The organism is Enterococcus sp. AZ009 (assembly GCF_050548785.1).
GTDB classification, from domain to species: domain Bacteria; phylum Bacillota; class Bacilli; order Lactobacillales; family Enterococcaceae; genus Enterococcus_D; species Enterococcus_D entomosocium.
In genome coordinates, this window is record NZ_CP172960.1 from 2,996,798 (window position 1) to 3,053,004 (window position 56,207).

A 56,207-nucleotide genomic window follows, 5' to 3' on the forward strand; every position below is an offset into this window, starting at 1 on the left:
ACCCACTGCAAGGCGTTGCCTTGTTGTTTACCTGGTATTTATTGTTTCTCTTATTGACTGCCAAAACCTCCTTGTTACTCGTCTTTGGACTGGTGATTTTCTTGTTTTTCGCTGAATTTTTTCATGGTCAGATGATTGAAAAAACCAAACAATTGCAAGCAAAGCGAGGCAGTGTCCATGAAGTCCCAGAAGCTGATCAATCAATTTAAAAAGCAGCCTTTTGAGCGACAGTTACATTTTGTCTTTTTTGCGACGGTCGCAATTATCGTCTCATTGGCTGTTCTCCTGACCTTAGTTTGGCGACAAGTCTACATGGCGCAGCTGAAAGAAGCTGCGTATAAAGATGTCTCAATCATTTCAACAAATATCGCCAAACGGTTAACTGCCGTCGAAACCCTCTCTTTTCGCATTATCGATAGTGCACCGATCCAAAATGGCCTACAAAGGATCTTGGCACAAGATTCCTTGCAATCCTTAGAGGCGATCGACCAAAAGAATGCCTTAAGTGCAGAAATCAACGCCCTCGTACGCAATGAATCAACGATTCAAAATGTCTATCTCTTTACCCCAACGAACGAAAACATGATCAACTTTCTAGCCGAGACCGACCATATCTTTAATGGCCAAACCATCAAAGATATGATCGAGACTTTGCCCGATAAACCTGCCAAAGGGAGTTGGTTTTTTGCAAAGGACCTTTCTCAAGGCGTCTACCTGCGAAAAATCTATTCCACAGCTGATCTTTCTTTAACCTATATTGGCACGGTGATATTTCTAGTCAATACGTCCTTCTTTCGTAACGAGATCGAAAGTCTTCCCATTGTCTCCGAACAAAACCAATTTTTCATGGCGTATCAGAACCAATTTTATAGTACCGCAAATGACGAGCAAACCCTCGCTGCGGATCAAAATACCTTGCAGCAAAAAATTGAAACCTTCCAGCGATCGATCGGCTCCATGACGTTTGATAATCGCCAGTACTACTACGCAATGGATCGGAAGACGATGCCGAATATGACCTTCATTTATTTACTGCCTGAAAATCAAGTCTTAGCTGATCTTTATAAACTACAAGGCCTTTCCATCGCTGTGAGTTTGCCTTTTTTATGTTTGATTATTGTTGTGATTCGGAAAATAAGCAATCAGCTGACCCGCCCTTTAGCTGACTTGGCTTCGCAAATGGCAGTTCTGCGGAAAACGAAAAAACTGGCCTCTTTAAAGACCCTCGCTGTCCCAGAAAATAGTCAAGAAGAGATCATGGTCCTTTATGAAAGCTACAATACGATGATCGATGAATTAAATGCCTTGATCAAGGACAATTATGAAATGCGTATATTGTCCCAAGAAATCGAATTTAAAGGATTGCAAGCGCAATTAGATCCACATTTTCTATACAATACGTTAGACTCGATCAACTGGATCGCCATTGAAAATCAGCAGTGGCAGATCTCAGAGATGGTCACCTCCCTTGCCTATTTGTTTCGAAAAAAAATCGATACCAAGTCTGACTTCACAACGCTACAAGATGAATTAGATATCGTGCACGCCTATATCAATATTCAAAACGTTCGCTTCGGGAAACGGATCGAGTATATCGAAGTAATTTTGGTGAATGACTTGTCCTTTAAGATTCCTAAGTTACTGATTCAACCATTGATTGAAAATGTCTTTAAATACGCCGTCAATGATATGAAGGAGACGTGTCGCCTCGTCCTTACGATTGAACAACAAGCAACCTTTCTCCAAGTCAGTGTCTCTGACAATGGCCCTGGTTTTAAAGCCAACTTCTCGATTGAAAAAGAAGGCGGCATCGGATTGACCAATATTCAAAAACGATTGCAACTGCATTATGGTGATCAAGCGTCCTTAGCCATCGTCTCCTCGATTCCCTTCAAAAAGACGACGGTGCGCTTTGTGATCCCCTTAAAAGGAGTGAGTGAAACATGAAAAATATCCTCGTTGTTGACGATGAACCCTTGATAGCAAATGGTGTGGCTAACCTCGTTGCTTCTTTTGATTTCCCATTAGTGGTCAAAGGAATTTACACAGACAGTGAAGAAGCCTTGGCATTTTGTCAGCAAAACACCATCGACATCGTGATTACCGACATCAATATGCCTAAAGTCAATGGACTTGCCTTGATCAAAAAATTAAAAGCCATCAATCCTGCGATTCAAATCATTATTTTGACAGGCTTTGGCAGCTTCTCCTTTGCCAAAGAAGCGATGGCTTTAGGGGTCAAATTTTTCCTTGAAAAACCTGTTTTTCCGAGCAAGCTTTCAGAAGCGTTGGCTGAGACGATCGAACGTTCTGAACGTCGTCAAATGGAATCTACCCTCTATTTAAAACAACAAATTGAACAATACATCAATAGCTGCGGAGAAGAACCGCTGCCTGAATCGTTCGTTTTTCCATTTTGTATGTACTTATTTGATTCGAAATTCTATCACGCCATCGCCAAGCGGATCGAAAGCTATGAGAACCATCACGAGTTGGTGATCGGTCATCAAAACAAAGTTGGCTATATCCTGAACTTCAGTACGGAAAATACCTTTAATCTCTTTTTTAAAACGAAGGTACAGGCTGCGCATCTAGGAAAAGGGATCGCCATCAATTGCTGGGTCGAAACCCCCGAAAAATTTTTACTCAGTTATCATTTAGGCAAGCGGAACTTGGATAAGGAGTTTTATTTTGATACCTTTGAAGTCATCCAAGAAGCCCAAATCTCACAAGAAAATGTCTATGAAAATAGTCTCTATATGGAATACCGTGAAAAACTTTTGGCATTGATCGACAAAGGCGAACTGACTTTAGCCCAAGTTCTTACGGAAAACTTTTTTTCTACCTGTCGCATGGAGCTTTACCCTGTCCAACTATTGCGGCTGCAGGTCAACGATTTGTTATCGGCAATTTTTGAAAACCATCGCATCAAAAAAGACATCTACTTTGATGACTATTCCCCAAAGATCATGCTCTTGAATAATTGGCACGAACTCCAGTTTATGCTGCTTCACTGTATCGATTTGATGCGGGGCAGCTTAGACGATAGCGAGAACATGCAGCTGTCCCAAAAAGTCAACCTGATCATCGAAGAATATTATGACCATGAAGCATTGTCATTGAAATGGATCGCCGCCCATCTTTTGTACTTAAATCCTGAATACTTAGGAAAAACCTATTACAAAGAAACCGGGATTCGCTTCAATCAAAAATTAGCCGAATACCGCATCCAAAAAGCACAAGAACTGCTGAAGAAAAACTACAAAGTCTACGAAGTGGCAGCGATGACGGGCTTTAGTAATGCCCCCGAATATTTTGTTCAAACGTTTAAAAAGATTACCGGTATGACACCAAAGAAATTTTTGAAGCAGCAAGAAAAAGCACTTCTCTCTTAACGTTTCTTCTATCCGAAATGACTGTGTTGCTATTTCAACAAAAGAGGTAGTCCGCTCACATTCGTGAGCGAACTACCTCTTTGACTAACCAGTAATTGATGTCAAACAATTGATGCGACCGTGTTCGTTTTAAGAAATAAACATTTTTGTCTAGCTTACAGCGTAAAGACTTCCTTTAACTCCTGTGTCACTGGCGAATCATCCGGATTTGTTTCCATAAGTTCTGCCATGTACTGCCACCATTTTTGGTTGATCTCGGTTGCCGCTAACTGCTGCCAGCGGGTTTCATCTTCAATCTCAAGGTAGCCAAACAACGCAAGGCTTTCTGGATCTAAGAAAATCTGGTAGCTTTTCGCCCCGTGTGCTATGAGCTGCTCTTTTAGTTCTGGCCATAGTTCGCGATGCCGTTTTTCATATTCTGCTTCATAACCAGGATGTAGCTTCATCCGAATCGCTTTTTTGATCATCTTTGTCTGCTCCTCTCTTTATTACGTAAGGTGTTCTGCTTAACAAAATGAAACCAATAGTTCAGTAAATGCTAAAACTGTCAGTGATTGCCCGTAAGGCATTGCTGTAATCGCGATGTTTTTGTAGTACTCCAAGTCTTCTCCCATTCCAGTACCGATGGAAACATTTTGGACTTCTCCATCTTCTGCGACTTGTTCGATCAAACCGGCTAACGCTTTATAGGCAACATCTTCCCAAGCTTTGTCAATGTAACGCTTATGAACGGCTTTTAAAATCCCATAGGCAAAACCAGCCGTCGCAGAAGCCTCCACATACGAGCTAGGATCATCTAACAAGGTGTGCCACAAACCACTTTCATCTTGCATTTCTTGCAAGGCAGCTAGTTGGTCTAAGAGGGTATTGATCAAGAAGCCTCGTAACGCATCTCCTTCTTGCAAGTCGAGAATGTCAATGATCTCAGGAATCGCAATGGTGATCCAGCAGTTGCCTCTTGCCCAAAGCGCTTGCGCATAATTGTGGCGTTCTTCAAAGGTCCAGCCGTGGAACCAAAGACCAGTTTTTTTATCAACTAAGTATTTGATATGGATCATAAATTGTTGTTTTGCTTCTTCGATATAGGCCGGACGATTCAGCAACATGCCAATTTTCGCCAAAGGCAAAGCGGTCATCATCAAGGTATCGTCCCAAAGCTGGTTGCGATTTTCTGGTCCATAGGTCGCATGCTGCAGACCATTTTCATCGGTTCGCGGCATATCATGCATGACCCATTCCGCCCATTGTTCAAGGTACGGCAAGTAACGAGAATCTTTGGTGTCTTCATAAAGATACGCCATTGCCAAAAGCGGCGCCATCGTGTTGACATTTTTAGGCGGCGCGCCTTCTAACATCCGCTGCTCAAACCATTCTTCCACAACTTGGAGCGCTTTGGGATTTTTGGTGATTTGGTAGTTTTTATAAATGCCGTATAGTCCCACCCCTTGCGGCCAGTTCCAAATCCCCCAGCTTTTATCATCAACGATCAAGCCGTCAAAGTCTAATAGAAATTCGCCATTATCATCCTTGATCGTCGTTAAATTTTCGATCATGCGATCAATTTTTTCTTCTACAACACGTTTTTCCACAAATAACTGTTCTAAAATCACCATTGGGTTCATCCTCTCATTTCTCTTTGATAGATTGATCGTAACACGCTTACATTTACATAAAAATAGCAGTTATTGACACTTTACTATCTATTCTTGTATGATAAAAACAAACGAGTACGAAAGGAGCCAATCATGGAGAAGCAAAGTGCGGATACGATGATCAACGATCGTTTTGAGGCCTTTCATATCAAAGACATCGTAGAAGAAAACAATACCCTTTATCATTACCATAGTTTTTATGAGATTCACTGTACCTTAAAAGGATCAGCGGTCTTCTTTATCGATGGCGGAGAATTCCCTCTAGAACCTGGTACGATCATCTTGATTCCTCCAAACGTCTTGCATCGAATCGTTCATCAAACTTCTGATTTTTTCGAGCGAACCTACCTGTATATCAATCCTAGTTATCTCGCTGCCCTCTCCACTACCCAAACAGATCTCACTGCCTGTTTTCGTAGCAACGGCGGCATCAACAGTCGTATTTTATCGATCGATGCCGACCAACTAGACCAGCTATTGCGTCCTTTACGCAAAAAAACGGATAGCAATTATGGCACCGACTTACTTTATCAAAATCATTTGATTGCGTTTTTGATTTCCATCAATACGATTGCCTATCAGGAAAAAGAACCGCTATTTTTATCCGACTCACTCTATAAAAATAAAGACATTTTGGCTGCTATTACCTATATCAATCAGCATTTGACCGCTGATCTCTCCTTAGAGACCGTCGCCAAAGCCCTTTTCATGAGCCCATACTCGCTTTCAAGGACCTTCAAAAAAGAAACTGGCGTCGCCTTTCATGCCTATGTGGTAAAGAAACGACTCTTAAAGAGCAAAGAAATTTTACGTAAAACCAGAAGCGCCACCGCCACGTTCGAAGCTTGCGGCTTCAACTCCTATACCCATTTTTTACGCTGCTTTAAACAAGAATTTCAGCTGACACCAAAAGAATTTTTACAAGAAGAAGCCCAAAATCAGTTTGTCCGTTTTACGCATTTTGCAGGGAAAAAATAGCAAGCCGTTGCAAAGCGCCAATCATTGGCTCGTGAAAAAAGAGTTGCTGCTTCCCTTTCCTGATGTTAGATGACACAATACAAAAAGAATGACACGAGGAAATGTGTCATTCTTTTTGTATGCTATAAAACTTCCCCATTTGAAGCGATCACTTTTTTATACCACTCAAAGGATTTTTTCTTGGTTCGTTTCAAGGTGCCGTTGCCTTGATCGTCTCGATCCACGTAGATAAAGCCGTAGCGTTTACTCATTTGACCGGTGCTGGCTGCTACAAGATCAATACAACCCCAAGTAGTATAACCAAGTAGTTCCACGCCATCGATCGTCACTGCATCTTTGAAGGCTTGAATATGTTTTTTTAAATAGTCGATCCGATAATCGTCTGCGACAAACCCATTCTCATCAGGGGTATCGATCGCCCCTAACCCATTTTCTACGATAAACAACGGTTTTTGATAGCGATCATACAATTGATTCAATGAATTTCTCAGTCCTAACGGATCAATCTGCCACCCCCACTCAGTCGATGATAGATGTTCATTTTTAATTGATGGAAAGAGATTCCCTGTCGCTTGCGCATAGTCTTCTGGGTGGGCACTGACCGTTCGCGAACAGTAATAAGAAAAACTGACAAAATCAACAGGAGAAGCCGCTAAAATCGCCTCGTCCTCAGGTGTTATTTTGATTGTTAAGCCTTCTCGCTCAAATTTTTTCAAGGCATAATTGGGGTATTTGCCTCGGGCTTGCACATCGATAAAGAAATAGCCTTCGCGATCACGATCGATTGCTTCTTGGTAATCTTCAGGTCGGCAAGTATAAGGATAATGACTGCCACCAGCCAGCATACAACCAACTTGATTGGTCGGATCGATTTCATGAGCCTTTTGGGTTGCTAAGGCACTGGCGACTAACTGATGATGCGCTGCTTGGTATTTGATTTCTTGACGATTGTCCCCTTCTTTAAAGACGATCCCGCCACCTACAAAGGGCTGATGCAGCAAAATATTGATTTCATTGATCGTCAGCCAATATTTGACCAACCCGCGATAGCGTTGGAAGACGGTTTCCGCATAAGTCACATAGAAATCAATGAGTCGGCGATTTTTCCAGCCACCAAATTCCTTGATCAAATGCAGCGGAACATCGAAGTGGGCAATCGTGACTAATGGCTCGATTTGATGTTTTCTCAATTCTTTGAAGATTTTCTCATAAAAAAGCAGTCCTTCTTCGTTGGGCGCTTCGTCATTGCCATTCGGAAAAATCCGTGACCAAGAAAGTGACATCCGATACACGTTAAACCCCATTTCGGCAAAAAGGGCAATATCTTCCATATAATGGTGGTACATATCAATGGCCGTTTGGGCTGGATAAAAAGAATCTTCCTGCCATTCCAACATTTCCAGTTCACCCGCAGCGACCTTTGCGCGATCAGGACCAGTTGGTAAGAGGTCGACATTTGATAAGCCACGTCCTCCTGCTAATACACCACCTTCTGCTTGATTGGCAGCCGTTGCACCGCCCCATAAAAAATCATCTGATAATCCCATGTTATTTCCTCCTAAACTTTGACTACAAGTACTTCCTCTTCTTTAGCTACCAAACCTTCTTTCACACGTTCGACTGCGGTATATTGTGGTGTATTGGTAACGATGATCGGTACTTGTGTGACATATCCTGCAGCTTTTATCTGCGGTACATCAAACGTCAGCAATCGCTGCCCTTTTGTAACTTTTTGCTCTGCTTCTACTAAAGCATCAAAATACTGACCATTTAGTTCCACTGTGTCTAAACCGACATGGATCAACAATTCGATTCCGGTGTCTGAAACCAAGCCAATCGCGTGTTTGGTAGGAAAAACAGCAGCGACTTTTCCATCAAAAGGCGCAATGACTTCACCGATGGGTTCATCGACCGCAAATCCTTTTCCGAGTGCTTCAGAAGCAAATGCGTCATCTTTGACTTGATTCAACGGAATCACGATTCCCGGTACAGGATTGATCAAGCCGGTATCTTCTAGTACTACTGCTTTCATCTCCGGAACATCAATTGTCACTTTTGTTTCATATTTGAAACTTAAGACATAGGTAACGGCCCCACTCACCACAGCTGCAATCACCAATGCGATAATGATGTTCCAAAAATAGCGCATCGTATCATCACCGATATATAGTAAGATTGCTGGGAGACCAGACGAACCGGTCGCAAAGCGATGCGTATTGGTCAAGCCAGCATACAAACCACCAGAAGCCCCACCAATCATTGCCGCAACCAACGGATATTTTTTGGGCAAATTGATGCCATATAAAGCGGGTTCGGTAATCCCCATGTAGGCAGTGATTGCCCCTGATACCGCCAACTGCTTAGTTTTTTTCTCTTTCGTACGCAATGCGACAACTGCTACTGCGGTTGCTTGAGCAATGTTTGAGACCAATGCCCCTGGACCAAAAATACTGTCATACCCAAGTTCTGCCATTTGCATCACCCCTAAAGGAGCAATCCCATTGTGCAATCCAAACATCACCATGATTGGCAAAAAGCCCCCAATCAAAACCGCTGGAACCCAGCTAGCATGGACACTTAAGAAGGTAAAGAAAGTTGCCAAATAACCACCCAAGATACTACCGATCGGTCCAAATAGCGAGAAGGCTAATGTACCCATTATCAAGAATGTTAGCATCGGAACAAAAACCAGCTCCACTGATTTTGGAATCACTTTGTTCAAAAACTTTTCGACATAGGATTGGAAAAAAATCACGATCAGGATCGGAATGACTGATCCCGTATAATTTGCTAATGTAAAAGGAATAACCCCAAAAAAGTGAACGGGTTCGCCTGCTGTGACCAAGGCACCCCAATTAGGATGCATCATCATAGCAGCCACTGAAGCCGCTAAAATCGGATTGCATCGCAATTTTTGTGCCACAGTGAAGGCCAGGATCATTGGTAAGAAGAAGAAAACACCATCTGCAAAAAGATTCAGCATGTAATAGGTTTGCGAATCAGCCGTGATCACATCAAAAACGATCAATAAAGCCAAAACTGCCTTAACCATTCCGGCACCGGACAGTGCGGGAATAATTGGTTGAAACGTTCCTGCCACAAAATCGATCACTGCAGCTGCTGGTCCTTTTTTCTCCCCAGGTTCCGACGCCCCTGATGATTGAAGCGAAACCAATTTTGTGACTTCTTCATAGACATCTTTGACATGTGTTCCGATCACGACTTGATGTACCCCTGCGTTATTGATGTATTTGGCAACCCCATCGAGCGCCTCTAGTTCTCCTTGATCTATACGCTTATCTTCATTGACTTTAAAGCGCAATCGGGTTTGACAGTGATAGGCATCCGTGATATTTTCTTGTCCCCCCAGATACTGGACGATTTTTTTTGCTAATGATTGATAATTTTCACTCATACATTCCACCCCTAAATAAATTTCAAAGAAAATCTATGTTGTATGTGCTTACCGGTATAACATACTGTTCTTTCTGCCAGCAATGTACCATTTATAGAGAGCGTTTCCAATATATTTTCCTAAAGACGAAATGGATTTCATCTTTTCATTAAAAACCGCTCTTTTTTCGAAATCCATTCCATTAAAAGACCAAACATCGCCTTGACGAAGCCACTAGAAACAATGATATAATTTACTAGATGATTGTGTTACTTTTGATTTATCGCGATCATAATAGGCTTTTTCAACGTAATGGACCCACCAACCGAAAAAGAGCGCCCCGATGATCCCGCAACAACGGATCAAACCACTGCTTCTTCCCCCAACCATTGAAGCAATCCTTACTGAATCAACGATTTGGTCTAGCCTGTTATGAACGGCTATTCTGGGTTGGATTTATAAAAAACAGGCGAAGGGAACGAAGAAACATGACAAACGCGAAACAAGCAATACCCCCAAAAACGATTTTCTTTCATGAAGAAGCTTTTCAAAAAACAGATCAAACGATCATTCGCTGGTTAGGAAACTCCGGTATTCTTCTAAACAGCCGTGGTACATGTATCATGGTCGATCCGGTCTTAGAAGGATTTGACCTGCCGTTACTGATCGATCTGCCAATCAAACCGACGGCAGTCCCTCACTTAGATGCGGTATTGATCACCCATTCAGATAATGATCACTACGGCATTCCGACGATTGAAAAATTAGTCCCGATTACCGATAGCTTCCATGGACCCAAATATGTTGCCGAACTTATGCAAGAGCACTTTCAAGTTGCTGCCCAAGGTCACGAAATCTATGATTCATTCACCGTTAAAAATTTGGAGATTTCTTTAACAAAGGCGTATCACCTTTGGCAAAATGAGACGACAAAATTTGACCGTGTCTTCCAAATTGAGGACTATTGCGGCTTTTGGATCGATACTCCGGATGGTTCCTTGTGGATTCCTGGCGATTCTCGTCTTTTACCAGAACAATTAGAGATGCCTCAACCAGATGCGATCTTATTTGACTTTAACGACAACGCTTGGCATATCGGCTTTGAGAACGCCGTGAAACTGGCAAATACCTATCCTCATGCTGAATTGATCCTCTCCCATTGGGGAACAGTGGATGCTCCGCATATCGATGCTTTTAATGGGGACCCTGAAGCTTTGTACGATCGGATCGTCAATCCGAAACGGATTCGTCTAGTTGCTGCCGGTGAGCCGATCGAATTGAAATCAACCACTTCCAACAATTTAGAATAGGGAAAAAGGACCACACCGTTTTTGGTGTGGTCCTTTTATTCTTCTGCCATCTCTTTAAACGTCGTTCTTCGACTCGTTTCTAAATAACGAGCGTTGCTGATTTTCATTTGGATATTCTCCTGATAATCGAGGGAAAAAATCTGAGCAAACAAAACCGTCAAAAGGAATTGAATCGATTCTTCTGTGGAAAAATTTCCGATTTTAGAATATAGTTTTTCTCGGCTAGCAATCGTCAAGACGATCGTCGAATAGTCCCGCAAATAGTTGTCCCCACCACTCGTAAGACTGATAATTGGCACACCATTTTTCAGCAATGTTTTCACATTTTTCATAGGATAGGTCTCTGAATTATTTCCAGAATAAGAGATAAGAATGGCACAATCCTGCGGGGTCAGCGTTTGGGAAATCAAGCCCGCTTCGTCCGTATCCGCAACAAAGGCTTTTTTATGAATCGTGTTTAAGTTGCGTTTAAACAGCTGCCCGAAATACGAATTTGGACTACGCCCATAGATGACAACGTTTTGAGCGCCATTGATGAGTCGAGCGGCTTGATTCAGGTCTTTTACCGTCATAAGTGCCGCTGTTTCTTTAATCGTCTGCATGCGCAAGTTCGCCAAGTTTTCAATGATTTCTAATGTGTCTGCCGCCTCACCAAAAGGGATATTCACATCGATCGTTGCTGAGCCATCATCAAAGTGTGCCAGTTCATGCACGAAGGCATACACAAATTCTTTCCAACCGGAAAAGCCAAAATATTTTGCAAAACGGACTAACGTCGGCTTTGAGGTATGGGTCAGTTTTGCGATTTCTTCCATAGTATACTCACTGACTTTTTCCCGATTGCCTAGTAAAAAATCACCGATCGTCCTTCTTGCATCATTTTGTTTAAACGCTGCTTCTTCAATTTTTTGAAAAAGATACATCTGGTTCTCCCTTCTGATTGCTGCTGTTAGTTTTACACGTCCCATTCATTCACGTTTCTTTCTATCTAAAAGCACTGAAAGTGATGAATTGAAGACAGAAAAGCGTGGAGCACGCCAGCGTATGCCTACCCTCGTTCAAAATACAAAAAGAATTTATTTCCCAAAAGGGCGATCATACCAATCAGACATAGCATGCCCCCTGATAAGATCATCTGCATCCCTGCTGTTTCATTGCCGCTGACTAGTATCAGCAAGCGTGATGCATAGGGTGCGAGCGTGACCCCTAAATTGTAAGCAACGATCGAGACGGTCGTGCCAAACTTAGCTTCTGCTTCACCACCAGTCGTCAGCAAGTGGGTGAAAAAAGGCATGATGCTGCGAAAGGCAAAGCCTAATAATAAAGAACAACCCAAGAGTAGCCCCACTGTCTGCAATGGATAAGTCAAATAGATGCTGCTTCCTGCAAGCAATGCCGCAATGGGCAGCAACCAGCGATGTAGGCGACTGTATATCAAGCCAAAGGCATTGCCGGCGATAAATGCTCCCGTCGCAATGGCGGCAATCATGTTACTGCCTTCAGTGGCGTCCCCGATTCCTTTTTCCAATAACAATGGTGTGATCTGTAAATTGTAATTAATAAATAAGACAACGATTAGAAACAAGAGCACACCCAGAACGAATGATCGCTGTTTCCGTTCTTTTGAAACCGTGACGTTCGCCAATAACGTCTCATTAGTCACAGCCTGTGTTTCGTTTGGAATAAACAGCTGGACAAAGAAGAGACTGATCAGGGCAAAGCCATAAACCAAGAAGGACATTTCCCAACTGATTTTCACTAGCTGCCCAACCAGCAAAGTCATAAAGATACCACCTAAACCACCGACGGCACTTTCTAATCCAAGAGCTTTGGCTTTCTTTTGCGGCTCATTTTGAAACAGCAAACTAATCATTTGAATCGCCAAACGATTGAATAAGCCGATCCCGAAGCCAAGAATCCCTCGAGAAAGAAACAAGACGGGAAAGCTCCCCTGATACCATGCCGGCAGCGTGCCAAAAACCGCCACAATGACCAAGCCGGTGACCATCGTGTATTTTTTGCCGATCCTTTTTTCGATCATGCTGGTAGTAAAAATCCCCAGTAAAAGAAACAATGATGGAATCGTGGTCAGTAACCCAATGTAGACCGCATCAACTTCTGGAAAGCTTGCCGCAATCGCTGGGACATTGGCAGAAATCGCCGGTGCCGAATAGACAACCATTGCCACCGACAGCAGTGCCAACAACTTCATAGAAAAAAATTTCATAAATACCCCTTTCCTTAAAAACACCTTTTCTTCCTTGTCTCTGAACCCAATAGTCCAAGATGACAAAGTGATCCTTTCACTACCTTATTATTCGCTAGATTGTCCTCGTTGACCAATGCTTAACGCGCTTGGGCTTTATGCTTGAAAAGCATTGGTCTTCTGTATTCTACTAGGTTTCTATGGCGATTGCTGGAACTCATTTATGTTTGTCTAAAAAAAGAAACCTTGCAGTATGTTTTCTGCAAGGTTTCCTTCTTTTCATAAATCGACTGTAACTACTCAGAATGCTTTAGTGAATTGATTGCTTTAACTGTTCCATAACGTCTTTCGTAATTGTCTCAACGGTGATACCAAGTTCAGATAAAACGTCCGCTGCCCGGTAATTATCATAAAATTTCTTTTCTAAGCCATAGTTTTTGACGACAATCTCACGATCACCCAGGTAGCTGGCAATCATTTGTCCATAGCCACCCTCTCGTATGCCATCTTCCAACGTGACAACGAGTTTGTGCGATCGTGCCACAGCATCCAACAACTCTTTGTCGACCCCTGAAATAAACTTAGGATTGATCACCGTTGGCGTAATTCCATGTTGCATTTTCAATTGTTCTGCGATCTCTTCCGCTAGCGCATAAAAGTTCCCAACACCGACGATGGCTACCTGCGTGCCAGCTTGAGTCACTTCATTTTTTTGATCACTGTAGTCAGTAGAGACTGTCACTGCCATTTCGTTGACAGGTCCAACCGGTACCCGGATCGCAACTGGTGCGTTGGTTTGTTCCAGCGACCAATCCAACATTGCCAGATATTCTTCTTTAGAGGTTGGCGCAAGATAAATAAGGTTGGGAATATGTGCCAAAAATGGAATATCAAAAATTCCCAAATGGCTCTCGTCATTCATGCCGTGAATCGATGCACCATATACCAGAATCGTTCCAGGCAGATGATTTAAGGCCAAATCATGGGAAATTTGATCAAAACTACGTTGCATAAAGGTAGAAAAAACGGCCCAGACAGGTTTTGCTCCATTTTTTGCTAACCCAGCAACCATCGATACCGCATGTTCTTCTGCAATACCTACATCTACAAATTGTTTGCCTGCTTTTTCTCTTTGTTCCGGAGAAAAAAGCAGCATCGGTGTACCAGCGTTTACTGCCACGACTTTAGGATCTGACGCCATTTTTTCTAATAAATAATCCGTCGTTAAGCTATTGTACGTTACTTGATTGCCGCCAGTAGAAATATATTCGCCGGTTTCTAAATGAAAGGGACCGCCTGCATGAAACTTTTCACGATTTTCTTCCGCAAACTTGAAGCCTTTGCCTTTGATCGTATGAATGTGTAATAAAACAGGATGATCAACATCTTTCACTTTTTCAAATAAAGCAATCAATGCAGCGAGGTCATTTCCTTCATCCAAATAGTGGTACTCAAAACCAATCGCTTTGAACAGATTGTCTGCTGCTTGCCCCTTTGTTTCCCGCAATACTCGCAAATTCTGATACATCCCCCCATGGTTTTCTGCGATCGATTGGTCATTGTCGTTGAGGACCACGATGGTATTGGTGCCTAATTCCACGATATTGTTCAAGCCTTCAAACGCTAACCCGCCTGATAGAGAACCATCACCAATCACGGCAACGACGTTATACGTTTCATTTTTTAGGTCACGGGCTTTCGCCACACCATTTGCCAACGAAACTGACGTGGAGGTATGACCGACCGTAAAGAGATCGTGCTCGCTTTCTTTCGGATTCGTGTAACCAGAAACCGCATCATACTGCGCAGCATCAAGAAAGGCATGGGCGCGTCCCGTCAACATTTTATGGATATAGGTCTGATGGGACACATCAAAAATCAGCTTATCTGTGGGGGAATCAAAGACTTTATGCAACGCAATCGTCATCTCAACCATCCCCAGATTGGGGCCATTGTGCCCCCCATGGTGACTGATTTTTTCCAATAAAGCAGTTCGTGCTTCTACTACCAGTTCTTGAAGTTGCCCACTGGTCAATTCTTTTAACGCTTTGGGGCTTTTGATTTTTTCTAATAACATGTACGTACCTCCTGTAAAAATATTCGAATGATTCGTGCGTTTACTCACAAGGAAAAAGACACGAAATCGAAATGAGTGGATCGTTCTCTAGAATGAAAAACGTGGCCATCGGAGCTAGACGCTCTTTTTAGAATTCCTGTCAAACCTAGAAATAGCAAGTTATCCTAAAGGGAAATCGTGATTTTTTGAGTTTCAACAATCGCTGCTCATTTCTTCTATCTAAAAAGATACCACCTAGAGTTCACTTTAGGTCAAGCACTTTTTGTGAATTTATTCTATTTTGATCCTATCTTTACTGCATGCCCGCCATAATGATACAAAAAAAAGATAAGAAGCGCTTGCTTCTTATCTCGGATTTTACTTGTTCAATGGTCATTCTTAAGAAACCTAAATTTTTTCATTGACCACTTATTCTTCTTTCTCTAAGCCAACAAGCACTCGCTGTTTACGGTTCGATTCTTCTGCAACAAAGTTTAAAACTGTTTTCAATTCGCTAGGCGTTGCCTTTTTCTGTATGATCGAGAAGTTTCGATGATATTTTATCATGATTGTTTCTACTTTTTCTTTCTCAGTCATTGAGCTTCTCCTCCAATTCTTCCTTTGTGTATGTTAATGGCAAAGCGAACGATACATTGTCAACTGCCATCAACGTATGAGAATGGCGATTTTGAAAATCTTTTATAAAAATATTAACGGTCACATTTTCTTTATACAATTCCTTCATTTTAATCAAGTTATATCTTGATTGAAAAAAAGCATTTATAAAATGTTCTTTAGGAACAAAGCGTCCTTCTATTTTTTCACGTTGCTTCGTATAATTCCAAGCAATAAAAGGATCTTGATAGACATAATAGATAAGCACATCATAATTCTTTTTTAAGCATCGCGCAATATTTTGATCAGCTTTTTTAGTGGGTGAAACAAGAATCATTTATTGCGAGAAGTAAGATGGCAAAAATTTCTGTTAATGAACTATACGCAAAAAAACAGACTACATTTGTCATGCAGTCTGCTTTTCCAACTTTTTCTTAATTTAGTGTTTGTCCCACTGTTTTCCGAAAGATTGTTGTTGTGATTCGACATGTCCTCGATGGCCATATACAGGTATTTGATTCAATTGGTTTTCAATTACTTGAAACTCGGTATCTGTAAGCTGTACATCCCAAGCAGCTAGATTTTCCAAAATCCTGCCTCGATTTTTTGATCCAGGAATCGGCACTGCATTCGGGTACTTGTGAAGCATCCACGCCAATGAAATTTGGGCATTTGTCGCCTGCTTTGCTTGAGCGACTTCTGCTAGCATATTTAAAATCGGTTGATTGGCTACGAGGTTTTCTTTAGCCAGCTGAGGGACGAATTTGCGAACATCATCCCCTTCAAAGGATGTATCTGGTGTGACTTTTCCAGATAAAAACCCACTAGCGATTGGTGAAAAAGGAACGACGGCGATCTCGTTCTCAAGACAATAGGGGAAAATCTCTCGCTCACAATCACGCTCAACCATTGAATAGAGATTTTGCACAGCACCAACGGGGGTAATCCCATGTGCTTTAGCAAGTGTCTCCACGGAAACTTGTGAGAGTCCCCATTCTCTGATCATACCTTCTTTGATCAATCGTCCCATCACCTCAGCTATTTCTTCTATAGAAATCTGTTCATTGATTCGATGAAGATAATAGAGATCAATATAATCGGTGCGCAGTTTTTCCATTGAAGCAACCAAATGGTTACGGATGGCTGTGTAAAGAGTTGTGCTTTCATTCACTTCTTTTTCGTCGAGATGATACTTGGTGGCAAGAACAACTTTGTTTCGAAAAGGCGACAGTGCTTTACCCACCAACTCCTCATTATGTCCAGAATAAAACATTTCTTTTCCATAAGCTTCTGCTGTATCAAAAAATGTACAGCCAAATTCGTAAGCTTTGCGAATAGATGCAATACTCTCTTTTTCTTCTGGCACCTTTCCATATCCGTGAGAAAACCCCATACACCCCATTCCGATTGGCGAAACTGCTAAACTTCTGATTTTTCTATTCTTCATATTACAATTCCCTCCTCCATCGATACTTTGTGTGCTCGCTAAGCTAGCTAAACTTTAGCATCTTCGAGTCACTCGAAGTCAAGGAGTTTCTAACAATCATTTTCCTTCCACCTTTTGTCTTTTTGAGGCTCTCAAATAGGAAGCTACTTTTCTCCACAAAATTATCTGTGCTATAATACGCGATATAAAAAGAAAATGATCTACAACAGTTTTTACTAATACGTTCAAACGACTTGCTTGACTACAGCAAATTATGAAAGGCGTGACCAACATTTACTCTATCAAAGAAGCAGCCACGATCACTGAATTGTCTGAACACACGATTCGCTATTATACCGATATGGGTTTGGTTCCTAGTTTGATCAGGGACAAAAACAATAGACGGGTTTTTAATCAGACTTCCATCAATTGGTTAACTGGTATCAAGAATTTGCGCGAAACAGGCATGTCTTTAGAAGCCATTAAGCATTATATTTCGCTTTGCCTCCTTGGCGATTCGACGATCAAAGAAAGAGCCGACATCATTCAATCGCAAAAAGAAAAAGCGCTCGTTAAACTTACAGAAGCGCAAAAACGAGTCGCTTATTTAGAAAAGAAAAGCAATACCTATCAAGAGCTCATCAACCAGAAAACAGCTTCTAACGATCCATTGAATCCGGCAACTTGGGAGGAGGAAGCAGTATTGCGGAATAGAACTTGAATGAAGATATTTTACCAATGATTTGGATCAATAGACACTTAATTTTTTGATGATTATATTCGTATAGTGCTGAAATAGACTATTCATTACTAAAAAACTGCCATTAAACAGGATTCATTCCCTGCTTAATGGCAGTTTGCTTATTTCCGATACATCTTCAATTCCAAGAACAAATCATTATAGATGCCAAGATACTCAGCACCTAAGTTTTCATAGACTTCGAGGTGTTCCATCAATTCATCGGATGGGTAGAATTGTTCGTCTTCGGTGATCTCGTCTGGCAGTAAGGCCATGGCTTCTTGGTTAGGTGTGGAATAGCCGATGTATTCTGCGTTTTGTGCAGCATTCTCGGGTTCTAGCATAAAGTTCAAGAAGGCGTAAGCACCGGCTTCGTTTTGTGAGGTCTTAGGAATGACCATATTATCAAACCACAGGTTGGAGCCTTCCGAAGGGATCACATAATGAATGTGTTCGTTTTCGTACATCATGTCGGCTGCTTCCCCAGAAAATGTGACCGCAACCGATGCTTCTTCATTGGCCATGTACATCTTGATTTCATCTGCGACGATGGCTTTGATGTTTGGGGTCATGGTCCGCAGCTTATTGAATGCCTCTTGCAGCTGATCATCGTCTTTGCTGTTTAGAGAATAGCCTAAGCTGTCCAAACCTAATCCCATTACTTCACGCGCGCCATCGATCAGCATGATGCTGTTTGCTAATTCGGGTTTCCAAAGATCGTCCCATTGGGTGATCTCACCTTCATCAAAGAATTTATCGTTATAGACGATCCCCAGTGTTCCCCAGAAATAAGGGATCGAATATTGATTGCCCGGATCAAAACTCAGGTCTAAAAAGCGAGGGTCGATATTGTCTAGCCCTTTGATTTTGCTGTGATCCAATGGTTTTAAAAGATTTTGTTCCATCATTTTCTCAATCATGTATTCACTCGGTATGGCGATGTCATAGGACGTACCGCCTTGTTGGATCTTCGTGAACATCGCTTCATTTGAGTCAAAGGTTTCATAATTGACTTTGTAGCCAGTCTCTTCTTCAAACTTACTGATCAAATCAGGGTCGATGTAGTCGCCCCAGTTGTAGATGTTGACGACCTCAGCACCTGCCATACCAGAGGAGCGTTCCAATTGACGGACACCAAAGAGCAAGATCAGGACGATCGCAACAATACCGATAATCAGAGATTGTAGTCGTTTCATCGCAGATTTGCCACCTCCACACGGCGGTTTTTACGTAATTTCTTCGAGCCGTTTTCTTTACTGATAAAGTAATAGCCTACCACCAGAATCATGGAGAATAAGAAGACAAGTGTGCTTAATGCATTGATTTCTAAACTGATTCCTTGACGTGCTCTAGAATAGATCTCTACTGATAAGGTACTAAAGCCATTGCCCGTCACAAAGAATGTCACGGCAAAATCATCAAGTGAATAAGTAAAGGCCATGAAATAGCCGGCGATGATGCCCGGTGTCAAGAAAGGCAAAATGATATTTTTGATGACTTGAAAATTATTCGCGCCTAAATCACGGGCAGCATCGATCATTGAATCGTTCATCTCTTGCAATTTCGGCAAGACCATCAATACCACGATCGGGATACTAAAGGCGATATGCGAAAGCAACACGCTGAAAAAGCCTAAGCTAAACCCACGGAACAAGTTGCCGATCATCGTAAAGAAAATCAAGAAACTGGCGCCAATGATGACATCTGGTGAAACCAGCAAAATATTATTCAAACTCAACAAGGCCGTTCTCGTTCGGCGCTTGCGGGTATAGTAGATGCCCATCGCACCAAATGTGCCAATGATCGTTGCCAGTAATGCTGATAAAAATGCCAGCATAAAGGTGTTCAACACGATGATCATCAAGCGGGTATCTTGAAAGACGGATTGGTAATGTTCAAAAGTGAAACCCGTAAAAGCATTCATGGTGCCTCCTTCATTGAAGGAATAGAAAATCAAATAAAAGATCGGCACGTACAAAAGAATAAAGACGACGATCAGATAAAGATTCGACCAGCGAAATTTTTTCATTTACGTTGCCCTCCTTTTTTCTTTTCTCCCGTAAACAACATCACGAGGAACATGGCGATGATCAAAATGACGCCGATGGTCGAACCCATGCCCCAATTTTGGGTAACGAGAAAGTGCTGCTCGATCGCCGTACCAAGCGTGATCACGCGATTGCCCCCAATCAAACGGGTCAACATGAAGAGGGAGAGCGATGGAATGAAGACGGCTTGGACGCCGCTTTTTACCCCGTTTAACGAAAGAGGGAAAATTACTCGTCGGAAAGTATCATAGCTGTTTGCCCCTAGATCGCGACTGGCACTGATCAAAGAGGGATTCATTTCTTCTAAGGCATTAAAAATCGGCATGATCATAAAGGGCAGTTCGATATAGACGGCAACCGTCAAAAAGCTGAAGTCAGTAAACAAAATCTGCTTTGGTCCAACCCCCATGATTTCTAGGAAGTTGTTGACACTGCCATGAATGCCGAAAATCCCAATAAACGCATAGGCTTTTAACAATAAGTTGACCCACGTTGGTAAGATGATCAACAGCAGCCACAAATCTTTGTGGCGCAGCTTAGTTAAGAAATACGCTGTCGGGTAGCTGATCACTAAGGTAATCAAGGTGATCAAAAAGGCATACCAAACCGAGTTTAAGGTCATGATCAAATATTTTCCCGAACCTAAGTAGCTTTGATAATTGACCAGCGAAAAGTTGCCGTTCATATCAAAAAAAGATTGGTAGATGATCAATAAGACTGGTGCAATAACAAATAGCAATAACCAAAAGACATAGGGTATCGCATAAAAACGACGCATTTTCGTCATTAGCTTTCCCTCCTAATCTTCGTAGCTCTCTAAACGAGCATCAAAATCTTCTTCGGACTCATTGAAACGCATGACGTGGATGTCTTCTGGTTCAAAGGAAAGACCGATCTTGCTTCCTTCAGTGGCTTTTCTTGTAGAGTGAACCATCCACTCGTTGCCTTGTTCGTCGTAACAAATGATCTCGTAATGCACGCCTCGGAACAATTGCGTGTCTACTTCAACGACCAGCTTGCCTTTTTCCGCCGTCGTCAAATTCAAATCTTCTGGACGGATCACGATCTCAACGGCTTCATTCGGCCGCATCCCGCCATCGACACATTCAAATTGCTTGCCGACAAATTCCACTAAGTTGTCTTCGATCATCGTACCTGTGACGATGTTGCTTTCACCGACAAAATCCGCCACAAAATGGTTGATTGGTTCATCGTAGATATCCACCGGTGTGCCGCTTTGGACGATCTTCCCTTTGTTCATAACGAAAATCTCATCACTCATCGCCAACGCTTCTTCTTGGTCATGGGTGACAAAAATAAAGGTGATGCCTAGTCGCTGCTGCAATTCCCGCAGTTCGTATTGCATGTCAGTTCGCAATTTCAAATCCAATGCGGACAATGGTTCATCAAGAAGCAATACTTTGGGTTCATTGACGATCGCTCGTGCGATTGCGACCCGTTGGCGTTGTCCTCCAGACATTTCGCTGATTTCACGATTCTCATAACCAGGAAGCTGCACTAGCCGCAACGCTTCTAAGACTTTTTTATTCACTTCATCTTTTGGTAATTTTTTGATTCGCAGACCAAATGCCACATTTTCAAAAACGTTCATATGTGGGAATAAGGCGTAATCTTGAAAGACAGTATTCACTTGCCGTTGATTGGCAGGAACGTCATTGATTCTTTGTCCATCAAAATAAACGTCGCCTTCTGTTGCGTCCGAAAAACCCGCAATGATGCGTAAGATGGTTGTTTTTCCACAACCTGAAGGACCTAACAATGTATAAAAGCGACCTTCTTCAATATCAAAACTCACTTTTTTCAAAACTGTTTCATCATCATCAAATCGCTTCACCACATTGTTGAATGAAATTATTGTTTTTCCCACACTCTTTCCTCCTGTACTATAAATAAGAATCTGTCACGACTACAAGCACACGGCTTTTTTTGCCCGCAATATTTTTTAATTGATGCGGCTCAGTCGCCTGATAATAAATCGATTGGCCTTTACGAGCCTTGTACTGCGTTTCTCCTAGTGTCAAGGCCACACTGCCCTCTAAGACATAGATAAATGTTTCTGCTAACGATGGTTCAAAGGTCTTGTATTCGCCCGCTTTATCAAAGGTCAGCAAGACTGGCTCCATTTCTTTTTCATTGGAATCGGGAATCAGCCACTTCAATTCATAGCCATTTTCTTCATCATAATAAAGCGTGCTGTCTTCTTCGCGATAAACCACTTGATGCTGCGCATTTTCTTCTCGGAAAAATTCCTCTGGTGTCACGCCTAAAACTTCTAAGATCGTAAAAAAAGTTTCCATAGAAGGCGAACTCAAATCACGCTCCAACTGTGAGATATAGCCTTTCGTCAAATCGGTCCGCTCGCCTAATTCTTCTTGGGTCAAATTCTTTTGAACGCGCAAATTGCGCAGCTTCTCGCCAATCTCCATGTTCATTCCCCCTTTGATTGACACAACTTCAAATAAAAAAGTTTGCTATAAGTAAACTTCATGTTTAATTTCACTTTTTCTAGTATACAAATAATTGCAAAAAACACAAGCCTTTTTTCTTCATTTTTTTGAAATCTTTTCTCTCTGATCAAAAAAAGGAGTGACGCTAAACGCTTGTATTATAAAGGAAAGGAGTGGCGGTCCCGTCATTTTCGCTTTTCAAAGGTTTAAAAGAACAACTTCTATTTTAACGAAGAAAAGGTAGATTTAATAATGATCTGTTTTTGCTGATTTTTTGATAAGAAGACCTACCTTTTCTTGCTTCGCTGGTTAAAAAAATAAAACTTATGGTATTATGAGTACAAACCATCAAAGGAGTTTCTGAAATGACGAATTTCTCTACCTTTCGTGTCATGAATGAACCAAATTTTACTGCTTCACTCACAACTGCAACCCTTGACGAGCTGCCAGCAGGCGATGTGCTTGTCCGTGTTAATTACTCAGATGTCAATTACAAAGATGCCTTGGCAGCAAAAGAAAATGGCGGCGTGATCCGCACGTATCCGATGACGCCGGGAATCGATTTAGCAGGGGAAGTCGTGGACAGTCAGTCTGCTGATTTTGCCCCAGGCGACCAAGTCTTAGTGACAGGTTATGGCTTAGGGGTTTCTCACCCAGGCGGTTACAGTCAATTTCAACGGGTCCCAGCCGAGTGGCTCGTGAAACGTTCTGCTGGTTTTTCAGCAAAAGACAGTATGACCTATGGCACGGCTGGGTTCACAGCAGCTTTAGCGGTGCAAGAATTAGAACAGCTGCACTTAGCAAAAGACGCTGCTATTTTGGTGACAGGTGCTAGCGGTGGCGTCGGCAGTGTCAGCATTGCTTTATTGAAAAAACTGGGCTATACAAATATAGTGGCGCTATCTCGGAAAACCGATGCGCAATGGTTGTTGGACCTAGGCGCAGCGAAAATCGTCCGTCCGGATGAAGTGGTACCCGAAAAGGTCAAACCATTAGCAAAACAATCGTTTGCAGCGGTCATCGATACTGTTGGCGGTCCATTGCTTGCGGCAGTGCTTCCGCAAATCGCTTATGGGGGCGGTGCCTTCTTATGCGGCAATGCTGGTGGGATCAAAATCGAAACGACTGTCTTACCCTTTATTTTGCGTGGGATTCGCGTAATTGGGATCGATTCGGTCAATGTTTCCCATGAGATCCGCTCGGCATTATGGGAGAAATTAGCGGGTGAGTGGAATGTGATCGATCAGCTTTACACGAAAGCCATCACTTTGGAAGACTTGCCAGAAACATTGGCAGCTTTATTAGCTGGTACGCACCAAGGACGGACGATCGTTGAGGTGTCACAAGCGCAATGAGAATTTTGATTACGGCTGGCGGTACTTCCGAAAAAATCGATGATGTCCGTGCAATCACGAATCATTCCACGGGCTCACTTGGTCAAGCCATTGCCAAGGAATGGCTGCAATACCCTGAGGTGGCCATCGATTACGTTACGACGAAAACTGCCAAACAACCGCCGACCGATCCACGCGTTACCTGTCATTTCATTGAAGGGACCACGGACTTATTGACGCAGTTGACCGATTTATTGACGACCCATTCGTATGCTGCTGTGATCCACAGTATGGCAGTCAGTGATTTCACCCCTGCTGCTCATTTTTCAGAAGCAGCGTTTTATGAAGCAATCAACGATGCCCTACCAGCTTATGACAACCAGGTCACTCCGGCATTGATGGCACACGTGCTCTCACAATCTGAATCAACGGCAGGCAAAGTTTCTTCCAATACTGATCATTTGTTTTTAGTGTTGAAGAAAACCCCGAAAGTGATCCAAACCATCAAAGCATTACAGCCGACAACCTTATTAGTCGGATTCAAATTATTAGTAGACGTAGCGGAAGCCGAGTTGTTTGCGGTCGCACGAAAAAGTCTGCTGGCTAGCCAAGCGGATTATGTGTTGGCCAACGACTTGACGCAAATTTCTGGAAACCAGCATGTCGGACACCTTTTGACACAAGAAGGACAAATCGGGACTGGCCGCACAAAAGCTGAGATCGCAACCTTGATCGTTGACACATTACGCAATGACCTGCGTGCTTAGCTAGATGTTTTTTAGAAAAGGAGAAAGAAACATGAAACAAAAACACGTTCTGCTTGGCGTCAGCGGCAGTATCTCTGCATACAAAGCAGCCGACCTAACCAATGAATTAACCAAAAAGGGCTATGCAGTGGATGTCTTAATGACTCAAAATAGCACACAATTTATTACGCCTTTGACTCTACAGTCATTATCCAAACGCCCGATCCATGTGGATGTTATGCAAGAGCGCCAACCAGATCGGATCAATCATATTGAACTAGCCAAACAAGCCGATCTTTTCTTGCTCGCCCCAGCCAGTGCTAACAGTATTGGCAAGCTGGCGCATGGGTTAGCCGATGATTTGATCTCAACAGTTGCCTTAGCGTTGCCGTTATCCGTGCCCCGCTTGATTGCACCAGCCATGAATACCGTCATGTACGAAAACCCGATTGTTCAAAGAAATTTGGGGATTTTGAAAGAAGTCGGCTTTCAAGAGATTGAACCCCGTGAAGCGTTACTGGCTTGCGGTGATTTCGGCAGAGGCGCATTAGCAGCAACAGAAACGATTCTCGAAAAAGCATTGACTGCTTTGGAAGTACGGAGTGTCTAACAATGAAAAAAATATCAACTTTTGAACTTGTCTTAACAGCTTTCTTTTTAGGAATCTTGATTCTTTTAGCATCGGTACCCTTTCTTGGATTTATTCCCTTAGGACCAATCAATGCGACAACGATGCACATTCCTGTCATCATTGCTTCCATTGTATTGGGCCCTCGGATCGGCGGCTTTTTAGGCGGTGCCTTTGGGATCATCAGTATGGTACGTTCGACGTGGATCATCACCCCGCTTTCTTTTGTCTTCTCTCCTTTCGTACCGATTTATGGGAGTGATCAAGGAAGTTGGAAAGCGATCCTCGTAGCGCTGATTCCCCGTATTTTGATTGGTGTCGTTCCTTATTTTGTTTATAAAGGCTGTCAAAAAATCTGGAAAAACAAACAGCAAAGTCTTTCGCTACTGATTGCTGGTGTTGCCGGAGGTTTGACGAATACGATCCTGGTAATGAACTTAATCTACTTCTTGTTCCAGCAAGAATATGCGGAGGTTGTGGGAAAAGCCGGCAATGCTGTTTACGCAGCGATTTTGGGTGTGATCTTCGCCCAAGGCGTGCCTGAAGCCATTGTAGCGGGAATCGCCACGATGGCAGTTGGAACCGTTCTTTTGCGCTTAGTCATGAACCGCAAAAAAAATCGAATCTAAAAAATAGCGACCGCCTAAAGTTAGCTTTTTGGCTAACTTAGGCGGTCGCTTCCCTTTTGAGTGACTCATAAACTTTGTGTCATCTGGAGTGCTTCGACAAGCTCTTGATACTGCTCTTGGGTCAAATACTCTTCATAAAATGTCAGATAATCATCGATATCTGCTTGGGTCAAATAAGGCAGCTCTTGCTTGATTTGCAGTAGCAGTTCCTCGAACTCCTCATCCGTCAGCATATAAGAAGACCAATCATCGGCTTCATCATAGCTATCCCAGTACTCATCATCATAATCATTCTCATACCCATCGTCATAGCTGTCATCCCAGCCATAATCATAGGGAGAAAACAATTCTTCTGGGTCAATCAATTCTTCCGCTGTGGGGATCGCAACGGCAGTATCACTTTTCTTTCCTGTAAAAGTCACCGTAGCTCCGATAGTCGTTTGCAGCTCATCCGCTTGCACGAAGTGAAAAGCCATTTTCTGCTGATTTGTTTTCGTATTGACGGTCATAGCTAAGTCAAACTGCTCGACTTCTTCCAGCATCGTTTCTAATTCGGCGACTTGCTTTTGATCGGCACCGTGTTCTCGGGCATAGGTTGCATAATCTGCCAATTCTTCTTTGGTAAACGTATGGCTGATCGTATCTCCATCTCTTTTGAAAGCATCCGGTTCAAAGGTTTTCAAATAGTCTGCAAATGTCTCATTATGAAAAAGACTGTTCATGGTAAAGAGGTTTTCAGGCGCTTTTTCTGCTTCGGTTGTCCCCTCGCCGTTCTCTGCAAAAGTTTCTTCGCCAAAGTAAGAATCCAAGGTTTCTTGATCGATGCGCAGGTATTTGCCTTCATATTCCGCAGCGTCTGGATTTGTCCCATAACTGTCACTACCAAATGCGCTGATATACCCTTGCAGTGTTTCATAGATTTCAGCTGACACATACGCTTCTTGTTTTTCTGGATCGACGATCAACTTGATCGGCAGCTCCTGACCGCCATAAGCAACTGCCAGATTGAGTAAAATCGCTTTGGTTTCTTTGTCCTGGACGAAATCCCCTTTAAATGACGAGCCGACTAACTGTGACATCAACATAGAGGCATACCTATCGGCTTCTTGACCGTATTCGCTGCTGCTACCCATCTCAAAGGTATCGATCGTCGCTTGGAATTCACCAGCATTCGTTGCTTGCTGATTCGTTAACTGTTCGGCAAACTGTTCTTGCGGTAATTTCGTACAACCACCGAAAAGAAAGGCGAACCCAACAAACAAAATGACGCATCCCCACTTTTTCATCCTGCTCACTCCTTTTCGTTTATTGTACCGAAGACTGCGAAAGCTTACAATCCTAAGCTCTTTTTATTAGCTCTCATGAAAAAAAGATTGCCCCGGGGGACAATCTTTTCGCTAATCTATTCTTCGCCGATGATTCGGACTTCTGTTTCTAAGGTGACATCAAAAGTTTCTTTGATGACTTGTTGGATATGAGCGATCAGTTCAACGTAATCCGTGGCTGTTGCTTGATCGACATTCACGATAAAGCCCGCATGTTTTTCCGAAATTTGGGCACCGCCCCATTTCAATCCTTGTAAGCCTGCATCTTGGATCAGCTTGCCGGTAAAATGACCGACTGGGCGTTTGAAGACACTCCCACAAGAGGGGTATTCTAGCGGTTGCTTCAATTGCCGCAATTCTGTCAGTTCATCCATCCGCTTTTTGATTTGCTCTTGATCGCCTTTTGCTAGATCAAAGCGACTGCTCAAAATGATCATCTTTTGCTCTTGCAATTTGCTATGCCGATAAGCAAATTCCATTTCTTCCTTGGTATATGTCACGATTTGACCATTAGCCAGCAAAACGTCGCAGGACGCAAAGACATCTTGGATCTCGCCATCATAAGCGCCTGCATTCATAAAGACGGCACCGCCGACACTGCCGGGAATCCCGCAGGCAAATTCAAAACCAGTCAAGGATTCATGCAAAGCGACATAGGTGGTATCGATCAACTTTGCTCCAGCATCGACGATCAAAGAAGTGCCGTCTACCACGATTTGGTTCATTTCCGACAGCATGATCACCACGCCGCGAATACCACCATCACGGACGATCAAGTTGCTGGCGTTTCCTAAGACGATCCAAGGAATCGCTTGTTCTCGGCAATAATCAAGCAGCTGTTTAGCCTCTTCTGCTGTTTTGGGAAAAGCCAAAATGTCTGCCGGTCCACCAGTTTTTGTATACGTATAGTTCAATAAGGGTTCATCTTTTAATAAGGCAATTTCAGGGAATTGCGCAATCATCAAGTCTTTATTCACGAGAAGGTTTCCTTTCACAATAAACATCTCACTTATTTTAGCATGTTCAAGGAAAAGTTGCTACCTCTGGTGAATCAAAGAAAAGCTTAATAATCGAATGACCTGATTAATAAAGAGTAAGCTTCAAAAAAAGTGTTTTGTTATTTCAGATAATCGTTCTTTCATCTCCGTAGTGACTTTATCGACTACTTCTAAGTTGCTGTGATGCAAGAGGTCCACACTGCGAATATGCTGACAAAGAATCGTCCCTTGAACTTTACTCTTTTGTGTTTCGGTAACTGTTTGAAACGCATTCGATCGAGCGAATTTTTCTTCTACATATTTTTTTGAGCTACTGATTGGCATCACTAAGACGGTATTGAAACTCTTGTTATAATAATCATTACTAACCACCACACACGGTCTTTTTTTTGCCATTTCATTTCCTTTGGTGGGATTTAAGTCAATAAAAAGAATATCTCCTTGTCTTACCATTCAATATTCTCCTCACCTAAATCTTCTCCAAAAAACATCTCACCTGTATCAAATTTCCCCGTTTCTTCTACGATCGCTAATTCTTGTTTCCAAAAATCTTCAAAGGAAGGTGCTGCTTTTTCGCCTGTTACCTTGATCTCGCCTTCTGGAGTAAATTCAAAAATTACCCGCTGATTCTCTTTTAAGCCTAACTTTTGCCGCACACTTTTTGGAATAGTTATTTGATTTTTCGAAGTCATTTTCGCTGAAACTTGCGCTTTGATCGTCATGTGAACTGCCCCCTTTTCAAAACGATTGTAACATAAAACGTAAGGAAAAGTAAGGATTTATTAATCCTTTTTCGTACCACAAACGAATTTTCTCTAGCATCCAAATTTAATCCTCATTCTTCCTCCTTGTTTTCCTTATTCCGCTCACTTGCTTTGCGCTTCTGGCTTTTTTAGGTAAAATGGGAGGCGTAGTGGAAAATAAGGAGGAGTCTCAATGAAATTTATTTCTTGGAATGTCAATGGTTTACGGGCCATCGTTAAAAAAAATTTTTCTGAAGTGTTTGAAGCCCTCGATGCTGATTTCTTTTGTTTACAAGAAACAAAGCTGCAAGAAGGTCAGATTGAATTGGATTTACCAGGCTATCATCAATACTGGAATTATGCGGAGAAGAAAGGCTATTCTGGCACGGCGATTTTCGCAAAAGAACCTGCGCTATCTGTCCGTTATGGATTAGGGATCGAAGAACATGATACGGAAGGTCGCGTCATCACGCTGGAGTATCCTGAATTTTTCTTGATTACTTGCTACACACCAAATTCCCAAAATGAATTGCGCCGCTTGGATTATCGCATGACTTGGGAAGATGCCTTTTTGGCTTACTTGACTGAATTGAAACAACAAAAGTCAGTGATTCTCTGTGGTGATTTGAATGTTGCCCATAAAAATATCGATATCAAAAACTGGAAAACCAATCAAAAAAGTGCTGGGTTTACACCTGAAGAACGGGAAAAGTTTTCGACTCTTTTGGCTGCTGGCTTTACCGATACGTTCCGTTATTTCTATCCAGATGCAGAAGGCATTTATTCTTGGTGGAGCTACCGTTTCAACGCTCGCAAAAACAATGCCGGCTGGCGCATCGATTACTTTGTCGTTTCGGATAACTTAAATGAGCGCTTGCTAGATGCCAAGATCCATACAGATATCATCGGCAGTGACCATTGCCCGGTGGAACTGGATCTCAAATAACCGTAAGAAAACTTCAGTTTTTCTTAACGTTTGTTCGCTTTTCATTCTTTGATTTTGTGCTAGAATGGCAATGAGGTGAGTCTGATGAATTTTATCGCAATGGACTTTGAAACAGCAAATTATCAAAAGCATAGTGCCTGTTCCCTTGCACTAGTCATGGTACAAGATAGCAAAATCGTGGGCGAATATTACACATTGATCCAACCGGAAACGGAATTTTTTTGGAAAAACATTCAAATTCATGGCATTCGTCCAGAAGATGTGCAAGAAGCGCCTAAGTTTCCTGACGTATGGAAACAAATCCAACAATATTATCAATTAAACAGTCTGATTGTTGCGCATAATGCTGGTTTTGATACCGGCGTTTTGGCGGGGTGTCTTGACTATTATGGGTTGTCACAACCAAACTATCTTTCCTTGTGCACGGTACGAACAAGCCGCAAACTGTATCCAGAATTTACGAACCACAAATTAAATACGGTTTGTGAGCAATTGCAGATTCCTTTACTAAACCACCATGATGCCTTGGAAGATAGCCGGGCATGTGCCCAAATCTTATTGCGTCAAGAAGAAGAATTTGGCATCGATCCATTAAAAAAAATGGTTTTAGTCAAATAAATAAGAACGTGCGTCCTAAAGTCAGCATTGCGCTAGACTTTAGGACGCACGTTTTCATTTAAGGAAGGAATCATTTTAAGTTAGATCGATCCAATAATGACAGATTACAGCGCCATCTTCAGGATCAATGGCTTTTTCGGTTAGTTTACCTCCGTTATTTTCAATGACTTTGGCGGAAGCACGATTGGCTTCTTCACAGGTTACTAACACGTTTTTCAAGCCAAATTGTTTGGCCTTTACCAATGACTGTGCCAGCATTGCCGAGCCGATGCCTTGCTTTCGATGGTCTGGGTGCACCGAATACCCGATGTGTCCGCCAATTTGGCGCAAATACGCATTAAGTGTCAGACGCAGATTCAAGAGACCGACCACTTTTTGATCTTGGATAGCCAGATAGGTACGGGCGGGGACGAATCCTTCTGGTACCGTTTCTGCTGTTTTAAAATCCGCCAATCCCTCTAGCCAGTCTTTGGCTGTCGGACTTTCTACAAGTCCTGCCCCACCGTGGATGACTTCTTGATTCTTCTCAAACGCTTGCCGATACGCTTCGATTTGATCGCAGTCTGCGATCGTCGGTTCCCGAAACTCCATTTCCTTCACTCCTTTTTTATGATTCAAAAAGACGTGCCATCATCAAGACGTCAACTTTTTGCCCCTCGCGGGTTTGCACTGCTTCTTTCATGCAGCCTTCTGTTAAAAAACCAAATTTTTGATACAGATGGATCGCTCGTAGATTTCTCGCTTGGACGGTCAACTCGATGCGGGTCAATTCGCCAACTTCTACTACCCAGTCCAGTAATTCTTCAATCAGGAGCGAACCTAAACCCAAGCCCCAATAGTCTTTTAAAATCGAGATACCGATCTCCCCGACATGGGCTAATTGCCACTCTTCGTTGCCTTTGACTGATGCCATGGCGATCAATTGTTCTTGATCAAATGCCAACAACAGCAAATAGTCCTCCCGTTCATAGATAGCATCCAACTGTTCTGCCAATAGGGCTTCTGGCAACGCCAAGCCGCTTTCGTCCATTAAGAGAAAATCCGTTTCTTCTCCTAGCTGTTGACTGACTGCTAACACGGCTTTCGCATCAGCACCCGTGGCTTCTTTGATCTGTAATTGGATCTCACTCATGGGCTGCCTGCCATTTGGTTGTGATCCGTTGCAAAAAGGCGGTTGCTTTGGAGCCATATGCATGACATTTCACAAGACGTTTTTGTTCATCTGTATCATCTTTTTCCAAAATCAGTTCTAAATAATCCTCTGGCAGGGAGGCTTCTAAGAGATTGCCCCACTCGATCACACACAAGCCATCCCCTTCGAAATAATCATCCAGTCCTAAATCTTCTGCACCGTATTCCACCCGATAGACATCCATATGGTACAGGGGCATCCGCCCATTGGTATATTCACGAATGATCGTATAGGTCGGACTTTTGATCAGTTGCTCGATCCCTAACCCCAAGGCGATGCCTTTCGTCAATGTTGTTTTGCCAGCACCCAAATCGCCCGTCAATACCAGATTATCCCCTGGCTCGGCTACTTCTCCAATGATTTTTGCAAATGCTGCGGTTGCTTCTAAGTCGTTAATGGTAAACATAGTCCCCATCCTTTGATCAATCTAATTTACTAGTTGCTAGTATAGCTTGTTTTTCAAGGAATTGTAAAGAAGGAGCTTAAGGAAAATTTCCCGACGACCACTGGATCGTTGATTCATATGGACGCCACCTGCTTTGTTGCCCTCAACTTTCCAAAAGCAAAACAAAAAACTGACCCTCAAGGGATCAGTTTTTCATAAGTGCAGCGATTGGCTGCTTATTTTTCCATTAATGTTTGTGCCGCAGTAATGATTGATAATTTGTAGACATCTTCTTCATTTGAACCACGGGACAAATCAGAGATTGGTTTGTTCAACCCTTGTAAGATTGGTCCAATCGCTTCAAAGTTACCGAAACGTTGGGCGATCTTGTAGCCAATGTTTCCTGATTGTAAATCGGGGAAAACAAAGACGGTTGCTTTACCTGCTACTTCAGATTCAGGAGCTTTCAATTGCGCAACTGCTGAGATATAAGCAGCATCGAATTGCAATTCTCCATCGATTTGATATTCTGGTGCCAATTCTTTGGCGATTTTTGTTGCTTCAACGACTTTATCTACTTCCGGTGCTTTCGCAGAACCTTTCGTTGAGAAGCTTAACATAGCAACTTTTGGATCGATTTCAAATAATTCAGCGGTTTTCGCTGAGTCAACAGCGATTTCTGCTAGTTCTTGTGCATTTGGGTTTACATTGATGGCACAGTCTGAGAACAAGTATTTTTCTTGGTCACGACCACGAACCATTAAGAAAGCACCACTTGTACGGCTCACACCTGGTTTTGTTTTGATGATTTGTAAAGCGGGTCTTACTGTATCACCCGTAGAATGGATCGCTCCGGAAACCATTCCTTCAGTAATGCCCATGTAAGTCAACATTGTACCGAAATAGTTGACATCTTTTAAGATTTCTTCTGCTTGTTCTTTCGTTGCTTTGCCGTTGCGGCGTTCCACAAAAGCTTCAACCATTTCATCCCAACGATCATAATTTTCAGGATCTAAAATTTCAAAGTTTGATACGTTGATTCCGCGAGCTTCTGCTGCTTTTTCAATTTCAACCGGGTTACCGATCAAAACGGGTTCAATCAATTCTTCTGAACGTAGACGGCTAGCAGCACCTAAGATACGAGGATCTGTTGCTTCTGGAAAAACGATTTTGATATGACGACGCACGATTTTAAATTTTAAACTTTCGAATAATTCCACGGGTAAAGACCTCCAGTTTTTTTATACCCTTCCATTGTACAATAACTGCGAAAAAAAGAACAGATAAAAATCCTGTATTAGTCGATTATTTTAAATATCGTTACCTTTTTCACAAAATCATCAGTTCTAAATAACACAGTTTTACAACTGTGTTATTTTTTCCGGTAACGCCCAAGAAATCGGTTCTTCCCCTAATGCCAGCAAAGCTTGATTGATCTTAGAAAAAGGCTTTGAACCAAAGAATCCTCGATGTGCCGACAACGGACTTGGATGAGGCGCTGTTATAATAATATGTTTGCTGGTATCTAGTAAAGCGGCTTTCTTTTGAGCGGGTTTGCCCCAAAGCACAAAAATGACCGGTTTTTCTCGTTGATTCAATTTTTCGATAATCGTATCTGTCAGCTGCTCCCAGCCATGCCCGTGATGTGAATAGGCTTGTCCCTCACGTACCGTCAATACGGTATTCAACAATAAGACCCCTTGCTGCGCCCATGGCACAAGATAGCCATGGGACACAGGTGCAATTCCTAAGTCATCGGCTAATTCCTTGTAAATATTGCGTAAGGAAGGCGGTATTTTGACCCCCGGCTGCACGGAAAACGACAGTCCGTGGGCTTGGTGAGGGCCATGATAAGGATCTTGACCTAAGATGACAACTTTTACGTCATGGTATGGTGTCAGTTTAAGTGCTTCATAAATATGATCCATCGCTGGATGGATCTTTTGCTGGGCATATTCTTGTTTCAAGAAAGCCCGTAGTTGTTGGTAATAGGGTTGCTCAAATGATTCCTGCAATTGTTCTTGCCAATCATTGTCCAATAGTCGTTTCATGGCGAATCTCCTTTGTTTTCTTCTAGGATAACAAATCCCTCCCCTTAGAAACAAGAATTACTCTTCGAAAGAAAAAAAATCCGTGATTTATGGTACACTATTTGTAGAAACGATTAAGAAAGGACGCTGACAATGATCAAATTAATTGCTTCTGATATGGATGGTACGCTTTTAAATGCCAGTATGCAGATTTCAGAAGAAAATATCCAAGCAATCAAATATGCCCAATCCAAAGGAATCGAATTTATGGTCGCAACTGGCCGTAACCGTAAAGAGGCATTGCCGCCGCTGCAAGAAGCCGGGATCGACTGTGCCATGATCACCTTGAATGGGGCCCAAGTCTATGACGAAGCGGGTAATTCATTATTTACTGTGCCGATCAGCCATGAACAAACTCGTTCGTTGATCGACCTACTAAAAGAAAACGACATCTATTTTGAGATCTCAACGAGCAATGGGATCTATTCGGAAAGTCAGACACGTCGGATCGAAAATTTTGCGATCCATACGGCAGAAGCAATGCCCCATTTAACCCATAAGATGGCGATTGCTATGACAGCTGCCCGTTTAGAATTTTTACCGATCAATTATGTCGATGATTTCAGTGAGTTGTTTTCGATCGAAGAATTAGAATTTTTGAAAGTGATCTGCTTCCACCAAGACGGTGCCCGGGTATTGGGTCCTATCACGAAAATCATCGATGGGTACGGCGATCTAGTGGTGACTTCTTCTGGACAAAACAATATTGAGATCAACCACCGAAACGCGCAAAAAGGAATCGCAGTGGCACATGTCGCCAAAGATCGGATGATCTCACTGGCGGAAGTGATGACGATCGGTGACAACTTAAATGATGTAAGTATGCTGCAACTGGCAGGCGTTAGTTTTGCAATGGGAAATGGCGAGTTAGAGGTAAAAGAAGTCGCGAAGTATTTGACGGACACCAATATTGAGGCTGGTGTCGGCAAAGCAATCGTTCGGGCAATTGATGAAAATCTTTAAACCACGCAGCTTTTTGGGGATACATGAGGAGGCGTAAGTATGTCAGAATTTTTCATCCAAGATAGGCAACTTAGCAGAGTCACACGAACCATTGTCAAAGATGAAACAGGCAAATCACTATTTTTGATGGTGGGACGTTGGGGAACCAAGGGCGATGCCCTCTCCCTTTACCGTTTAAATGGGCAAATGGTCGCTAGTATCAAACAAATCAGCTTTACTTTTGGTACACGCTTTGAGATCTACAAAGACTTTGAGAAAGTCGGTACACTGCAAAAAATCTTTAACTGGCCAGGTGATTTCTACTATATCCAGCAGCTTCACTGGGCGGTCCACGGCGATATCTATAATCATCGCTATGGGATCCATCATTTCAATAAAAAGATTATGGAGATGGACAAAGCGACCTTGTTGACGGGGGATTATTATGTACTGGATGTTGTCGATGACCGGGATGCGCCGGTCTGCATCTGTATTGCGGCCGTCATGGATTACTGGCTGTACAATCGGCACCGCAAAAAAGACCATCCTCTTGAGCTTCGACTAACAAATGGAACCAGCTGAAAAATCAGCTGGTTCTTTTTTGCATATGGTCGTAAAGATGGCCACTGATCTCTCTTTGGGCCACGACTTCAAATCCGTGCTTTTCATAGAGCCGCTTCGCATGGGGATTTGCTCGGTCAACACTCAAGCCGATCACCTCATAACCATCTCTAGAAGCAATTTTCGGCAATGCTTCTAACAAGGCTGAGCCGACGCCTTTGCCCCGAAATTTCTCAGCCACACAGATGGTATCTAAGTACCATTCATTTGGTAAAGTCTCTTCATCGATAAACAGCTTCATGTCTTTACTCAAACCGTACTGTTCCAGCACTTTATCTAGAGGCTGATCGATCGTCGCCTCTTCTTTGTCTGGATATCCAAAGGCGACGCCAGCAACTTCTCCGTCGATCTCATTGACTAGCGCACGGCGAAAGCCGTAACGATAATCGGGCTCTAGCATGGCATCTGCCAAGATCTCTAAGGTCTTGGCTTCTCCGATCTCTTTGACAAACGGCAATTCCATGTCCTTTAAAATGACTAAAACGAGTTCAGCCATGACAAAACGATCTTCTTCTTTTGCAAATCTTATCACGTTTTTTCCTCCTTGCTTCTATACATAGAATAACAATTCTCTCAAGAAAAACCAAGTTGAATCGACAAAGGATCAACACAAAGTCTTCCTTGTTTATTCATGTAATTCCAACGGCAAGCCGTCTGGATCTTGGAAAAAGGTCATCTTCTTATTGGTGAAGGTATCAAAACGAATCGGTTCGCACACAATCCCTTTAGTGGCTAACTCCGCTACGACTGCTTCAATATTTTCCACCGCAAAGGCCAAATGTCGCAAGCCGGCTGCTTCGGGAAAACTTGGTCTTGCTGGTGGGTTTTCCACCACAAACAGTTCTATTTCTGATTCCCCAAAGCGCAAGTCGATTTTTACATCTTTCTTTTCTGGGCGCGCATGTTCACGAATCACTTCAAAGCCTAATTTTTCTACATAAAACTCTTTGGTCTGTTGGTAATTACTAGCGATGATCGCCACATGATGCATTTTTGAAAACATTATTGCCACTCCTTTGTATTGGACTCCTCTCTCAGTTTAAAGCCTTTGGCTGCATTTTACTAGAAAAGACTGCCGAAGTTCTCCTCTTTTCATAAATGGTTTCTGTTATACTAGAAAGCGGAAGGTGATAAAAAAATGAAACTACTTTATATTTCAATCTCTGGAAATACCCGTGCATTCGTCAACCGCTTGTTGGCCTATGCAGATCAGCAAGACACACCGAGCACTTGGGAAGCCAAAGAAATTCATGACAATAGTGTCTTTGAACAAGAAGACGAACCTTATGTGGTTTTTGTCCCTACCTATTTAGAAGGTGGAAACGGCGTCGATAACGGCGATCAGGAGATCCTTACAGAAACCATGCGGGAATACATTGACTATGAAAACAACGCCGCTCTTTGCTTAGGCGTGATCGGCAGCGGCAACAAAAACTTTAATTATCAATATTGCTTGACCGCAAAGCAATATGCGGAACAATTTTCGATTCCGTTCTTAGCGGATTTCGAGCTGCGAGGCACGACTCAAGATATTGAACGGATCTATGCTTGTTTAAAAGAAATCGATCCTGCCCACAGCAACACTTAGCTTTAGCCAGCATTCATTAGCCATTAGGAGGACTTTTGCATATGGAACCACAAACGATGGTCATTTTGATCATACTCGCCAGCATTCTCATCTTGACCGCACTAGATATCTGGAATCGATACAAAGTACGTCGTTACGTTCGGCTTGCTTGGGGAAAACTTCCCCGTCAGCCCCGCTTTGATAAAGAAGCGAGTTTGAAAAAAGCTTGGCTGACTGAGAAGAAGTTTCACGATTTTGATAGCGAGGTCGATGACATCACTTGGTATGACTTGGATGGCTTTTCGTTGTTTGAGTCCATTAATCTGACGTTTTCCAGTGTTGGTTCAGAAGCGTTGTACCAGCAATTACGCAATTTCCACTTCAAGCCGGACAAACAGCTGACCAAATTGATCGACTTTTTTGCTGCTGACAGTGCCGCACGCGAACAATCCCAATATACGTTTGCTCGTTTAGGAAAACAAGATGATAATTTTTCGAAAGCCTACTTGGCCAATGAAGCGGCGCAATCGATCGGTTCTCTGCCGTTCTTTGTCTTTTTAGGTGTGCTGCCATTAGTCGGCATCTTGCTGCTCCTGCTGGGGATTGTCCAAGGCCTCCTGTTGACGTTGATTAGTGTCGTTTTCAATACGATCTATTACTCCATCAAAAAAGCCAAGCTGGAAACAGAACTGAACAGCATGCGCTATTTGGTTCAAACGATTGCCTGTGGCAGTCAGATCGCTAAAATCAACACGCCCCTCCAAGATGAGCTCAAACAATCCTTGGCACCATTAAAGAAGATCACTCGTTTCGCTTTCTCGTTTCGTGCCAAAAACGGCAGCGAAGGAGACATGTTGTTTGAATACATCAATATCATTTTTATGCTGCCGTTTATTTCCTATCAAACGGTCACCACTACTCTGGCCAAACACCAACAAGCAGCCATGGATCTGTGGAATTTGCTGGGAAAATTGGAAGTCGCAGCCGCCATTTTAAATTTTCGCACGTATATGCCCATCACTTGCCTACCGACCTTCCAAACAAGCGGAGGTGTAGAAGCAACGGGTACGTATCATCCCCTTCTGAGTGAAGCAGTCATGAATGATGTCACTTGGACCCACAATACCCTTGTAACTGGCTCTAATGCCTCAGGCAAATCGACATATGTCAAAAGTGTCGCCATCAACTGTATTTTGGCACAAACGATCCAGACAGCAGTAGCTGAAACCTTTACGATGGTTCCTGGTCACGTCGTTACCTCGATGGCTGTCGAAGATGATCTATTTGAAGGCGACAGCTATTTCGTGGCGGAGATCAAATCCATCAAACGCCTGCTAGATATCGTTGCCACGAAACAGCGCTGCTACTGTTTTGTTGATGAGATTTTAAAAGGAACCAATACGGTGGAACGAATCGCTTCTTCTGCCAGCATCATCCATTGGTTGCGAGCCTACCCATCATTGGCCTTTGTCGCTACCCATGATATTGAGCTGACTGAAATTTTGAAAAATGATTGCCGCAACATTCATTTTTCTGAACAAGTCACGGAAGATGACGGCATCTCCTTTGATTATAAGGTCAAATCCGGTCCTGCCTTGAGCCGCAACGCGATCGCCCTCTTAAAAGTCATGGGCTACCCTGAAACGATCGTTCAAGACGCCTACGCCGCCGCCAATGATTTTGATCAAAATCGTAAATGGCAGGAATTATAACTTCACACAAACAAAAGCGCCTTATCCCAGTGTCAGTCACAGGATAAGGCGCTATTTTATGTTTCATTTAGTCAAACAAACCAGTCGTTAAACTGTATTGCTCTCCTTGTAGCACATCATATTGGATCAAATTGTAGGCATCATAGATTTCTTGGGCTTCTTGATCCAACGCAAGAGTCGTCTGCCATTGTCCCTCTTGATAATATTGACCCAGTTCAAAAGCCGGCAACTCATCTTGCAAGCCCAACAACAACTGGTAAAACCCGCTGGTTGGTTGATCACTGGCTTCTAATAGGTTCGGCGCAAAATAAAAAGGACTTGTTACTGGTACATCTTCTGGCGCAAAATTCCCTTGCGAATCAACCATCAAAAATTCGGTTTCATGCAGGGCAGCCGTTTCATTTTGATCCTTGATCTCATCGGCATAAATGCCTGGTAAATGATCTCCCCAAAAGACGACCAACGTTCGCCGATCTAGCTGCTCTAATTCAGCCACAAAGTTTTTCAACGCTGTACTGCTATAAGAGATATCCTGTAGGTAGTTTTCCAAAGAAGCCATATTGCCCGGACCGCTCGCTTGGTAATTCAGCGTATCGTATTTGCCAGCATAAGGCATATGGGTCTGCATCGTCACTAAATGGACAAATTGCGGTTGCTGATCGTTTTCCAACAATGCCAGCACTTCTTTGTAGGCCGCCTCATCAGAGATGTAAGGATTATTTTCGATTTTGTCGGTATAGGTCATCGTATCTTGATCGATAAACTGTTCAAACCCCATCACCCCATAGACATCCTTGCGTTTGTACATTGATGTATCGTAAGGATGGATCGCCGTTGCCGTATACCCTGATTGTTCCAAGAAAGAAACCAAGGATGGCAGTTGCGTCAATTTCGGCACTAGCATCGTGTAAGGCGTTGTCATTTGCGGATTCAATAGGCCCATGGCAAAACCAGTCAACGCTTCAAATTCGATGTTTGCCGTACCGCCCCCATAATTTTGCGAAAGCATTTTTCCACTGATGGTTTGATCGGCGACGTGGTAATAGTCTTTCAACGGATCGCCGGTGATCGACAAGCCATTTAAATGGCTCGGGTCGGAAAAGCTCTCACTCATCACATAAACGATATTTGGTGCTTCACTTTCACGGTCTTGGTTTTTCTCCGCCGCCTGTGCATTGTAGGTATCCGCAATCGCTTGGATCGCTTCTTTTGAATACCCCTCAGGCTTCGTCATGGCATCTACCCGCAAGTTGTACAAAAACCCACCGATAAATCCCGTATTGTAATAGTTCATTTTTTGTGAATACGGAATCCAGAGCGCCGTCTGATTGTAGGCTTTGCGTAGAAGGTTGTTGCTGTCGTTGAAGTGTGAAACATAGACTAAGCCCAGCGAGCATACGACCAGCACTGCCCCTCGCATTACTTGTAAACGCCGGTTTAATTTGCGGCAGCGATAGATACTCCAGCCGATCGCCCCGATCGCCGCCAGAGCAAAGAGGATGGCTAAGAAAAACGCGCCATTGCCGATCATGGTTCGTAGAAGGTCGAATTGAGTGACCATCTTTAAATCATCAGGATAGATTGGTTCTTGGCGATAGACCATCTTCGTATGGTTGGCGTACCCTAAGATTCCGATGACGACACTATAAAAGATGCCCCCGATCAGTACTGAACCTGCCAAACTGGCAAACACCCCATACACCAGCAGTAGCACCCCACAAGCTAAGAAAAACTTTGCTGTATGCCACGAAAAGGCAAATTTCAAGGCTAATTCAACGGAAAGATTGTTTTGACACCATTGCAAATATAAATTACTGAAAATGATCAACAGGACGATGGCGATGCCTTTTAATGCGATCTTCAGATAAGGATGGCTATTTATTTTCACGAAGGAACATTCCTCCTTTTCTACACGTTCTAGGTACCCTCGTATTTTATGCTTTCAAGACAAGAAAGTAAAGCCAGGGCAAGAAGCTTTTGTTATTTTTAAAGAAAGCAACCCTCATAAAAAAAGAGTCTAAGGTTTCTTGCCCCCTAGACTCTTCTTTCTATCTGAATGGAACGGAATCACTGGTTTCGTTTATTTCCAAAAATCATCAAAAATCGTGACTGGCAAGTGGCGTTTGTGTTGCGTTTTGTTCCACCAGTTTTCAATGGTTTGTTGGGCTTCAGCCGCAATTTCCTTGCCTTCTAAATAGTCATCGATGTCGTTGTAGGTCACTCCTAAAGCTGCTTCATCTGCCACTAAAGGTTTGCCGTCTTCCAAGTCCGCAGTTGGGACTTTTGTATACAATGCTTCTGGTGCGCCTAAGTATTGCAAGAGTTGGCGGCCTTGGCGTTTGTTTAAACGAAACAGTGGTAAGATATCGGCACCGCCATCGCCGTATTTCGTAAAGAAGCCGGTGATATTTTCAGCAGCGTGATCCGTACCCAGAACAGCTCCTGCTTTTTCACCCGCAATGGCATATTGCGTAATCATCCGTTGACGGGCTTTGATATTGCCTTTATTAAAGTCAGAAACCGCTAAGCCTGCTTCTTCCACCGCTTGCACTTGGGCATCGACGGCGGCTTTGATGTTTACCCGCAGCTCAATATCTGGTTTGATAAATTCAATGGCTTTTTTGGCATCTTCTTCATCTGCTTGTTCCCCATAAGGTAAGCGTACCCCTATGAACTGATAGTTGGGATTCCCGGTTTCACTGCGCATTTCCTCCATCGTCAATTGCGCGATCCGGCCAGCTAATGTCGAATCTTGCCCACCACTGATCCCCAAGACAAACGTATGCAAGAACGAATTCTTTTGCAGATACGCCTTTAAAAAATCAATACTCTTACGAACTTCTTCTTTCGGGTCGATGGTCGGTAAGACTCCTAATTCTTTGATAATTTCTTGTTGCATGGTCATAGAAACGCCTCCTCTTATTTTTTGAAGCAGCTGACTGATCCTAGGACCAGCGCAGTTGCGGATTACAAAATCGCGCCATTGGTTTGTTTACGTACTTTTTCAATCGTCCGCATTTTATGATCCCAACATTCTTGCGAGAGATCGACTGGGTATTTCTGTGGATTCAAGTCACGTTTGTACTCATCCCAAAGGGAATCCAAGCAATTCGTCGCATAGGCTTTGACGTGTTCTAAGTCAGGCACTTGATACACTTGCTGGCCATCTACAAAGATGTCTTGCAACAATGGTCGCGCATCAAAGTTCGTCACTGTTTTGTTGATAAAAGTGTGAACAGGATGGAACATGAACAGTTCGTCTGCAGCTTGGGGATTTTCTTCCCATAGCGTGACATAATCGCCTTCGGACTTGCCGTCCGATTTACGGGTGATCCGCCAGACTTGTTTTTTTCCAGGGGTCGAAACCTTTTCGGCATTGCTGGATAATTTGATGGTGTCGATCATTTCTCCCTGCTCATTTTCGATGGCAACCAGTTTATAAACCGCGCCTAATGCCGGTTGATCGTAAGCGGTGATCAGCTTGGTGCCGACACCCCACACATCGATTTTCGCCTTTTGCATTTTCAAGCTTAAAATCGTATTTTCGTCTAGATCATTGGAAGCATAGACTTTGGCTTCCGTGAATCCCGCTTCATCCAGCTGTTCACGGACTTTTTTCGAGATATACGCCATATCGCCGCTGTCGATCCGCACACCTAAGAAATTGATTTTATCCCCCATCTCTTTGGCCACACGAATCGCATTTGGCACACCTAAACGCAATGTATCATAGGTATCGACTAAGAATACGCAATCTTTGTGGGTTTGGGCATATGCCATAAATGCATCATAGTCATTGCCGTAGGATTGCACGAGGGAATGGGCGTGGGTTCCGCTGGCTGGGATGCCAAAAATCTTCCCTGCCCGCACATTACTCGTCGCATCCGCTCCGCCAATATAGGCCGCTCGAGTCCCCCAAATGGCTGCATCCAATTCTTGTGCCCGCCGTGAACCAAATTCCAACAAGGGATCCGTGCCGATCACGGATTTGATGCGGGCAGCTTTCGTGGCGATCAAGGTTTGGAAATTGACCATATTTAGTAACGCCGTTTCGATCAGCTGCGCTTGTGCCAACGGCCCTTCTACTTGTATGATCGGTTCATTGTTGAAGACCAAATCGCCTTCTAACGCTGAACGAACGGTACAAGCAAACTTGAACTCTTTTAGATACTCTAAAAAGGCTTCTGGGTAGCCGCCGATTTCTCGCAAGTAGGCAATATCCGTTTCTGAAAAGGATAAATCGTTCAAATAATCGATCAATCGTTCCAGACCGGCAAAGATCGCATAGCCGTTTTCAAAAGGCATGTCACGGAAATAGCATTCAAACACCGCATTACGATCGGCTCTGCCTAACTCCCAATAGGTTTGCATCATGTTGATTTGGTAGAGATCAGTGTGTAGCGTCAAGCTGTCATCTTTAAATAATTTCTGCATGTTCTTACTCCCTCTAGCTTACTTCTTCTCATTATAGCAAAAAAAACACAAAAGACAGAAAATCTTGTTTTTTTCAAAAAAAAGTTGGGTTTTTGCCAGTACAAGGCAATCCATCTGAGAACAAATTGCTCAAAAGCATGGGTCAACCTCCTACTTATTGCGCATTATTTACGCGCTCGTATAAGGTCGCCCCTTTGTTCAACGTTTGATTGCTCTTGCAACGTGCATGTCCCAACTTCTTTCAACTAGTGTTCTTTCACAGGAAATTGAACAAGAATGACATCTTTTCTCGGTTTAGAAAAGGTGATGCCTCTTGCTTCCATTTCTTTACGAATATTGATATTGACGGTCACGTCTTTGCGATCGACCTTCAGCAAACGATGAATCGCTGTATCGACTTCTTCCCGACTGATTTTCTTTTTATTGTTGATCAATACTAAAGAAATCGTATCAAAACTATCCACATAGAGAATCTGCGTCCGATCAAGCGAATACAATTTATAGTATTTGATCGCTATTTTGTCGAATAGATACTTGGAGATGTTCGGGTAAAAAGTTTCCATATTTAGATTTTGGTTTACTGGGGTTTCAATCAACTTCATGCACAACATCCTCTCTCGAAACTAATTCTGTTAAAATAAAGCGGCCAACACCGCCGTCTTCCGCGCGCTCAATGGTTCGATCACAAACTGCTTTGATCGCTGGGCTGGCATTTGCTACAGCCAAAGAAACATCCACCGCTTCAAACATCGCAAGGTCATTTTCACCATCACCGATCCCGTAGCTTTTGGCAGCGGGAAAAGCTTCTAAAAAGCTACGGATCGCCGCACCTTTGGTCGCCAATGGATCAACGATTTCCAGTGTTTGGACAAAGGATTGAAAAATCGCTGCCGTTTCTGACTGGATCATCGCCCGCAGCCGTTCTCTTTTTTCGTCTGACGCTTCCATCAGTTCGATTTTGATGACCTTTATCTCTGGATGTTCCTTCATAAACTGCAACACGTCGTCTTTATGAAGGCATTCGTTGTAGAAGAACTCGTATTTGTAGTCAGCGATGATTTGCCCTCGCTCCCCTAACTCCGCGAGTAACTGCTTACGGCTTTCTTGAAATTGCGCTTCATACAAATGCGCTTGTGGGGAAATGATGCCATGGTCAGTATGTAAGAAATAAAAAACCGCTTCTGTCTCTAAGATACCAATCACTTGTGCCAATGTCTTATAGGGTAAGGTATGCGTCAAAACAGGCGCTTCTCCTTTTATCATCAGACCGGCGCCGTTTCCGAAAATCACATCGCAGGAAAGGCCTTCTTCCGCCATCATATCTTGAACAAGCTCAAATCCTCGCCCTGTGACAAACACAAAGTGATCCCCTTGGGCTTGTAAACAACGGATGGCTTCTTTATTGATCTCATGAATCGGGTGCCCCATTTCTTGAAACGTCCCATCAATATCAGAAAAAACTATTTGCATCTTATCTTCCTTTCTTTGTTATAATTATAGCACATTTTAAAAAACGCAAAAAAATTTTCTTGACTTTGTCGTTACGTCAACCTTTAGGATACAGGTGTAAGGAGGGAAAAGCCGATGGAATATACGATCAGTGCCTTAGCCAAACTGTCAGGAGTCAGCAGCCGTACCCTGCGGTATTATGATCAGATCAAGCTGTTACAACCGCAACGCACCAACTCAGCTGGTTACCGTATCTACGGGAGACAGGAAGTCGATCGCCTACAGCAGATTTTGTATTTTAAGTCTTTTGGGCTGTCATTAGAAACGATCCGCGGGATCTTGGATGAGCCGCAAGCATCGATCCAAACGGTCTTGTTGCAGCATTACCAACAGCTTTTACAAGAGCGAGCAGCCCTGGACAGTCTTTTGACCACCTTAGCGCAAACAATTGATTATTATGAAGGAGAAAAGACGATGACCGATCAAGAGAAATTCAGTTATTTTAAGAAACAAAAAATTCGTGAAAACGAAGCAAACTACGGTGCCGAGTTACGAGAAACCTACGGTGAGGAGATCATCGAAAAAAGCAACCAAAAGTGGCAGCAGATGACCCAAGTCAATTATCAAGCACTGACCGACAACGAAAACCGCTTATTACAGCTGTTAAAAGAGCTATTGACTGAAAAGGAAGGGAAACGAATCCCTTCTGACAAAGCCCAAATGGCTTTTGCTGCGCATCAAGCATGGCTTAAACAAGCAGCGCCCTTTTACTCAGCAGAATATCACCGATCTTTAGGGGAAATGTACGTTCAAGACGAGCGTTTTACCGCCTATTACGATCAAAAAGCAGGCGTCGGCAGCGCGCAGCTGTTGAAACAGATCATTGACCATTACATCAAATCCCATTAAAAAAACGATGCGCAAGCACTGCCCGCTCAGGGGCACTGTTTGCGCATCGTTTCGTCTGTAGCTATCGTTTGATGAACTCATAGGGCATGCGATAGTTGCCGCTTTTTTCCATTACCGCCAATTGGACGGCAGTCTCCCCGCAAGCTTGCAAGTGATGATCGATCGTTGAAAGCTGCAGCAGCTCGCTGATGTATAGATTGTCCCGTCCAATCACGAGCCATTCTCCCGGCGCCTGCGACTGGATCCCAGCAGCAACATGATCCCCATTGGTGAAAATCGCTTCGACTCCTTTATCTGCAAAATAAGCAGCCGCTTCTTTGCCATCTTCTTCCGTCAAACAATCCCAAAAAATCAAGTCTTCGGAAAAGGTCGAAAAATAGTCATGAGCCAAACGGACCGTGATTTTTGAATTGCTGCTGAGCTTGCGGCTACGTCCCAATGTCACGCCGATTTTCTGGATGCCTTGTTCCTTAAAATACGTGAAGACCTCCTTGATCGATTCCTCTCGATCGATATAGGTGCAGCCGTCAGTCAAATACGAGATATTTTCACAAAAGACGATGCGTCCGTATGAACGATAAGGCAATAATGTTTCGATCGGATTCGCCCGCGAGGCAATGATCAAAGCATCAAAGCTTTTCGCCGCAAATTCTTGCAAATATGCTTCCTCTACTTGCGGATCATAGTTCGTGGCTAAAAGCGTCACCTTATAGCCACGAGCAAACGCTGCTGTCGTGATGCCGCTCAATAATCGATCAAAATAGGGATGATTGACAAACGGCAAGATCACGCCGATGTTTTTGGTTGTGCCGACACTTAATGCCCGCGCCGTGTAATTCGGAATATAGTTGACCTCTTTCATGACAGCCAGGATCTTGCGACGCTTTTCTTCACTGACATACGGATTGTTGTTAATGACTCGTGAAACTGTGGAGACCGAATAGCCGGTCAAGCGTGCAATATCCCGAATGTTTGCCATGACTCACTGCTCCTTAAACGAATAATTGTTCTTTCATATAGTCTATCACACTTAGCCCACATGTATAAAATTCATAGTAATCGTTGTGATGAATAAATCCGATCCGCTGAGACCCGAAGTGTTCATCACACGTCAAGTGACTGATCTCATCCACAGGAATTTCTACTAATCGTTCTTGAAAGAACCCTTTTGGCTTCGTCAATACCAGTTGTTGTCCATCAAAAGCCAACGTTACATAACAACATTCCGCACCATTTTTCTTCATGTATGTATTCATTTTTTCATCCCGCCTTCCTTTTTATAAATCAAGCATACTGTATGAAACGCGTCTCAGAGCAAGTCATTTGTTTCACTTTTTAACAAAAACCGTTCGACCTTCATGTGAATTACTTCGCATATTTTGCTTTTGTTGGTACAATAAAAAGAGAACAGTGCGAAAGGAAGCGCGATTTTTTAAGGAGGACCGCAAAGTGACATTAGAAGAAGCTTTTTTATTAGACACCTTGCGTTGCCGCTTCAAGTTTTTAAGAGAAGAACGCGGATTGAGCCCAAAAGAAGTATGCCAGCATCTCGATGTGTCTTACCCCGATTACACCTTATACGAAGCAGGCGATTGCTTACCCGATGTATTGACGCTGCTACACGCAGCTTCCCTTTATAATGTTTCTGTCGATTACTTATTAGGACAGACAGAACGACCAGAACGGTATTTATGCTAACAATCGACTTTATCGAAAAAACGATCAAATGGTCGTTTTTTCTTTTGCCTCTTTCCCACTTTTCATCGATTAGCAACAATTGTTATCTAATCAAATGAAAAAAATCAAATCATGCGGTTCTTCTTGAAAAAAAATGATAGAATAAACCATCATACATAGAAGGAGTTCAAACAAACATGACCTATGCACTAGAACTAACCGATTTACGCAAAGTCTATGCTACCGGCGTTGAAGCGTTGCGGGGCATAAATTTGACGGTGGAAGAAGGCGACTTTTATGCCTTGTTAGGCCCTAACGGCGCTGGAAAGTCCACCACCATCGGCATTATCACCTCTCTTGTCAATAAATCTTCCGGAAGCGTCAAAGTCTTCGGCTACGATTTAGACAAAGAATTGGTCCAAGTCAAACAACAGATTGGTTTGGTTCCCCAAGAATTCAATTTCAATCCCTTTGAAACGGTCCAGCAGATCGTGGTCAATCAAGCCGGGTATTATGGTGTCCCCCGCAACGAAGCCATCAAGCGCAGCGAAAAATACTTGAAGCAGTCGAATTTGTGGGAAAAACGCAATGTTCGTGCGCGGATGCTGTCGGGCGGGATGAAACGCCGTTTGATGATTGCTCGTGCCCTGATGCATGAACCACGGCTATTGATTTTGGATGAACCGACGGCAGGTGTCGATATCGAATTGCGGCGGGAAATGTGGAGCTTTTTGCGAGAGCTGAACCAAAAAGGCACAACGATCATTTTGACGACCCATTATTTAGAAGAGGCGGAAATGCTTTGCCGCAACATCGGGATCATCCAATCTGGTGAACTGATCGAAAACACCAGCATGAAGTCCTTATTGGCAAAACTGCAATTTGAAACCTTTCTTTTTGATATCGCACCGATCAAACAAGCACCAACGATCACTGGGTATCCGATCCAAATGGAAGATGAACAGACCATCGCTGTTGAAGTCGCTCGAGATCAAGGCGTCAACGATCTTTTTGCCCAATTCAGTCAGCAAGGGATCAATGTCCTCTCCATGCGCAACAAATCCAATCGCTTGGAAGAACTATTTTTGAAAATCACCGAAGAATCACACGAAGCGGAGGAAAACCATGTTTAGTCTTTATTTTACAGCCTTAAAAAGTTTAGCGGTCAAAGAGACCAACCGCTATTTACGGATTTGGGTGCAGACCCTCGTCCCACCCGTCATCACTACTTCCTTATACTTTATTATCTTTGGGAAAATGATCGGCAGCCGCATCGGCGAAATGGGCGGCTTTTCTTATATGGAATTTATCGTTCCTGGGCTGATCATGATGTCGACGATCACCAGTTCTTACTCTAATGTGTCTTCTTCCTTCTTTTCACAGAAGTTTCAAAAAAACATTGAGGAACTCTTAGTGGCGCCGGTCCCTACCCACGTCATCATTTGGGGCTTTGTCTTTGGCGGACTTGGACGTAGTATCTTGGTGGGCACATTGGTGACCATCATTTCCCTTTTCTTCGTCCCATTACATGTTTATTCTTGGGTCATCGTTGTCTTAACCCTTGTCATGACCGCCATCTTATTTTCATTAGCAGGGTTGCTAAATGGGATCTTCGCCCAATCCTTTGACGATGTTTCCATCGTGCCAACCTTTGTTTTACAACCATTGACCTATCTTGGAGGCGTCTTTTACTCCATCAGCATGCTGCCGCCGATTTGGCAAACGATCTCCAAAGTCAACCCGATCGTGTATATGATCTCTGGTTTCCGTTACGGCTTTTTAGGCACCATCGATGTCCCAATTTTCCTATCCATCGGTATTTTGGTCTTGTTCATTGTTGTCTTATACAGCGTATGCTGGTACTTGATCCAAAAAGGCCGCGGGCTGCGTAGTTAATTGAACTTAAAATTTATTTTATAGCTTCTTAGCGATTCCCAGTGGGGGTCGCTTTTTTTCATTTAATTTTAGAAACTACTCCTAAAGACTGATTTATTGGCAATTATTTGTGATAACCTTAACTTATTAACGTTTTTAGAGGAGGAATGAAATGATCGTTTTAGAAACAAGAAAGTTAACGAGGGTTTATGGAAAAGGAGAAACTAGATTCGATGCCTTGAAGGGCATTGATTTAAAAATCTATGCGGGTGAGTCAGTGGCAATTATCGGTAAAAGTGGTTCAGGTAAGTCCACATTGATGCACTTATTAGCCTTGTTGGACCAGCCGACTAGCGGAGATCTATTTTTACTTGGAAGAAATGTCAAAGGAAAAAAGGCTGCTGAATTAAACAAACTGCGAAACGAAACCTTTGGCTTCGTGTTTCAGCAATTTTTTATGAACGCCAAAGATACGGTTCATGACAACGTGATGCTGCCATTGAAAATCAGCGGTATGCGTCGAAATCAACGAAAAAAACTGGTAGATGAAGCGCTACAAGCCGTAGAATTGGGTGATAAAGCAAAAAATAAAGCATCTGACCTTTCTGGCGGTCAAAAACAACGGGTCTGCATTGCCCGAGCACTCGTCAACAAACCAAAAATCATTTTTGCCGATGAGCCCACCGGAAATCTTGATTCAGCGACGGGAGAAAAAGTCGAAGAGCTATTATTTGATCTTAACGAAAAAGAAAATATCACCCTAGTCATCGTCACCCACGATCCTGATCTAGCTGCTCGCTGTGATCGGCAGATCCATATTAAAGATGGTTTAGTGATTGAGGAGGACGATAAATGAAATTCAACGATTTGTTAAAAACTTCTGCGAAGAATCTGTTGCGAAATAAAGGCCGAACGATCCTGACGATCATTGCTATTTTTATTGGTGCCTTTACCATTTATCTGACTATGGGCATCAATACCGGTATTAACAATTACCTCGACCAACAAATTACAGCTGTCGGTGACAATAGCCTACTAGCAGTCTACAAAATGGATGGCAGCAATAATATGATGCCAACATCCAATATTCAAGAATATGATCCAAATAAATCTTCTGCAGAAGCTAACGTAATTACACCTGCAGATATGGAAGTAATTGAAAGTATCGAGCATATTGATACCGTTAAACCAATCAGCTTTTTAGTAGCAGATTACATTCAGGGAAGTTCCAATACGAAATATCAACTCAACGCAATGGCTTCTGGTGATATCGATTTAGAATTAGAAGCTGGTCGACAAGTCAATAATGAAGTTGATGGATTTGAAGTCATTCTTGATCAAGATTATGTGGAAATTTTAGGTTTTAAAGATGCCCAAGAGGCTTTGGAAAAAGAAGTTACTATTGGTGTTTCTTCACAAGCAACTGGCGAACAAGAAACTTTAACAGCAACAATTGTTGGGGTTCGCCACTTTAGCTTTGTTCAAGCTGGTAGGACTATTTTTAATCAGGCTTTGAGCCAAAAAGTGGTGGAGATTTATGAACTAGGCTTACCAGAAAATTTAAAAAACCAATCTTTTATTGTACAGGCTTATCTAGAAGAAAACTTATCCAGTGAAACAATCGATACCATCAAAGAAGCTTTACTAGAAAATGGCTTCCAAGGAATGACTGTGGAAGATGAAATCAATATGTTTCGTATGGTAATTGATGCAATTACTGGCGTCTTGACTTTATTTGGGGCAATTTCGCTGTTAGCCGCCAGCTTTGGCATCATCAATACATTGTATATGTCTGTTCAAGACCGCACCCGAGAAATTGGTTTAATGAAAGCCTTAGGGATGAGCCGCAGTAAAGTTTTTCTGACCTTTAGTTTCGAAGCACTCTTAATTGGTTTCTTCGGCGCTTTCAGTGGGATCATCGCCGCTTTTAGCTTAGGAAATGTCATCAATAACTATGCTTCAAGTACGTTTCTTGAAGCTTTGACCGGATTTCAATTAATTGGTTTTTCTTGGTCGAACACGCTGACTGTTATGGGTATCATCTTATTAATTGCCTTTTTAGCTGGCACATTACCTGCTAATCGAGCAGGTAAACTAGATCCAATCCAAGCTTTGCGTTATGAATAAAAATAAATAGTTACTGGACAAACAAAAAAGATGAACTTCGTTAACGAAGCTCATCTTTTTTCTTTTATTAGGCATTCAAAACGACTTTTTCCAGCAATGCACCGGCTTGGTGTCTGCCTTCTAAATCAGTACTTCCAGAAAATTGCTGCACGCGATCCATGTTGGTGATCAAAACGATCACCATGGTTTCTTTGCCTTGCTGCTTGATATAAGGTAGATCCATTTGTGCCAGTTTGGTTTGCGGAGTGACTTGCTCCCCAGCTTTGACAAAGACATCAAAGCCTTGTCCGCCAAGTGAAACTGTATCGATCCCCATATGCACAAGAACTTCAACGCCGTTTTGGGTTTTGATCCCGACGGCATGTTTTGAAGGGAACACAGTGGTGACTTCGCCACTGACCGGTGCAAAGATTTGCCCATCTTGTGACTCGATGGCATAGCCTTCTCCCATCATTTTCGTTGAAAAAACTTCATCTGGTACATCTTCTAATGGGACATATTCTCCATGGGTCACGGCATGCAGATCCACTTCGTTGGTGTAACGATCGCCTTCGGCTGCTTGATTTGGTACCAAGAACCAGCTCATTGCAAAGGATAAGCCGATTGCCAAGATGATCCCTAAAACAGCATAGATAAAGTATTCCCCAATATAGGCTGGCAAACTAAAGATACTTGAAAGAATGTACCCATAAATCCGAACACCGAAGAAACTGATGAAGGCAGACGCCACAGAACTACCAACTGTTGCTGCGATGAAGGCTTTTTTATACTTCGACAAAATCCCGAATAACGCAGGTTCTGTGATCCCTAACAAGCCCGAAACAGCCGAAGATAGAATGATCGATTTTTCTTCTTTGGTTTTGACTTTGAAATAAATAGCTGCTGTTGCGCCGGTGATTGCCATATTTGCCATAAACATCATTGGCATCAACATGTCATACCCTTGATTGGCGAAGTTTTGCAAAGCGATCGGGGTCATGGCATGATGCAGACCCGTGAAGATTGCGATTGGACGAATCGCCCCTACCACAATTCCTGCTAAGACAGGCGAGATAGTGAATAACCCAGCCACGCCAGCAGCCAGTAAGTTTCCTAGATGGATACTGATTGGGCCAATGACCGTTAATGTCAAGATACCAGCGACAAACAACGAAATCGTCGGTGTAAACACGGTACGCAGCACTTGTGGTAAGAGTTTATCGACCCAACGGTAAATATAGCTAAGCGCTAGCACGGCAAAGATAATGGGAATCACTGTCCCTGCATAGTTAAAGACGGGTACTGGCAGTACGCCGAACAAACGAAAGGCGGAAATGCTTCCTTCGGCTACCGCATTGGTCATCGTTGGAAATTGCAGCGTTGCCGCGATTGCGATCGCTAAATATTGATTGGTTTTAAAAATCCGAGCGGCTGAGGCAGCAACAAAAAATGGCAAGAATGTAAATACGCCGCTCGCGATCATGTCGATCACTAAATAGGTGTCTGTTTGATTAGAGATGACATTCAAAGCCACCAGTCCAGCCATTAATCCTTTGATCATTCCTGCGCCAGCGATAGCTGGAACGATCGGACCAAAAACGCCAGAAACGGTATCCATAAATAAGGAAACGGCTCCTTTTTTCTCTGATGTTTCCCCTTGGTTCGCTTCATCAAGACCTAATTCTTTGGCTAAAGGTGCATAATAATCAGCAACATCCGTTCCTATCACTACTTGCAGCTGATTGCTTTGATATTTTGTTCCTACGACTTTGGGTGTTTTTTCTAACGCCGCATAGTCGACTTTTTTCTCATCCTTTAAATCAAAACGCAAGCGAGTCATACAGTGCCATGCATTGTTGATATTTTCTGATCCGCCAACATCTTTAATAATCTGTTTTACGATGTCTTCTTTGGTCATCTTTTTTTCCCCCTGTTGTTTGCTAACGGTCCTGATCCTTTTGACGGGCGCCCTTTCAGGTGTTTCCGTTTTCACACACATAGTAGCATGCTCACACATACTTGTAAAACCAGTCCTTTTTTGATAAAAACAGAATAAAAACGCTATATATCAACGTTTTATTGTAAAACAGGTAAAAATTGGACTGGTTTTATGGTGTATATCTAGTTTTTATTAGACCAAATTGACAGCGGTTGCCAAGCATGTTTCAATGGCTATAGCAACTAGAGACAAAAATTGGAGTGAATGAAATGACACCAACGATCATCACCGACGTCAAAGCCTTTGCGATCAAACCTGATCGCCATAACCTTGTTGTCGTTAAAGTAGAAACGAACAAAGGCGTATCTGGGTTAGGCTGCGCAACCTTCCAGTTTCGCCCACTAGCCGTAAAAACCGTCGTTGACGAGTATTTACGCCCCCTCTTACTTGGCCGCGATGCCAATCAAATCGAAGATCTTTGGCAAGTGATGAATGTCAATTCTTACTGGCGGAATGGTCCAATCACCAACAATGCCATCTCAGGAGTTGACATGGCTTTGTGGGACATCAAGGGACAATTAGCCGATATGCCATTGTATCAACTGTTAGGTGGAAAAGCGCGTACGGCGATTCCCGCCTATACTCATGCCGTGGCAGATAATCTAGAAGATCTTTATCAAGAAATCGATCGCTTCTTGGCTGAGGGGTATCGCTATATCCGTTGTCAATTAGGCTTTTATGGTGGAAATCCTAGCCAACTGCAAACACCCGATCAGCCCATCGCTGGTTCCTATTTTGATCAAACAGACTACATGGACACAACACTGAAAATGTTTGCTGCGATCCAAGAACGATACGGCAATCAATTTCAAATGCTGCATGACGTGCATGAACGGCTGCATCCAAACCAAGCGATTCAATTTGCAAAAGCCGCTGAACCTTTTAATCTCTTTTTCCTAGAAGATATTTTGCCGCCGGATCAAAACAAGTGGTTGCAGCAACTCCGCAGCCAGTCGGCGACCCCGATCGCGACCGGCGAATTGTTCAATAATCCGATGGAATGGCAAGAGCTAGTCAAAAATCAACAGATTGACTTTATGCGTGCCCATGTCTCACAAATCGGTGGGATCACGCCAGCATTGAAATTGGCTCACTTCTGCGATGCGATGGGCATTCGGATCGCTTGGCACACGCCGTCTGATATCAGCCCTGTCGGCTTAGCCGTCAACACCCATCTAAATATCCATCTGCACAATGCCGCGATCCAAGAAACGATTGCGATCCCAGCAAATACCCAGTCGGTCTTTGGTGGCAGTCCGCAACCTGAAAACGGCTATTTTTATCCGATCGAGAAAAGTGGGATCGGAATCACGTTCGATGAAGCAGCAGCTGCGGAATTTCCCGTGGTTTACCGTCCTCATGAATGGACCCAGAGCCGTACACCAGACGGCACATTGATCACTCCTTAAACACAACAAAAGACATCCCCTGTCCAACCGACGGGGGATGTCTTTTGTTCTTTCTGGATAAAAAAGACGCAACTGGCAAATTTGCTTTTCCAAATCAATCGATGCGTGAGCGATGGATCTCACGGTCAAAGGGACGGATGTAGGTCACGGCATAATCAATGGCAACGATATTACTGAACTCATACACGCGGCCGTCTTCTAAAATCGCCCGATTGCTGATCTGCATTGCCGGCGTCCCCCGCTTGCACAATAAAATGCCCGACTGCGCAGTCGATGTGGTGATGGGGGTATAGCTGGTGATGTAGTGGGAAATGCGGTACCCGCAGCTTTCGACATAGCGTTGGATCGAGTGCTCCACGATTTCTTTTGTCAATTCGGGAAATAGGCTGACGGGCAATTTAGAGGTTTCCAGCTGTTCGATTTTGTAATTAACGATCCGCACTCGTTCAAAGGTCCAGACTTCCTCTTCTGGGCCTATTTGGAAAATCTGCTGTTCATCCAACGTTGCTGCCGCTTTACTCAATGAAATCATTTTGGAATGGATGCGGTCATAAGGGGTGCGGGTCAAGGAATTAAAGATCATTGGGTTTTTGACCCATTTTTCATGGATAAAAATCCCTGAACCTTGAACCACTTTGACGATCCCGATCTCTTCAAGGTTTTTGATTGCTTGCTGGATCGTAAACCGAGAAACGCCATAGGTTTGCGCAAGGGTTCTTTGGTTGGGTAGTTTGCCGGCAGAAAATTCTTCCTGATAGATTTTACTCAACAGATCTTGCACGATAAATTCACGTTTTTTCATAATGGCTCCTTCATTTGAGCGGGAGCGATCTCGCTCATGGACCAACTGCAAGCCTTCATATCGATACGACCACTGGCTTTGAAGACCACCCCTTCATCGACGAGTGCTGCTTTTCGCACATTGGCGGAGGGACCAACTAAGACGCCATCTGCCCGCACGACTCGATGAGCAGGGACATCCTGAGGGCTCAAGCGCATCGCTCGACCGACTGCCCGTGCGCCGTTGATTTGTCCCAATTTCCACGCAATCTGACTATAGGAGACGACTTTACCAAAAGGGATCTGCCGCGCCAGCGCATAGACTTCTTCATAGAATGGATTCATACTACTCGCTCCTTCTTTGATTCTTTCTATCATAGTAATGGATTCCCTGCCAATAGTAAATGACCAGACGCAACTTTAGCAATAGCCATCCAAACACTCGATTCCTTCTCTAGCAAGCCAAGAACGAATCGAGTAGTCATTAGTTTGGAAAATCAAAGTAGGTTTTCGCATTGTGATAGGAGATGTCTGCGACGATCTGCCCTAAATACATTTCATCTGCTGGCAGTTGTCCGTCTTCCACCCATTCACTGATCACCTGACACAAAATCCGCCGGAAATACTCGTGGCGTGGGTAAGACAAAAAGCTGCGAGAATCCGTCAGCATGCCGACGAAGTTTCCGAGAATCCCGCCTTCTGCTAGGGTCGTCAACTGATGCCGCATGCCAGAATACGTATCATTGAACCACCAAGCAGAGCCTAATTGCAGCTTACCTTTGCTTTCTTCTTGGAACGCCCCCATC

61 protein-coding genes (2 of these 61 running past the window's edge) are annotated in these 56,207 nt (G+C 43.2%); 23 read left to right on the top strand and 38 right to left on the bottom strand.

Annotated elements, in window-relative coordinates; translation table 11 throughout:
• The 3 genes in view from IGJ74_RS14175 to IGJ74_RS14185 are tightly spaced (each overlapping or abutting the next) and all read left to right on the top strand, a layout consistent with a single transcriptional unit that may run on beyond the window.
• Window positions 1-209, top strand: partial view of a DUF624 domain-containing protein gene (locus tag IGJ74_RS14175; RefSeq protein ID WP_218192921.1) — the 3' end only. Its footprint begins 448 nt before the window's first position; only the last 209 of its 657 coding nucleotides appear in the window; its start codon lies off the left edge, out of view; it ends in the stop codon at window positions 207-209.
• Window positions 178-1,947: a histidine kinase gene (locus IGJ74_RS14180; protein WP_218192922.1), complete on the top strand. Its 1,770-nt coding sequence runs from the start codon at window positions 178-180 to the stop codon at window positions 1,945-1,947. Before IGJ74_RS14175 ends, IGJ74_RS14180 begins: the two co-directional genes overlap by 32 nt.
• A complete protein-coding gene (locus IGJ74_RS14185; RefSeq protein WP_005234181.1) occupies window positions 1,944-3,395 on the top strand; it encodes a response regulator in 1,452 nt (483 codons plus the stop codon). Before IGJ74_RS14180 ends, IGJ74_RS14185 begins: the two co-directional genes overlap by 4 nt.
• Before the next feature lie 155 nt (window positions 3,396-3,550).
• Here IGJ74_RS14185 and rhaM read toward each other — a convergent pair whose 3' ends face one another.
• Complete coding sequence (rhaM, locus tag IGJ74_RS14190; RefSeq protein WP_061053170.1) at window positions 3,551-3,862, bottom strand: L-rhamnose mutarotase; 312 nt, start codon at window positions 3,860-3,862, stop codon at window positions 3,551-3,553.
• A gap of 39 nt (window positions 3,863-3,901) precedes the next feature.
• Window positions 3,902-5,008: a glycoside hydrolase family 88/105 protein gene (locus IGJ74_RS14195; RefSeq protein ID WP_008380741.1), complete on the bottom strand. Its 1,107-nt coding sequence runs from the start codon at window positions 5,006-5,008 to the stop codon at window positions 3,902-3,904.
• 132 nt (window positions 5,009-5,140) lie between these two features.
• Between IGJ74_RS14195 and IGJ74_RS14200 the strand changes: the two genes are divergently transcribed.
• Window positions 5,141-6,025, top strand: a complete 885-nt coding sequence (locus tag IGJ74_RS14200; protein WP_008380738.1) for an AraC family transcriptional regulator — start codon at window positions 5,141-5,143, stop codon at window positions 6,023-6,025.
• Between the two features lie 122 nt (window positions 6,026-6,147).
• On the opposite strand, the gene IGJ74_RS14205 is transcribed toward IGJ74_RS14200, so the two are convergent.
• The 3 genes from IGJ74_RS14205 to IGJ74_RS14215 form a co-directional block, all read right to left on the bottom strand.
• The gene (locus tag IGJ74_RS14205; RefSeq protein ID WP_086297909.1) at window positions 6,148-7,572 is read right to left on the bottom strand and encodes a 6-phospho-beta-glucosidase; all 1,425 of its coding nucleotides are present in this window, start codon (window positions 7,570-7,572) and stop codon (window positions 6,148-6,150) included.
• An 11-nt stretch (window positions 7,573-7,583) separates the two neighbouring features.
• Complete coding sequence (locus tag IGJ74_RS14210) at window positions 7,584-9,440, bottom strand: beta-glucoside-specific PTS transporter subunit IIABC (protein ID WP_016612702.1); 1,857 nt, start codon at window positions 9,438-9,440, stop codon at window positions 7,584-7,586.
• Window positions 9,441-9,653: 213 nt separating this feature from the next.
• A complete protein-coding gene (locus IGJ74_RS14215; protein ID WP_008380736.1) occupies window positions 9,654-9,809 on the bottom strand; it encodes a hypothetical protein in 156 nt (51 codons plus the stop codon).
• Window positions 9,810-9,907: 98 nt separating this feature from the next.
• Here IGJ74_RS14215 and IGJ74_RS14220 point away from each other — a divergent pair, with 98 nt between their 5' ends.
• Window positions 9,908-10,729 carry an MBL fold metallo-hydrolase gene (locus IGJ74_RS14220; RefSeq protein ID WP_016612704.1) on the top strand — a complete coding sequence of 274 codons (822 nt, stop codon included), beginning with the start codon at window positions 9,908-9,910 and terminating at the stop codon, window positions 10,727-10,729.
• A 35-nt stretch (window positions 10,730-10,764) separates the two neighbouring features.
• Here the strand turns inward: IGJ74_RS14220 and IGJ74_RS14225 are convergent, their stop codons facing one another.
• The 6 genes from IGJ74_RS14225 to IGJ74_RS14250 form a co-directional block, all read right to left on the bottom strand.
• The gene (locus IGJ74_RS14225) at window positions 10,765-11,652 is read right to left on the bottom strand and encodes a MurR/RpiR family transcriptional regulator (RefSeq protein ID WP_008380734.1); all 888 of its coding nucleotides are present in this window, start codon (window positions 11,650-11,652) and stop codon (window positions 10,765-10,767) included.
• A gap of 125 nt (window positions 11,653-11,777) precedes the next feature.
• On the bottom strand, window positions 11,778-12,956 hold the full coding sequence (locus IGJ74_RS14230; protein ID WP_218192923.1) for an MFS transporter: 1,179 nt from the start codon (window positions 12,954-12,956) through the stop codon (window positions 11,778-11,780).
• Window positions 12,957-13,245: 289 nt separating this feature from the next.
• Entirely contained in the window at window positions 13,246-15,012 is a 1,767-nt protein-coding gene (locus IGJ74_RS14235; protein WP_016612706.1) for a 1-deoxy-D-xylulose-5-phosphate synthase, read from the bottom strand.
• Between the two features lie 408 nt (window positions 15,013-15,420).
• Window positions 15,421-15,588: a hypothetical protein gene (locus IGJ74_RS14240; RefSeq protein WP_016612707.1), complete on the bottom strand. Its 168-nt coding sequence runs from the start codon at window positions 15,586-15,588 to the stop codon at window positions 15,421-15,423.
• Entirely contained in the window at window positions 15,581-15,874 is a 294-nt protein-coding gene (locus IGJ74_RS14245; protein ID WP_275626536.1) for a zeta toxin family protein, read from the bottom strand. The genes IGJ74_RS14240 and IGJ74_RS14245 overlap by 8 nt, the downstream gene beginning before the upstream one ends.
• 171 nt (window positions 15,875-16,045) lie before the next feature.
• Window positions 16,046-17,053, bottom strand: a complete 1,008-nt coding sequence (locus tag IGJ74_RS14250) for an aldo/keto reductase (RefSeq protein WP_008380731.1) — start codon at window positions 17,051-17,053, stop codon at window positions 16,046-16,048.
• Between the two features lie 253 nt (window positions 17,054-17,306).
• On the opposite strand from IGJ74_RS14250, the gene IGJ74_RS14255 reads away from it, so the two are divergent.
• Window positions 17,307-17,753, top strand: coding sequence for a MerR family transcriptional regulator (locus tag IGJ74_RS14255; RefSeq protein ID WP_016612709.1), 447 nt, complete (start codon window positions 17,307-17,309; stop codon window positions 17,751-17,753).
• A gap of 140 nt (window positions 17,754-17,893) precedes the next feature.
• On the opposite strand, the gene IGJ74_RS14260 is transcribed toward IGJ74_RS14255, so the two are convergent.
• The 5 genes from IGJ74_RS14260 to IGJ74_RS14280 are packed head-to-tail and all read right to left on the bottom strand — an operon-like array spanning window position 17,894 to window position 22,266.
• Window positions 17,894-18,967, bottom strand: coding sequence for an ABC transporter substrate-binding protein (locus IGJ74_RS14260; protein WP_077451915.1), 1,074 nt, complete (start codon window positions 18,965-18,967; stop codon window positions 17,894-17,896).
• Complete coding sequence (locus IGJ74_RS14265) at window positions 18,964-19,800, bottom strand: ABC transporter permease (protein ID WP_087664696.1); 837 nt, start codon at window positions 19,798-19,800, stop codon at window positions 18,964-18,966. The genes IGJ74_RS14260 and IGJ74_RS14265 overlap by 4 nt, the downstream gene beginning before the upstream one ends.
• Complete coding sequence (locus IGJ74_RS14270) at window positions 19,797-20,606, bottom strand: ABC transporter permease (protein WP_005234157.1); 810 nt, start codon at window positions 20,604-20,606, stop codon at window positions 19,797-19,799. Before IGJ74_RS14270 ends, IGJ74_RS14265 begins: the two co-directional genes overlap by 4 nt.
• Window positions 20,607-20,618: 12 nt before the next feature.
• Window positions 20,619-21,707: an ABC transporter ATP-binding protein gene (locus IGJ74_RS14275; protein WP_005228533.1), complete on the bottom strand. Its 1,089-nt coding sequence runs from the start codon at window positions 21,705-21,707 to the stop codon at window positions 20,619-20,621.
• Window positions 21,708-21,723: 16 nt separating this feature from the next.
• Entirely contained in the window at window positions 21,724-22,266 is a 543-nt protein-coding gene (locus tag IGJ74_RS14280; RefSeq protein WP_015510239.1) for a helix-turn-helix domain-containing protein, read from the bottom strand.
• A gap of 386 nt (window positions 22,267-22,652) precedes the next feature.
• Between IGJ74_RS14280 and IGJ74_RS14285 the strand changes: the two genes are divergently transcribed.
• The 4 genes from IGJ74_RS14285 to IGJ74_RS14300 are packed head-to-tail and all read left to right on the top strand — an operon-like array spanning window position 22,653 to window position 25,624.
• Window positions 22,653-23,642 (top strand): acryloyl-CoA reductase, encoded by a 990-nt coding sequence (locus IGJ74_RS14285; protein ID WP_087664695.1) that lies wholly within the window; start codon window positions 22,653-22,655, stop codon window positions 23,640-23,642.
• The gene (gene coaB / locus IGJ74_RS14290; RefSeq protein ID WP_087664694.1) at window positions 23,639-24,388 is read left to right on the top strand and encodes a phosphopantothenate--cysteine ligase; all 750 of its coding nucleotides are present in this window, start codon (window positions 23,639-23,641) and stop codon (window positions 24,386-24,388) included. The genes IGJ74_RS14285 and coaB overlap by 4 nt, the downstream gene beginning before the upstream one ends.
• A gap of 31 nt (window positions 24,389-24,419) precedes the next feature.
• The gene (coaC, locus tag IGJ74_RS14295; protein WP_008380717.1) at window positions 24,420-24,977 is read left to right on the top strand and encodes a phosphopantothenoylcysteine decarboxylase; all 558 of its coding nucleotides are present in this window, start codon (window positions 24,420-24,422) and stop codon (window positions 24,975-24,977) included.
• A gap of 2 nt (window positions 24,978-24,979) precedes the next feature.
• A complete protein-coding gene (locus IGJ74_RS14300) occupies window positions 24,980-25,624 on the top strand; it encodes an ECF transporter S component (protein WP_005228527.1) in 645 nt (214 codons plus the stop codon).
• A 65-nt stretch (window positions 25,625-25,689) separates the two neighbouring features.
• On the opposite strand, the gene IGJ74_RS14305 is transcribed toward IGJ74_RS14300, so the two are convergent.
• From IGJ74_RS14305 to IGJ74_RS14320, 4 genes are all read right to left on the bottom strand, one after another.
• Complete coding sequence (locus IGJ74_RS14305; RefSeq protein ID WP_218192924.1) at window positions 25,690-26,910, bottom strand: hypothetical protein; 1,221 nt, start codon at window positions 26,908-26,910, stop codon at window positions 25,690-25,692.
• A gap of 116 nt (window positions 26,911-27,026) precedes the next feature.
• Entirely contained in the window at window positions 27,027-27,911 is an 885-nt protein-coding gene (murB, locus tag IGJ74_RS14310) for a UDP-N-acetylmuramate dehydrogenase (protein ID WP_370447898.1), read from the bottom strand.
• A 138-nt stretch (window positions 27,912-28,049) separates the two neighbouring features.
• Window positions 28,050-28,400 (bottom strand): type II toxin-antitoxin system PemK/MazF family toxin, encoded by a 351-nt coding sequence (locus IGJ74_RS14315; protein ID WP_008380710.1) that lies wholly within the window; start codon window positions 28,398-28,400, stop codon window positions 28,050-28,052.
• Window positions 28,394-28,669 carry an AbrB/MazE/SpoVT family DNA-binding domain-containing protein gene (locus IGJ74_RS14320; RefSeq protein WP_005234145.1) on the bottom strand — a complete coding sequence of 92 codons (276 nt, stop codon included), beginning with the start codon at window positions 28,667-28,669 and terminating at the stop codon, window positions 28,394-28,396. The genes IGJ74_RS14315 and IGJ74_RS14320 overlap by 7 nt, the downstream gene beginning before the upstream one ends.
• A gap of 214 nt (window positions 28,670-28,883) precedes the next feature.
• On the opposite strand from IGJ74_RS14320, the gene IGJ74_RS14325 reads away from it, so the two are divergent.
• Both IGJ74_RS14325 and IGJ74_RS14330 read left to right on the top strand, forming a co-directional pair.
• Window positions 28,884-29,636: an exodeoxyribonuclease III gene (locus IGJ74_RS14325; protein WP_008380708.1), complete on the top strand. Its 753-nt coding sequence runs from the start codon at window positions 28,884-28,886 to the stop codon at window positions 29,634-29,636.
• Window positions 29,637-29,720: 84 nt separating this feature from the next.
• A complete protein-coding gene (locus IGJ74_RS14330; RefSeq protein WP_005234143.1) occupies window positions 29,721-30,254 on the top strand; it encodes a 3'-5' exonuclease in 534 nt (177 codons plus the stop codon).
• Between the two features lie 75 nt (window positions 30,255-30,329).
• Here IGJ74_RS14330 and IGJ74_RS14335 read toward each other — a convergent pair whose 3' ends face one another.
• From IGJ74_RS14335 to IGJ74_RS14355, 5 genes are all read right to left on the bottom strand, one after another.
• Window positions 30,330-30,845, bottom strand: a complete 516-nt coding sequence (locus IGJ74_RS14335) for a GNAT family N-acetyltransferase (protein WP_008380705.1) — start codon at window positions 30,843-30,845, stop codon at window positions 30,330-30,332.
• 16 nt (window positions 30,846-30,861) lie between these two features.
• Window positions 30,862-31,386, bottom strand: a complete 525-nt coding sequence (locus IGJ74_RS14340; protein WP_008380704.1) for a GNAT family N-acetyltransferase — start codon at window positions 31,384-31,386, stop codon at window positions 30,862-30,864.
• The gene (gene tsaE / locus IGJ74_RS14345; RefSeq protein WP_008380702.1) at window positions 31,379-31,852 is read right to left on the bottom strand and encodes a tRNA (adenosine(37)-N6)-threonylcarbamoyltransferase complex ATPase subunit type 1 TsaE; all 474 of its coding nucleotides are present in this window, start codon (window positions 31,850-31,852) and stop codon (window positions 31,379-31,381) included. The genes IGJ74_RS14340 and tsaE overlap by 8 nt, the downstream gene beginning before the upstream one ends.
• 215 nt (window positions 31,853-32,067) lie before the next feature.
• Window positions 32,068-33,051 (bottom strand): phosphate acetyltransferase, encoded by a 984-nt coding sequence (gene pta / locus IGJ74_RS14350; protein ID WP_008380699.1) that lies wholly within the window; start codon window positions 33,049-33,051, stop codon window positions 32,068-32,070.
• A gap of 141 nt (window positions 33,052-33,192) precedes the next feature.
• Window positions 33,193-33,882: a uracil-DNA glycosylase gene (locus IGJ74_RS14355; RefSeq protein WP_005234138.1), complete on the bottom strand. Its 690-nt coding sequence runs from the start codon at window positions 33,880-33,882 to the stop codon at window positions 33,193-33,195.
• Between the two features lie 132 nt (window positions 33,883-34,014).
• Between IGJ74_RS14355 and IGJ74_RS14360 the strand changes: the two genes are divergently transcribed.
• Window positions 34,015-34,884, top strand: a complete 870-nt coding sequence (locus IGJ74_RS14360) for a Cof-type HAD-IIB family hydrolase (protein WP_086297929.1) — start codon at window positions 34,015-34,017, stop codon at window positions 34,882-34,884.
• A gap of 39 nt (window positions 34,885-34,923) precedes the next feature.
• On the top strand, window positions 34,924-35,445 hold the full coding sequence (locus IGJ74_RS14365; RefSeq protein ID WP_005228514.1) for an LURP-one-related/scramblase family protein: 522 nt from the start codon (window positions 34,924-34,926) through the stop codon (window positions 35,443-35,445).
• A 4-nt stretch (window positions 35,446-35,449) separates the two neighbouring features.
• On the opposite strand, the gene IGJ74_RS14370 is transcribed toward IGJ74_RS14365, so the two are convergent.
• Window positions 35,450-36,016, bottom strand: coding sequence for a GNAT family N-acetyltransferase (locus IGJ74_RS14370; RefSeq protein WP_005234129.1), 567 nt, complete (start codon window positions 36,014-36,016; stop codon window positions 35,450-35,452).
• Window positions 36,017-36,109: 93 nt separating this feature from the next.
• Complete coding sequence (gene gloA2, locus IGJ74_RS14375; protein WP_005234127.1) at window positions 36,110-36,487, bottom strand: SMU1112c/YaeR family gloxylase I-like metalloprotein; 378 nt, start codon at window positions 36,485-36,487, stop codon at window positions 36,110-36,112.
• Window positions 36,488-36,622: 135 nt separating this feature from the next.
• Here gloA2 and nrdI point away from each other — a divergent pair, with 135 nt between their 5' ends.
• A complete protein-coding gene (nrdI, locus tag IGJ74_RS14380) occupies window positions 36,623-37,072 on the top strand; it encodes a class Ib ribonucleoside-diphosphate reductase assembly flavoprotein NrdI (protein WP_005228511.1) in 450 nt (149 codons plus the stop codon).
• Between the two features lie 41 nt (window positions 37,073-37,113).
• On the top strand, window positions 37,114-38,763 hold the full coding sequence (locus IGJ74_RS14385; RefSeq protein WP_218192925.1) for a MutS-related protein: 1,650 nt from the start codon (window positions 37,114-37,116) through the stop codon (window positions 38,761-38,763).
• Between the two features lie 67 nt (window positions 38,764-38,830).
• On the opposite strand, the gene IGJ74_RS14390 is transcribed toward IGJ74_RS14385, so the two are convergent.
• From IGJ74_RS14390 to IGJ74_RS14410, 5 genes are all read right to left on the bottom strand, one after another.
• Window positions 38,831-40,651 (bottom strand): LTA synthase family protein, encoded by a 1,821-nt coding sequence (locus tag IGJ74_RS14390; RefSeq protein ID WP_218192926.1) that lies wholly within the window; start codon window positions 40,649-40,651, stop codon window positions 38,831-38,833.
• A 192-nt stretch (window positions 40,652-40,843) separates the two neighbouring features.
• Window positions 40,844-41,668 (bottom strand): ammonia-dependent NAD(+) synthetase, encoded by an 825-nt coding sequence (gene nadE, locus IGJ74_RS14395; protein WP_016612726.1) that lies wholly within the window; start codon window positions 41,666-41,668, stop codon window positions 40,844-40,846.
• Between the two features lie 62 nt (window positions 41,669-41,730).
• Window positions 41,731-43,197, bottom strand: a complete 1,467-nt coding sequence (locus IGJ74_RS14400; protein WP_005234120.1) for a nicotinate phosphoribosyltransferase — start codon at window positions 43,195-43,197, stop codon at window positions 41,731-41,733.
• 245 nt (window positions 43,198-43,442) lie between these two features.
• Window positions 43,443-43,799 carry a DUF1827 family protein gene (locus IGJ74_RS14405; RefSeq protein ID WP_139960257.1) on the bottom strand — a complete coding sequence of 119 codons (357 nt, stop codon included), beginning with the start codon at window positions 43,797-43,799 and terminating at the stop codon, window positions 43,443-43,445.
• Window positions 43,786-44,667 (bottom strand): HAD-IIB family hydrolase, encoded by an 882-nt coding sequence (locus tag IGJ74_RS14410; protein ID WP_005234118.1) that lies wholly within the window; start codon window positions 44,665-44,667, stop codon window positions 43,786-43,788. The genes IGJ74_RS14405 and IGJ74_RS14410 overlap by 14 nt, the downstream gene beginning before the upstream one ends.
• A gap of 114 nt (window positions 44,668-44,781) precedes the next feature.
• On the opposite strand from IGJ74_RS14410, the gene IGJ74_RS14415 reads away from it, so the two are divergent.
• A complete protein-coding gene (locus tag IGJ74_RS14415) occupies window positions 44,782-45,555 on the top strand; it encodes a MerR family transcriptional regulator (RefSeq protein ID WP_218192927.1) in 774 nt (257 codons plus the stop codon).
• Between the two features lie 61 nt (window positions 45,556-45,616).
• On the opposite strand, the gene IGJ74_RS14420 is transcribed toward IGJ74_RS14415, so the two are convergent.
• Window positions 45,617-46,534 carry a LacI family DNA-binding transcriptional regulator gene (locus IGJ74_RS14420; protein WP_218192928.1) on the bottom strand — a complete coding sequence of 306 codons (918 nt, stop codon included), beginning with the start codon at window positions 46,532-46,534 and terminating at the stop codon, window positions 45,617-45,619.
• Window positions 46,535-46,547: 13 nt separating this feature from the next.
• Entirely contained in the window at window positions 46,548-46,811 is a 264-nt protein-coding gene (locus tag IGJ74_RS14425; RefSeq protein WP_005228502.1) for a hypothetical protein, read from the bottom strand.
• Between the two features lie 193 nt (window positions 46,812-47,004).
• Here IGJ74_RS14425 and IGJ74_RS14430 point away from each other — a divergent pair, with 193 nt between their 5' ends.
• From IGJ74_RS14430 to IGJ74_RS14450, 5 genes are all read left to right on the top strand, one after another.
• Window positions 47,005-47,253: a helix-turn-helix domain-containing protein gene (locus IGJ74_RS14430; RefSeq protein ID WP_008380673.1), complete on the top strand. Its 249-nt coding sequence runs from the start codon at window positions 47,005-47,007 to the stop codon at window positions 47,251-47,253.
• A gap of 176 nt (window positions 47,254-47,429) precedes the next feature.
• The gene (locus tag IGJ74_RS14435) at window positions 47,430-48,365 is read left to right on the top strand and encodes an ABC transporter ATP-binding protein (RefSeq protein WP_005228500.1); all 936 of its coding nucleotides are present in this window, start codon (window positions 47,430-47,432) and stop codon (window positions 48,363-48,365) included.
• Complete coding sequence (locus tag IGJ74_RS14440; RefSeq protein ID WP_005228499.1) at window positions 48,358-49,128, top strand: ABC transporter permease; 771 nt, start codon at window positions 48,358-48,360, stop codon at window positions 49,126-49,128. The genes IGJ74_RS14435 and IGJ74_RS14440 overlap by 8 nt, the downstream gene beginning before the upstream one ends.
• Before the next feature lie 151 nt (window positions 49,129-49,279).
• Entirely contained in the window at window positions 49,280-49,963 is a 684-nt protein-coding gene (locus tag IGJ74_RS14445; RefSeq protein WP_005228498.1) for an ABC transporter ATP-binding protein, read from the top strand.
• Window positions 49,960-51,234, top strand: a complete 1,275-nt coding sequence (locus IGJ74_RS14450) for an ABC transporter permease (RefSeq protein WP_218192929.1) — start codon at window positions 49,960-49,962, stop codon at window positions 51,232-51,234. The genes IGJ74_RS14445 and IGJ74_RS14450 overlap by 4 nt, the downstream gene beginning before the upstream one ends.
• A 67-nt stretch (window positions 51,235-51,301) precedes the next feature.
• On the opposite strand, the gene IGJ74_RS14455 is transcribed toward IGJ74_RS14450, so the two are convergent.
• Window positions 51,302-53,131, bottom strand: a complete 1,830-nt coding sequence (locus tag IGJ74_RS14455; protein ID WP_061053186.1) for a glucose PTS transporter subunit IIA — start codon at window positions 53,129-53,131, stop codon at window positions 51,302-51,304.
• Window positions 53,132-53,421: 290 nt separating this feature from the next.
• Between IGJ74_RS14455 and IGJ74_RS14460 the strand changes: the two genes are divergently transcribed.
• Entirely contained in the window at window positions 53,422-54,621 is a 1,200-nt protein-coding gene (locus tag IGJ74_RS14460) for an enolase C-terminal domain-like protein (protein WP_005234111.1), read from the top strand.
• Between the two features lie 94 nt (window positions 54,622-54,715).
• On the opposite strand, the gene IGJ74_RS14465 is transcribed toward IGJ74_RS14460, so the two are convergent.
• The 3 genes from IGJ74_RS14465 to uxaC all read right to left on the bottom strand — a co-directional run.
• The gene (locus IGJ74_RS14465; protein ID WP_061053187.1) at window positions 54,716-55,423 is read right to left on the bottom strand and encodes a GntR family transcriptional regulator; all 708 of its coding nucleotides are present in this window, start codon (window positions 55,421-55,423) and stop codon (window positions 54,716-54,718) included.
• Window positions 55,420-55,746, bottom strand: a complete 327-nt coding sequence (locus IGJ74_RS14470; RefSeq protein WP_005228493.1) for an MGMT family protein — start codon at window positions 55,744-55,746, stop codon at window positions 55,420-55,422. Before IGJ74_RS14470 ends, IGJ74_RS14465 begins: the two co-directional genes overlap by 4 nt.
• A gap of 139 nt (window positions 55,747-55,885) precedes the next feature.
• Window positions 55,886-56,207: the 3' end of a glucuronate isomerase gene (uxaC, locus tag IGJ74_RS14475; protein ID WP_194188170.1), read on the bottom strand. Its footprint extends 1,067 nt past the window's final position; the window shows 322 of its 1,389 coding nt (coding positions 1,068-1,389); its start codon lies off the right edge, out of view; the stop codon is at window positions 55,886-55,888.

Bases quoted from the DNA above. Each gene is read 5' to 3' on its own strand.
- IGJ74_RS14180 (WP_218192922.1), top strand. From the start codon at position 178: ATGAAGTCCCAGAAGCTGATCAATCAATTTAAAAAGCAGCCTTTTGAG.
- IGJ74_RS14185 (WP_005234181.1), top strand. From the start codon at position 1,944: ATGAAAAATATCCTCGTTGTTGACGATGAACCCTTGATAGCAAATGGT.
- rhaM (WP_061053170.1), bottom strand. From the start codon at position 3,862: ATGATCAAAAAAGCGATTCGGATGAAGCTACATCCTGGTTATGAAGCA.
- IGJ74_RS14195 (WP_008380741.1), bottom strand. From the start codon at position 5,008: ATGGTGATTTTAGAACAGTTATTTGTGGAAAAACGTGTTGTAGAAGAA.
- IGJ74_RS14200 (WP_008380738.1), top strand. From the start codon at position 5,141: ATGGAGAAGCAAAGTGCGGATACGATGATCAACGATCGTTTTGAGGCC.
- IGJ74_RS14205 (WP_086297909.1), bottom strand. From the start codon at position 7,572: ATGGGATTATCAGATGATTTTTTATGGGGCGGTGCAACGGCTGCCAAT.
- IGJ74_RS14210 (WP_016612702.1), bottom strand. From the start codon at position 9,440: ATGAGTGAAAATTATCAATCATTAGCAAAAAAAATCGTCCAGTATCTG.
- IGJ74_RS14215 (WP_008380736.1), bottom strand. From the start codon at position 9,809: ATGGTTGGGGGAAGAAGCAGTGGTTTGATCCGTTGTTGCGGGATCATC.
- IGJ74_RS14220 (WP_016612704.1), top strand. From the start codon at position 9,908: ATGACAAACGCGAAACAAGCAATACCCCCAAAAACGATTTTCTTTCAT.
- IGJ74_RS14225 (WP_008380734.1), bottom strand. From the start codon at position 11,652: ATGTATCTTTTTCAAAAAATTGAAGAAGCAGCGTTTAAACAAAATGAT.
- IGJ74_RS14230 (WP_218192923.1), bottom strand. From the start codon at position 12,956: ATGAAATTTTTTTCTATGAAGTTGTTGGCACTGCTGTCGGTGGCAATG.
- IGJ74_RS14235 (WP_016612706.1), bottom strand. From the start codon at position 15,012: ATGTTATTAGAAAAAATCAAAAGCCCCAAAGCGTTAAAAGAATTGACC.
- IGJ74_RS14240 (WP_016612707.1), bottom strand. From the start codon at position 15,588: ATGACTGAGAAAGAAAAAGTAGAAACAATCATGATAAAATATCATCGA.
- IGJ74_RS14250 (WP_008380731.1), bottom strand. From the start codon at position 17,053: ATGAAGAATAGAAAAATCAGAAGTTTAGCAGTTTCGCCAATCGGAATG.
- IGJ74_RS14255 (WP_016612709.1), top strand. From the start codon at position 17,307: ATGAAAGGCGTGACCAACATTTACTCTATCAAAGAAGCAGCCACGATC.
- IGJ74_RS14260 (WP_077451915.1), bottom strand. From the start codon at position 18,967: ATGAAACGACTACAATCTCTGATTATCGGTATTGTTGCGATCGTCCTG.
- IGJ74_RS14265 (WP_087664696.1), bottom strand. From the start codon at position 19,800: ATGAAAAAATTTCGCTGGTCGAATCTTTATCTGATCGTCGTCTTTATT.
- IGJ74_RS14270 (WP_005234157.1), bottom strand. From the start codon at position 20,606: ATGACGAAAATGCGTCGTTTTTATGCGATACCCTATGTCTTTTGGTTA.
- IGJ74_RS14280 (WP_015510239.1), bottom strand. From the start codon at position 22,266: ATGGAGATTGGCGAGAAGCTGCGCAATTTGCGCGTTCAAAAGAATTTG.
- IGJ74_RS14285 (WP_087664695.1), top strand. From the start codon at position 22,653: ATGACGAATTTCTCTACCTTTCGTGTCATGAATGAACCAAATTTTACT.
- coaB (WP_087664694.1), top strand. From the start codon at position 23,639: ATGAGAATTTTGATTACGGCTGGCGGTACTTCCGAAAAAATCGATGAT.
- coaC (WP_008380717.1), top strand. From the start codon at position 24,420: ATGAAACAAAAACACGTTCTGCTTGGCGTCAGCGGCAGTATCTCTGCA.
- IGJ74_RS14300 (WP_005228527.1), top strand. From the start codon at position 24,980: ATGAAAAAAATATCAACTTTTGAACTTGTCTTAACAGCTTTCTTTTTA.
- IGJ74_RS14305 (WP_218192924.1), bottom strand. From the start codon at position 26,910: ATGAAAAAGTGGGGATGCGTCATTTTGTTTGTTGGGTTCGCCTTTCTT.
- murB (WP_370447898.1), bottom strand. From the start codon at position 27,911: ATGATTGCGCAATTCCCTGAAATTGCCTTATTAAAAGATGAACCCTTA.
- IGJ74_RS14315 (WP_008380710.1), bottom strand. From the start codon at position 28,400: ATGGTAAGACAAGGAGATATTCTTTTTATTGACTTAAATCCCACCAAA.
- IGJ74_RS14320 (WP_005234145.1), bottom strand. From the start codon at position 28,669: ATGACGATCAAAGCGCAAGTTTCAGCGAAAATGACTTCGAAAAATCAA.
- IGJ74_RS14325 (WP_008380708.1), top strand. From the start codon at position 28,884: ATGAAATTTATTTCTTGGAATGTCAATGGTTTACGGGCCATCGTTAAA.
- IGJ74_RS14330 (WP_005234143.1), top strand. From the start codon at position 29,721: ATGAATTTTATCGCAATGGACTTTGAAACAGCAAATTATCAAAAGCAT.
- IGJ74_RS14335 (WP_008380705.1), bottom strand. From the start codon at position 30,845: ATGGAGTTTCGGGAACCGACGATCGCAGACTGCGATCAAATCGAAGCG.
- IGJ74_RS14340 (WP_008380704.1), bottom strand. From the start codon at position 31,386: ATGAGTGAGATCCAATTACAGATCAAAGAAGCCACGGGTGCTGATGCG.
- tsaE (WP_008380702.1), bottom strand. From the start codon at position 31,852: ATGTTTACCATTAACGACTTAGAAGCAACCGCAGCATTTGCAAAAATC.
- IGJ74_RS14355 (WP_005234138.1), bottom strand. From the start codon at position 33,882: ATGAAACGACTATTGGACAATGATTGGCAAGAACAATTGCAGGAATCA.
- IGJ74_RS14360 (WP_086297929.1), top strand. From the start codon at position 34,015: ATGATCAAATTAATTGCTTCTGATATGGATGGTACGCTTTTAAATGCC.
- IGJ74_RS14365 (WP_005228514.1), top strand. From the start codon at position 34,924: ATGTCAGAATTTTTCATCCAAGATAGGCAACTTAGCAGAGTCACACGA.
- gloA2 (WP_005234127.1), bottom strand. From the start codon at position 36,487: ATGTTTTCAAAAATGCATCATGTGGCGATCATCGCTAGTAATTACCAA.
- nrdI (WP_005228511.1), top strand. From the start codon at position 36,623: ATGAAACTACTTTATATTTCAATCTCTGGAAATACCCGTGCATTCGTC.
- IGJ74_RS14385 (WP_218192925.1), top strand. From the start codon at position 37,114: ATGGAACCACAAACGATGGTCATTTTGATCATACTCGCCAGCATTCTC.
- nadE (WP_016612726.1), bottom strand. From the start codon at position 41,668: ATGACCATGCAACAAGAAATTATCAAAGAATTAGGAGTCTTACCGACC.
- IGJ74_RS14400 (WP_005234120.1), bottom strand. From the start codon at position 43,197: ATGCAGAAATTATTTAAAGATGACAGCTTGACGCTACACACTGATCTC.
- IGJ74_RS14405 (WP_139960257.1), bottom strand. From the start codon at position 43,799: ATGAAGTTGATTGAAACCCCAGTAAACCAAAATCTAAATATGGAAACT.
- IGJ74_RS14410 (WP_005234118.1), bottom strand. From the start codon at position 44,667: ATGCAAATAGTTTTTTCTGATATTGATGGGACGTTTCAAGAAATGGGG.
- IGJ74_RS14415 (WP_218192927.1), top strand. From the start codon at position 44,782: ATGGAATATACGATCAGTGCCTTAGCCAAACTGTCAGGAGTCAGCAGC.
- IGJ74_RS14420 (WP_218192928.1), bottom strand. From the start codon at position 46,534: ATGGCAAACATTCGGGATATTGCACGCTTGACCGGCTATTCGGTCTCC.
- IGJ74_RS14425 (WP_005228502.1), bottom strand. From the start codon at position 46,811: ATGAATACATACATGAAGAAAAATGGTGCGGAATGTTGTTATGTAACG.
- IGJ74_RS14435 (WP_005228500.1), top strand. From the start codon at position 47,430: ATGACCTATGCACTAGAACTAACCGATTTACGCAAAGTCTATGCTACC.
- IGJ74_RS14440 (WP_005228499.1), top strand. From the start codon at position 48,358: ATGTTTAGTCTTTATTTTACAGCCTTAAAAAGTTTAGCGGTCAAAGAG.
- IGJ74_RS14445 (WP_005228498.1), top strand. From the start codon at position 49,280: ATGATCGTTTTAGAAACAAGAAAGTTAACGAGGGTTTATGGAAAAGGA.
- IGJ74_RS14450 (WP_218192929.1), top strand. From the start codon at position 49,960: ATGAAATTCAACGATTTGTTAAAAACTTCTGCGAAGAATCTGTTGCGA.
- IGJ74_RS14455 (WP_061053186.1), bottom strand. From the start codon at position 53,131: ATGACCAAAGAAGACATCGTAAAACAGATTATTAAAGATGTTGGCGGA.
- IGJ74_RS14460 (WP_005234111.1), top strand. From the start codon at position 53,422: ATGACACCAACGATCATCACCGACGTCAAAGCCTTTGCGATCAAACCT.
- IGJ74_RS14465 (WP_061053187.1), bottom strand. From the start codon at position 55,423: ATGAAAAAACGTGAATTTATCGTGCAAGATCTGTTGAGTAAAATCTAT.
- IGJ74_RS14470 (WP_005228493.1), bottom strand. From the start codon at position 55,746: ATGAATCCATTCTATGAAGAAGTCTATGCGCTGGCGCGGCAGATCCCT.